Origin of the sequence: Hahella sp. CR1, assembly GCF_029813005.1 — a bacterium.
GTDB lineage: Bacteria > Pseudomonadota > Gammaproteobacteria > Pseudomonadales > Oleiphilaceae > Hahella.
This window is the reverse complement of the sequence record NZ_JAPELK010000022.1, coordinates 1-57,671: the sequence shown is the minus strand read 5'-3', so window position 1 is coordinate 57,671 and position 57,671 is coordinate 1. Positions and strand designations below refer to the sequence as shown.

52 protein-coding genes (1 of these 52 running past the window's edge) are annotated in these 57,671 nt (G+C 54.8%); 29 read left to right on the top strand and 23 right to left on the bottom strand.

Annotated features, from left to right (window positions below; all coding sequences use genetic code 11):
• Both ONV78_RS30265 and ONV78_RS30260 read right to left on the bottom strand, forming a co-directional pair.
• Positions 1-315, bottom strand: the 5' portion of a protein-coding gene (locus ONV78_RS30265) for a hypothetical protein (RefSeq protein WP_279508309.1). The gene continues 249 nt to the left of window position 1, outside the view; only the first 315 of its 564 coding nucleotides appear in the window; it begins with the start codon at positions 313-315; its stop codon lies off the left edge, out of view.
• 75 nt (positions 316-390) lie between these two features.
• A complete protein-coding gene (locus ONV78_RS30260) occupies positions 391-954 on the bottom strand; it encodes a hypothetical protein (RefSeq protein ID WP_279508306.1) in 564 nt (187 codons plus the stop codon).
• Between the two features lie 375 nt (positions 955-1,329).
• On the opposite strand from ONV78_RS30260, the gene ONV78_RS30255 reads away from it, so the two are divergent.
• Together ONV78_RS30255 and ONV78_RS30250 are read left to right on the top strand one after the other, a co-directional pair.
• Positions 1,330-3,999, top strand: coding sequence for a LuxR C-terminal-related transcriptional regulator (locus tag ONV78_RS30255; RefSeq protein WP_279508305.1), 2,670 nt, complete (start codon positions 1,330-1,332; stop codon positions 3,997-3,999).
• A 96-nt stretch (positions 4,000-4,095) separates the two neighbouring features.
• Entirely contained in the window at positions 4,096-4,491 is a 396-nt protein-coding gene (locus ONV78_RS30250) for a CesT family type III secretion system chaperone (RefSeq protein WP_279508304.1), read from the top strand.
• 349 nt (positions 4,492-4,840) lie between these two features.
• Here ONV78_RS30250 and ONV78_RS30245 read toward each other — a convergent pair whose 3' ends face one another.
• Positions 4,841-5,449, bottom strand: coding sequence for a hypothetical protein (locus tag ONV78_RS30245; RefSeq protein WP_279508303.1), 609 nt, complete (start codon positions 5,447-5,449; stop codon positions 4,841-4,843).
• 403 nt (positions 5,450-5,852) lie between these two features.
• On the opposite strand from ONV78_RS30245, the gene ONV78_RS30240 reads away from it, so the two are divergent.
• Entirely contained in the window at positions 5,853-6,206 is a 354-nt protein-coding gene (locus ONV78_RS30240) for a hypothetical protein (RefSeq protein WP_279508302.1), read from the top strand.
• Between the two features lie 87 nt (positions 6,207-6,293).
• Here ONV78_RS30240 and ONV78_RS30235 read toward each other — a convergent pair whose 3' ends face one another.
• Complete coding sequence (locus tag ONV78_RS30235; RefSeq protein WP_279508301.1) at positions 6,294-6,452, bottom strand: hypothetical protein; 159 nt, start codon at positions 6,450-6,452, stop codon at positions 6,294-6,296.
• 499 nt (positions 6,453-6,951) lie between these two features.
• Here ONV78_RS30235 and ONV78_RS30230 point away from each other — a divergent pair, with 499 nt between their 5' ends.
• From ONV78_RS30230 to ONV78_RS30200, 7 genes are all read left to right on the top strand, one after another.
• Positions 6,952-8,190: an ABC transporter substrate-binding protein gene (locus tag ONV78_RS30230; protein ID WP_279508300.1), complete on the top strand. Its 1,239-nt coding sequence runs from the start codon at positions 6,952-6,954 to the stop codon at positions 8,188-8,190.
• A gap of 145 nt (positions 8,191-8,335) precedes the next feature.
• Complete coding sequence (locus ONV78_RS30225; RefSeq protein ID WP_216739884.1) at positions 8,336-9,202, top strand: sugar ABC transporter permease; 867 nt, start codon at positions 8,336-8,338, stop codon at positions 9,200-9,202.
• Entirely contained in the window at positions 9,199-10,092 is an 894-nt protein-coding gene (locus tag ONV78_RS30220; RefSeq protein WP_279508298.1) for a carbohydrate ABC transporter permease, read from the top strand. Before ONV78_RS30225 ends, ONV78_RS30220 begins: the two co-directional genes overlap by 4 nt.
• A gap of 11 nt (positions 10,093-10,103) precedes the next feature.
• Complete coding sequence (gene ugpC, locus ONV78_RS30215) at positions 10,104-11,219, top strand: sn-glycerol-3-phosphate ABC transporter ATP-binding protein UgpC (protein ID WP_279508297.1); 1,116 nt, start codon at positions 10,104-10,106, stop codon at positions 11,217-11,219.
• Positions 11,209-12,021 carry a ribonuclease Z gene (locus ONV78_RS30210; protein ID WP_279508295.1) on the top strand — a complete coding sequence of 271 codons (813 nt, stop codon included), beginning with the start codon at positions 11,209-11,211 and terminating at the stop codon, positions 12,019-12,021. Before ugpC ends, ONV78_RS30210 begins: the two co-directional genes overlap by 11 nt.
• On the top strand, positions 12,002-12,790 hold the full coding sequence (locus ONV78_RS30205; RefSeq protein WP_279508293.1) for an inositol monophosphatase: 789 nt from the start codon (positions 12,002-12,004) through the stop codon (positions 12,788-12,790). The genes ONV78_RS30210 and ONV78_RS30205 overlap by 20 nt, the downstream gene beginning before the upstream one ends.
• Complete coding sequence (locus tag ONV78_RS30200) at positions 12,790-13,797, top strand: LacI family DNA-binding transcriptional regulator (RefSeq protein ID WP_279508327.1); 1,008 nt, start codon at positions 12,790-12,792, stop codon at positions 13,795-13,797. The genes ONV78_RS30205 and ONV78_RS30200 overlap by 1 nt, the downstream gene beginning before the upstream one ends.
• A gap of 67 nt (positions 13,798-13,864) precedes the next feature.
• Here ONV78_RS30200 and ONV78_RS30195 read toward each other — a convergent pair whose 3' ends face one another.
• Both ONV78_RS30195 and ONV78_RS30190 read right to left on the bottom strand, forming a co-directional pair.
• Entirely contained in the window at positions 13,865-15,349 is a 1,485-nt protein-coding gene (locus ONV78_RS30195) for a ricin-type beta-trefoil lectin domain protein (protein WP_279508291.1), read from the bottom strand.
• A gap of 257 nt (positions 15,350-15,606) precedes the next feature.
• Positions 15,607-16,635, bottom strand: coding sequence for an aldo/keto reductase (locus ONV78_RS30190; RefSeq protein ID WP_279508289.1), 1,029 nt, complete (start codon positions 16,633-16,635; stop codon positions 15,607-15,609).
• Between the two features lie 250 nt (positions 16,636-16,885).
• On the opposite strand from ONV78_RS30190, the gene ONV78_RS30185 reads away from it, so the two are divergent.
• Both ONV78_RS30185 and ONV78_RS30180 read left to right on the top strand, forming a co-directional pair.
• Positions 16,886-17,497 carry a TetR/AcrR family transcriptional regulator gene (locus ONV78_RS30185; protein ID WP_279508287.1) on the top strand — a complete coding sequence of 204 codons (612 nt, stop codon included), beginning with the start codon at positions 16,886-16,888 and terminating at the stop codon, positions 17,495-17,497.
• 168 nt (positions 17,498-17,665) lie between these two features.
• The gene (locus ONV78_RS30180) at positions 17,666-18,493 is read left to right on the top strand and encodes a DUF429 domain-containing protein (RefSeq protein WP_279508286.1); all 828 of its coding nucleotides are present in this window, start codon (positions 17,666-17,668) and stop codon (positions 18,491-18,493) included.
• A gap of 179 nt (positions 18,494-18,672) precedes the next feature.
• On the opposite strand, the gene ONV78_RS30175 is transcribed toward ONV78_RS30180, so the two are convergent.
• From ONV78_RS30175 to ONV78_RS30165, 3 genes are all read right to left on the bottom strand, one after another.
• Positions 18,673-20,490 (bottom strand): tetratricopeptide repeat protein, encoded by a 1,818-nt coding sequence (locus tag ONV78_RS30175; RefSeq protein WP_279508284.1) that lies wholly within the window; start codon positions 20,488-20,490, stop codon positions 18,673-18,675.
• Positions 20,491-20,608: 118 nt separating this feature from the next.
• Positions 20,609-21,640: a VWA domain-containing protein gene (locus ONV78_RS30170; protein ID WP_279508283.1), complete on the bottom strand. Its 1,032-nt coding sequence runs from the start codon at positions 21,638-21,640 to the stop codon at positions 20,609-20,611.
• Between the two features lie 543 nt (positions 21,641-22,183).
• Complete coding sequence (locus tag ONV78_RS30165; protein ID WP_279508282.1) at positions 22,184-22,717, bottom strand: hypothetical protein; 534 nt, start codon at positions 22,715-22,717, stop codon at positions 22,184-22,186.
• Positions 22,718-23,024: 307 nt separating this feature from the next.
• Between ONV78_RS30165 and ONV78_RS30160 the strand changes: the two genes are divergently transcribed.
• Entirely contained in the window at positions 23,025-23,684 is a 660-nt protein-coding gene (locus tag ONV78_RS30160; RefSeq protein ID WP_216740176.1) for a hypothetical protein, read from the top strand.
• Positions 23,685-23,783: 99 nt separating this feature from the next.
• Here ONV78_RS30160 and ONV78_RS30155 read toward each other — a convergent pair whose 3' ends face one another.
• A complete protein-coding gene (locus ONV78_RS30155) occupies positions 23,784-24,395 on the bottom strand; it encodes a histidine phosphatase family protein (RefSeq protein WP_279508281.1) in 612 nt (203 codons plus the stop codon).
• A 130-nt stretch (positions 24,396-24,525) separates the two neighbouring features.
• Between ONV78_RS30155 and ONV78_RS30150 the strand changes: the two genes are divergently transcribed.
• The 3 genes from ONV78_RS30150 (at position 24,526) to ONV78_RS30140 (ending at position 25,844) form a co-directional block, all read left to right on the top strand.
• A complete protein-coding gene (locus tag ONV78_RS30150) occupies positions 24,526-24,849 on the top strand; it encodes a hypothetical protein (RefSeq protein ID WP_279508280.1) in 324 nt (107 codons plus the stop codon).
• A 345-nt stretch (positions 24,850-25,194) separates the two neighbouring features.
• Complete coding sequence (locus tag ONV78_RS30145) at positions 25,195-25,560, top strand: DUF2750 domain-containing protein (protein ID WP_279508278.1); 366 nt, start codon at positions 25,195-25,197, stop codon at positions 25,558-25,560.
• A 68-nt stretch (positions 25,561-25,628) separates the two neighbouring features.
• Positions 25,629-25,844: a hypothetical protein gene (locus ONV78_RS30140; RefSeq protein ID WP_279508276.1), complete on the top strand. Its 216-nt coding sequence runs from the start codon at positions 25,629-25,631 to the stop codon at positions 25,842-25,844.
• 73 nt (positions 25,845-25,917) lie between these two features.
• On the opposite strand, the gene ONV78_RS30135 is transcribed toward ONV78_RS30140, so the two are convergent.
• The 4 genes from ONV78_RS30135 to ONV78_RS30120 all read right to left on the bottom strand — a co-directional run bounded on the left by ONV78_RS30135 (position 25,918) and on the right by ONV78_RS30120 (position 30,303).
• A complete protein-coding gene (locus tag ONV78_RS30135; RefSeq protein WP_279508274.1) occupies positions 25,918-26,649 on the bottom strand; it encodes a siderophore-interacting protein in 732 nt (243 codons plus the stop codon).
• A 54-nt stretch (positions 26,650-26,703) separates the two neighbouring features.
• Positions 26,704-27,156, bottom strand: coding sequence for a MarR family transcriptional regulator (locus ONV78_RS30130; protein ID WP_279508272.1), 453 nt, complete (start codon positions 27,154-27,156; stop codon positions 26,704-26,706).
• Between the two features lie 124 nt (positions 27,157-27,280).
• Positions 27,281-29,167 carry a GGDEF domain-containing phosphodiesterase gene (locus tag ONV78_RS30125; protein WP_279508271.1) on the bottom strand — a complete coding sequence of 629 codons (1,887 nt, stop codon included), beginning with the start codon at positions 29,165-29,167 and terminating at the stop codon, positions 27,281-27,283.
• The gene (locus ONV78_RS30120) at positions 29,164-30,303 is read right to left on the bottom strand and encodes an FIST N-terminal domain-containing protein (RefSeq protein ID WP_279508270.1); all 1,140 of its coding nucleotides are present in this window, start codon (positions 30,301-30,303) and stop codon (positions 29,164-29,166) included. The genes ONV78_RS30125 and ONV78_RS30120 overlap by 4 nt, the downstream gene beginning before the upstream one ends.
• 297 nt (positions 30,304-30,600) lie before the next feature.
• On the opposite strand from ONV78_RS30120, the gene ONV78_RS30115 reads away from it, so the two are divergent.
• Both ONV78_RS30115 and ONV78_RS30110 read left to right on the top strand, forming a co-directional pair.
• Positions 30,601-31,377, top strand: a complete 777-nt coding sequence (locus ONV78_RS30115) for a transporter substrate-binding domain-containing protein (protein WP_279508269.1) — start codon at positions 30,601-30,603, stop codon at positions 31,375-31,377.
• Between the two features lie 77 nt (positions 31,378-31,454).
• Positions 31,455-32,240, top strand: a complete 786-nt coding sequence (locus tag ONV78_RS30110) for a transporter substrate-binding domain-containing protein (RefSeq protein WP_279508268.1) — start codon at positions 31,455-31,457, stop codon at positions 32,238-32,240.
• 36 nt (positions 32,241-32,276) lie between these two features.
• Here ONV78_RS30110 and ONV78_RS30105 read toward each other — a convergent pair whose 3' ends face one another.
• The 6 genes from ONV78_RS30105 to ONV78_RS30080 all read right to left on the bottom strand — a co-directional run bounded on the left by ONV78_RS30105 (position 32,277) and on the right by ONV78_RS30080 (position 42,989).
• Positions 32,277-33,083, bottom strand: coding sequence for a transporter substrate-binding domain-containing protein (locus ONV78_RS30105; RefSeq protein ID WP_279508267.1), 807 nt, complete (start codon positions 33,081-33,083; stop codon positions 32,277-32,279).
• Between the two features lie 284 nt (positions 33,084-33,367).
• Complete coding sequence (locus ONV78_RS30100; protein ID WP_279508266.1) at positions 33,368-35,353, bottom strand: hypothetical protein; 1,986 nt, start codon at positions 35,351-35,353, stop codon at positions 33,368-33,370.
• 62 nt (positions 35,354-35,415) lie between these two features.
• Positions 35,416-36,531, bottom strand: a complete 1,116-nt coding sequence (locus tag ONV78_RS30095; RefSeq protein ID WP_279508265.1) for a VWA domain-containing protein — start codon at positions 36,529-36,531, stop codon at positions 35,416-35,418.
• On the bottom strand, positions 36,521-38,851 hold the full coding sequence (locus tag ONV78_RS30090) for a DUF5682 family protein (RefSeq protein ID WP_279508264.1): 2,331 nt from the start codon (positions 38,849-38,851) through the stop codon (positions 36,521-36,523). The genes ONV78_RS30095 and ONV78_RS30090 overlap by 11 nt, the downstream gene beginning before the upstream one ends.
• Positions 38,851-39,945 (bottom strand): AAA family ATPase, encoded by a 1,095-nt coding sequence (locus tag ONV78_RS30085; protein WP_279508263.1) that lies wholly within the window; start codon positions 39,943-39,945, stop codon positions 38,851-38,853. The genes ONV78_RS30090 and ONV78_RS30085 overlap by 1 nt, the downstream gene beginning before the upstream one ends.
• Positions 39,942-42,989 (bottom strand): WGR and DUF4132 domain-containing protein, encoded by a 3,048-nt coding sequence (locus tag ONV78_RS30080; RefSeq protein WP_279508261.1) that lies wholly within the window; start codon positions 42,987-42,989, stop codon positions 39,942-39,944. Before ONV78_RS30080 ends, ONV78_RS30085 begins: the two co-directional genes overlap by 4 nt.
• A 291-nt stretch (positions 42,990-43,280) precedes the next feature.
• Here ONV78_RS30080 and ONV78_RS30075 point away from each other — a divergent pair, with 291 nt between their 5' ends.
• Positions 43,281-43,793: a type III secretion system chaperone gene (locus ONV78_RS30075; RefSeq protein ID WP_279508260.1), complete on the top strand. Its 513-nt coding sequence runs from the start codon at positions 43,281-43,283 to the stop codon at positions 43,791-43,793.
• Positions 43,794-43,811: 18 nt separating this feature from the next.
• On the top strand, positions 43,812-45,020 hold the full coding sequence (locus ONV78_RS30070) for a hypothetical protein (RefSeq protein ID WP_279508259.1): 1,209 nt from the start codon (positions 43,812-43,814) through the stop codon (positions 45,018-45,020).
• A 108-nt stretch (positions 45,021-45,128) separates the two neighbouring features.
• Here ONV78_RS30070 and ONV78_RS30065 read toward each other — a convergent pair whose 3' ends face one another.
• Complete coding sequence (locus tag ONV78_RS30065; protein ID WP_279508258.1) at positions 45,129-46,001, bottom strand: SDR family oxidoreductase; 873 nt, start codon at positions 45,999-46,001, stop codon at positions 45,129-45,131.
• Between the two features lie 92 nt (positions 46,002-46,093).
• On the opposite strand from ONV78_RS30065, the gene ONV78_RS30060 reads away from it, so the two are divergent.
• Both ONV78_RS30060 and ONV78_RS30055 read left to right on the top strand, forming a co-directional pair.
• Complete coding sequence (locus tag ONV78_RS30060; RefSeq protein ID WP_279508256.1) at positions 46,094-46,798, top strand: TetR/AcrR family transcriptional regulator; 705 nt, start codon at positions 46,094-46,096, stop codon at positions 46,796-46,798.
• 117 nt (positions 46,799-46,915) lie between these two features.
• Positions 46,916-47,308, top strand: coding sequence for a GFA family protein (locus ONV78_RS30055; RefSeq protein WP_279508254.1), 393 nt, complete (start codon positions 46,916-46,918; stop codon positions 47,306-47,308).
• A 27-nt stretch (positions 47,309-47,335) separates the two neighbouring features.
• Here ONV78_RS30055 and ONV78_RS30050 read toward each other — a convergent pair whose 3' ends face one another.
• Positions 47,336-47,971, bottom strand: coding sequence for a TetR family transcriptional regulator (locus ONV78_RS30050; RefSeq protein WP_279508253.1), 636 nt, complete (start codon positions 47,969-47,971; stop codon positions 47,336-47,338).
• Between the two features lie 167 nt (positions 47,972-48,138).
• On the opposite strand from ONV78_RS30050, the gene ONV78_RS30045 reads away from it, so the two are divergent.
• Together ONV78_RS30045 and ONV78_RS30040 are read left to right on the top strand one after the other, a co-directional pair.
• The gene (locus ONV78_RS30045; RefSeq protein ID WP_279508252.1) at positions 48,139-48,876 is read left to right on the top strand and encodes an SDR family oxidoreductase; all 738 of its coding nucleotides are present in this window, start codon (positions 48,139-48,141) and stop codon (positions 48,874-48,876) included.
• Between the two features lie 144 nt (positions 48,877-49,020).
• Positions 49,021-50,205 (top strand): alpha/beta fold hydrolase, encoded by a 1,185-nt coding sequence (locus tag ONV78_RS30040; protein WP_279508251.1) that lies wholly within the window; start codon positions 49,021-49,023, stop codon positions 50,203-50,205.
• Positions 50,206-50,218: 13 nt separating this feature from the next.
• On the opposite strand, the gene ONV78_RS30035 is transcribed toward ONV78_RS30040, so the two are convergent.
• A complete protein-coding gene (locus tag ONV78_RS30035) occupies positions 50,219-51,124 on the bottom strand; it encodes a LysR family transcriptional regulator (RefSeq protein ID WP_279508250.1) in 906 nt (301 codons plus the stop codon).
• Positions 51,125-51,258: 134 nt separating this feature from the next.
• On the opposite strand from ONV78_RS30035, the gene ONV78_RS30030 reads away from it, so the two are divergent.
• The 5 genes from ONV78_RS30030 to ONV78_RS30010 all read left to right on the top strand — a co-directional run bounded on the left by ONV78_RS30030 (position 51,259) and on the right by ONV78_RS30010 (position 57,585).
• Positions 51,259-51,903 carry a glutathione S-transferase gene (locus tag ONV78_RS30030; protein WP_279508248.1) on the top strand — a complete coding sequence of 215 codons (645 nt, stop codon included), beginning with the start codon at positions 51,259-51,261 and terminating at the stop codon, positions 51,901-51,903.
• A gap of 34 nt (positions 51,904-51,937) precedes the next feature.
• Positions 51,938-53,998 carry a pyridoxamine 5'-phosphate oxidase family protein gene (locus ONV78_RS30025; protein ID WP_279508246.1) on the top strand — a complete coding sequence of 687 codons (2,061 nt, stop codon included), beginning with the start codon at positions 51,938-51,940 and terminating at the stop codon, positions 53,996-53,998.
• Between the two features lie 479 nt (positions 53,999-54,477).
• Positions 54,478-56,433, top strand: coding sequence for a GEVED domain-containing protein (locus ONV78_RS30020; RefSeq protein WP_279508244.1), 1,956 nt, complete (start codon positions 54,478-54,480; stop codon positions 56,431-56,433).
• 145 nt (positions 56,434-56,578) lie between these two features.
• A complete protein-coding gene (locus ONV78_RS30015; RefSeq protein ID WP_279508242.1) occupies positions 56,579-57,346 on the top strand; it encodes a transporter substrate-binding domain-containing protein in 768 nt (255 codons plus the stop codon).
• 8 nt (positions 57,347-57,354) lie between these two features.
• The gene (locus ONV78_RS30010; RefSeq protein WP_279508241.1) at positions 57,355-57,585 is read left to right on the top strand and encodes a hypothetical protein; all 231 of its coding nucleotides are present in this window, start codon (positions 57,355-57,357) and stop codon (positions 57,583-57,585) included.
• The last annotated feature ends 86 nt before the right edge of the window (positions 57,586-57,671 follow it).

The following is a 57,671-nucleotide window of genomic DNA, read 5'->3' as shown; positions in this document are numbered from 1 at the left end:
CTCCTTGTCGTACTTGCTGAGACCCTGCTGGATGTCATTCTTCTCGAAGAAATCGATCATTTCCGGAGACATGGTGCTATGGCCTTCGCCCTCCAGCTTGCCTTTCTCGGTGCGGGCGATGGATAGCATCGCGTTGGCCTGCTTGAGCAGATTGTTCAGCGCGGCCATGCTTTGCAGCTCGTCCGCGAGTTGTTGCTCCAGGTTATTGGCGCGTTCGATCTCCAGAAACATGATCAGTTCCGCCAGACTCATAACCTGTCCGTTGATTTGAAATTTGTCTCCGCCAAGGGAAGCAATGCCGCCGATATTTTCCATGGTGTTTCCTCTTTTGAATTTGTCATTAGCCCCTCCCGGCGATCGGGCGGGGCGCCGTGCTCACAGGGCAAGGGTTTAGATCTTGCCGAGGATGCCCTGGTTGGTCTGATGGATGTTGCTGTTGGTATTGGAAGGCAGCGTCAGGGACTCATCCCGCTTCTTCATCAATGAGCTGATGCGGATCATTTCCAACTGACTGCGACTGTTGAGGCCGTCGATAAAGGCCTTCAGGTTTTCGATAGAGGTTTCCCATTCATCGCTGCTTTGAATGAAGTCATAGCCTTCGTCGTCCAGACGCTGGCCATTGGGGGCTGTGCCTTTGATGCGTTCATCGTTCTTGCTGAGCCCCTGCTGGATGTCGTGCTCTTCGAAGAAGTCGATCATTTCCGGCGGCATTGGGCTGGCGCCTTTGCCTTCCAGCTTGCCTTTTTCCGTGCGGGAGATGGACAGCATGGCATTGGCTTCTTTGAGCAGATTGTTCAGCGCCGCCATGCTTTGCAGCTCATCCGCCAGTTGCAGTTCCAGGTTATTGGCGCGCTCGATCTCCAGAAACATGATGAGTTCCGCCAGGCTCATCACCTGATTGTTGATTTGAAATTTATCTCCCCCCAGGGAGGAAATTCCGCCGATATTTTCCATTGCGTTTCCTCTTTCAAAGTAAGCGGCGAGTCGCTGGGTAATGCGCGGTTCGCCTGACCAGTTAGCTGAATGGCGGGGGGACTGATATAGGACGCACAAGACGTCGCCGTCGCAGTCTGACCCGCCGACAGGGCCAGTATTTTTGAAACCGGGGGCAGGGAGACATATATCGACCGGCTGATTTTGCCGCTGAAATTTTTTTCGCGAGGCCCTGTAACTTTTTCTGAAGCGACGGCGTAAATGAGATAAATGGCCGCTGAGCAGCGGTCTGAAAACGCGCCACGTAACGATGGCCGATAACAAGACGAACAGATAACGACACAGGTAAACGACATGGACACAGGGCAGTTTTTGAAGGGAAAGTTTTCCTTCCCTTTGGCATCACAGATCGTTATTTCACGCCGCCGTTTGACGCGGAAGCTGGATGCGGCCAGACAGGCGCAGATTCATTGTCTGACGGCGCCCGCCGGGTTTGGTAAAACCACCCTGATGCAGGATTGGGCCGCTCCGCAGAAAGGCCGCGTTATCTGGTTCACGGTGGAGCGCAGCGATAATCGCCTCTTGCGCCTGGGCGGCGGACTGTTGGCCGCTTTCGCCAACGCCGGTTATGGTTTTCTGGGCTGCAGGGAAGAGCTGGGCCTGTTGAATGAGCCGGGCGGCGTCGCGCGTTGGAGCAGCCTGTTTATCGCTGAACTGGAGACCGCCGCCCGACGGAATGACGCTTCATTGACGCTGGTGCTGGACAATCTGCATCTACTGGACGCCCCCGAGGCCATCGCTTTGCTTTCCTGTCTGGTGCGCGACCTGCCGGCTCCGCACCGCTTATGCCTGTTATCCAGAAACCCGCTTGCTCCTGCGTTGTTCGCGTCCATATCCTGGAACAGAATTCATCACCTTAACGCCGACGAACTGGCGTTTACGCTGGAGGAAGGCAAACAGTATCTGCGGGCGTTGCAGGCGGAAGGTTGTCTGGGGCGTTATGCCGCTCCCGGTGCTCCCGGCATGCAGACGCAGCTCAGCGAACTGTGGCGACAAACCGATGGCTGGCCGATCTTCTTTTGCGCCATGGCGAACCGTATGGCTAACAGAACCACGCCGTTCGCCGCCAAAGAAGAACTCAACGCGCTACCTGATTTTCATCGCTATATGGAAGAGCAGGTGATGCAGCCGTTGCAACTACTGCAGAAAGATATGGTGACGCGATTACGCGAGCTGGCGCCGATTAGCGAATTCAATCGGGATCTGCTGAGTCAGTGTCTGCTGCCTGGCGAATCGCCCGCCTTGATTCAAGCGATGATTCATCACACCGGCCTGATCGTCAAAGCGGCGCAATCAAACGGCGAGTATCGTCTGCGTCGCCCGTTGCGGGAGCATTTGCGCCAGGATAACGCCTTGTCGAACAGAGCGGCGTCAAACACAGCGGAAACGGCCTCTCTGTTCGACAAAGCGTTTAGATGGCGTTTGGCCAATAAACAGGGCATGGCGGCGGTCACCCTGTGTATTGATAACGGTTATTGGCGGGCCGCCGTGCATATGCTGGAAAAGTTGTATCCCTCCCTTGTCAGCGCTGGATACTGGACGCAGGTAGCCCAGTGGCTGACGGCCATTCCGCCCCATATCGTCGAGCAACGTCCGCTTTTGCAGACGTTGCTGGGGCGAAAAGCCTTGTTTGAGTCGGCCCCTGCGTCAGCGCTTAAGCACTTCAAACAGGCGCAGACGCTACTGGCGTCAGATCAGGAACTGGATCACCCCGACGCTGTGTATGACGCGGCAGCCAGAGCACAGCAATGGCAGGAGACGTCCGCATTGATCGCGTCCACTCAGGCGCTGTACGTCACCCGTCAGGCTCTCCCTGTCGCTGAGCTTGAGCTGACTTGTCTAGTGACGCGTTATCATCAGGGACTGCATGCACTGCATCAGGGGCGTTTGCATGAGGCCAGGCGGCAGCTTACGCAGGTTATGGAAGCGGCGTTGGCGGATGATCCGGGGATGCTGATTCAGGTGATTCCAGTATTGGGTTGGTTGCATTATCTGATCGGTGAAACGGACCTGTGGCGCAGTGGACTGGCCTCGCTACGGGAGCGCTTAGCGCCAGGGTGCGACCTGCCGCATGGGTTCGCCTGGACCAGCGCATCGACCTTGTTCGGCCTGCTGGAAAACGCCTCGGCGGACGAAGTGACGCAAGGATTGCAAGACGCCTCTGTGTTGCACGGCCTATGCGCGCCGGCGGAGCTGCGCTTCAATCTGGCGGCGGCGCAGGCGTTGCGGGCGATCCGTGAGGCCCGCTGGGACGACGCGGGAGAAGCGTTGCAGGAAGCGGAAGTGCTGCATCACTCAATACCCGATCCTGTGCGGCGGACGCTGTTTTCGTTGCCTGCGCTCAAGGCGCAAAGACTGCTGGCGCAAGGCGGCAAAAGCGAGGCGCTGCACCTGTTGCAGGCCTGGGGTGGTCACTATGACCAAGCCTGTTTCGCCACCCAGCACGAGCAATTAATACTGAGCGAGATTCTGTTCGCTCTAAACCGTCCCGAAGAAAGTCTGGACCCAGCGCGTCAGGTGAAAGCCTGGGCGGAGCAACGTCGTTGCGGTTTGTTGTTGACACGCTCGCTGGCGATCGAGGCATTGGCGCTGCAAAAGCTGGGGCGAGAGGAGAAAGCGCAGCAGGTGTTTCACGACGCGTTGCATGTCGGTCGCATGACCAGCAGCGTGCATTCCCTGGTGAGAAAAGACGCGCCGGAAATGAAATGCCTGTTGGCGGCGGCCAAACAGCAAGGGCGTTATCCCGCCTATGTCGGCAAGTTGATCGAGCATTATGGCCAGGATATCGCGCTGGATGACGATGACAGCGCCAATCTCGCCGCGCTGAGCAAACGCGAGAAGCAAGTGCTGGATCTGCTGGTGACTGGCATGTCTAACCCCGAAATCGCCGACGCCCTGTGCCGCTCTCTGGGCACGATCAAGATTCACGTCCACAACATTTACCGGAAGCTGGGCGCCGCCAATCGGGTCGCGGCGATCAATAAATACAACGTCGCCATCGCCTGACGCCTTCCGGGAAAAACAGAACCAAATCTGAACAACCTCCGACGCCTCAAGGCGTCTGGAGCAGGATACTTACGCCTTAAATTCAAGGAGACGCCCATGCACACCTACAATCAGTTCGAAAGCCTGTTATTCCGCTTCTGCCAGCGCCACCAGATCGCCATGATCCGGCCGGACGCCAATCTGCATTATGTGGTGTATATCGATAATCTGGCGGTGCGCTGCTTTTCCCAAAGCGGGCGCATCTATCTGCAAATTGATCTGGAAGAACTGCCGGGAGCAGGCCCGGACCACTCCCAAACCGGCAAACACCTGATGCAACAGTCGCTACTGGACAGCCTGCAAACCTCCAGCGTAGTCGCACTGGACGAACAAAACCGCGTCATCCTGTTCCAAACACTCCCCCTGGACGACTGCCAGCTACACGACTTCGAAACCGCCATGGAAACCCTCGCCAATCAGGCGGAAGCTTATGGGGAGATACTGGGGAGTTGATGAGTTTGGGTGCGATGACGAGAGCTGTGCTATAACGGAATTTAGTAGTAGGAGAGTCTTGGTCTCAGCAACTCACCGTGGACCAATAATTATGAGCTCAGGATTTCCCTGAATGCTCATACCGAAGATTCAGCATCTGAAAGTTTAGCCCTCAAGGTTTGTGAAGCAACAGCAATCCCGATGAAGCTTGCGAAAATATACTCAAGTGGCGGGTCCAATGGCATAAATATCAGTGCCACAGCACAAACTGTCGAGCACAGAAAGGCCAGGGTTAACAGAAGCCGCGACCGAACCTTTAAAAGCAAGAGAGTGGGTAGAAGGAACGTAATGGTTGCTAACACGAGACTCATTAGAACAGCTCTCCAAGTGGATCATAAGCTTGACGCCTAACTACAACAGATGTGCCAGAATGCTGAGGGCCAATCCCGCCCTTAACCTCAGCTTCTAATTGGATCAAGATATCCCCTTCATTATATTCGCGAATGTTATCAAGGACGAAATTCCTCGCAACGACCGCGGCGCCTGCGCCAGTAGCTCCCTTTGCGACGGCTTCCTTTGCTTCAGTTTTCCCAACTTCCTTCACCCCGCGGGTTGGTTGGCCTCCTTTACCTTTACTAAATGGAAGCAAGCGCTGACTTGCGAAACCCACAACTCCACCTGCTCCATTCGCGATTTTATTTCTTTGGCGGTTCAATATACTGACCTCTTCCGCTGTTAAAGGGTGATAGACAATAATGGTCATTGAACAACGAAAGTTTTTTGCCAGCATTCTGTCGTACAGCTTGGCGGCTTTGATCTTGATTACATAGTTCAACACGTCATTATGGGTATATTGCGTTTGAAAAATTTCTGAAGTTTCATTGGTAATATCAAATTGATATCGCTTAGCTATCTTATGGTGTCGGAAAACGTGAACTGGTTTATACGTATCAATTGAGAATAAAGAGGAAAAGTCCATCGGTCACATCCTGGTAACAAAATAGACGAGATAGTTATTAATTAAGACAAGATTATCAATAGTCTTTCTAGACTAGCACAAGAATTGAGAGGGGAGTCTATCTGGCAATACTAACCCAGTAAAGTCGATCAGTTGCTGCCATAACTTGCTGAATTGATGAGAGGAGGGGCCGCCTAATGGTTAAACCATATAAGCGGCAACCTCGATAAATTAATTGGACAAGCCAGCTTTCGACTTTATCTTTACCGAAATTTTATTTCCACTCTTTCATCTGATATTCTGCTTCGGAGAAATTCATCTGTTCCATGAAGGACTTCCTGATGGAGAAAACTATTTTTTATAATCAATATAAGGTGGTTAATAATCCGCCTAAATTATTGGATGAGTGTTGGAGTGAGTGACAATGAATGATAGAGAAAGCGTGCTGATTTCGTTTTCAAATAGTACTTATTCAGAAATTCATATTCTCGAAGGCTTTATTGAAGAGCTGTTTGACAAGCGAGAGGCTCTTCTGACGCATGACTGTTTTGTCTCACATAACATGTTCTGTGTCCATAAGAGTGATGGCGGATACAGCCCTAGAATAGAGATTGTCCAGCTGAATGTAGATAAGCATGTGTTAGTGGGAAAAGTGATTGTAGTTAAAAAGGAGGAGGATGGGATTGTGTATAAGCAGATAGAAGAGCTTGTCGCGCCAATAGAAAAAGGGCTCGATATGTTTGACTATTTAATGGCGGTTTTTAAAAGATACGGCTAATTCTCAGTTGTCGATGGGCGGCTAGACGATCATATCGATCCGAGACTTGGTTCACACAGAGTTTTGAATACCCACTTTTTAGGACATCTATCCCTTCCACTCAACTACCCAATGAGACTCTTCGAAGTACTTTTTCAGCGACGCCATGTTTTCCACCCAACCGTCGTGTCCATCTTCAAATGACTCTTTCGCTGAGGTGATGATCAGGTAACCGCCTGTATTCTCAGTATCATCAAGCACCTTCACGAATAAGCCCGCGTCATCTCCCGCTAATATCTTTCCTACAGTACTTAGCTTGATCGTTTCCATAGAGCTATCAGCCCACAAAAGGTATGTGATTATTGAGTGTAGGTGGGTTAAACCCGGTTTATAGGTTTCAGGATGTGCGTGCGATTTGGTTGGCGCATGGCTACCAGATAAAGACCCCGTGTTGCGTTAGTGTACGCTGGAGAACGCCAGAAGAGTATGTCCTTGTTTAGGGAGCATGGATGGGCCGAAACAAACTCCCTTCGTCCAAAATCAGCCATCTCAACCCCACCTTGCACGCGCGTGCATTAAAAACCTTCAATCTGCCTTCACCTTGTTGTCATCTGGCGGGCGCACACTGCATTTCGTGAGCGCCGCCACGTCTTATCAGCCTGTTACGGGTTCTGCGCCCGCAGCGAGAAAACTCTGCGCACGAGTGCAAGCTGCGGGGCGGTCGCCGGGAAAAACTGACATACATCGTTACAACAAGGGGTCCATCATGTTGAGTAGAAGTGCATTATCGCTGGCGCTGACCGCGTCTTTGACACTGAGCGCCGCCGGGGCGACTGCGGCGGATCTGGTGATCGCCGGACGCGACGGTATCTACGGTCAGGCCCTGGAGGCCACCGTTGCGCGTTATAAGGACACCCACCCCGACATGGATATCGAATTACTGAAGCTGCCTTATGGCAGTCTCTATGAAAAGCTGGTGATCTCCCTGCGCGAGAAGTCCGGCGCTTACGATCTGGTGTTGCTGGACGATACCTGGGCCACAGAGTTCATGGGCAACGGCTGGCTGGCGAATCTGGAAGAGCAGGGCAAGATCACCGGCGATTTCATCGCCGCCACTTTGGACATTTCCCGCTATCCCGTGGCGCAAGGGCCGGCTTATTCACTACCTATCGTCGGCAACGTGGCCATGTTCGCCTACAACCAGGCGCTGTTTGATCAATTCGGCCTGAGCAAACCCGCCAACTGGGATGCGGTGAAAGTCGCCGCCAAAACTATTTCCGCCAAAAACCCGGACACCAGCGGCGTGGTGTTTCGTGGCCAGAAAGGCAACCCTATCGTTACCGGCTTTTTGCCTCTGTTCTGGGCCCATGGCGGCGTCATCGTTGATGACAGCGGACAGCCCCAGGTGAACTCCACCCAGGGCGTGCAGGCGCTGGAATCCTTTCTGGAGCTGAAGCAGTACGCGCCCAAGGGCATCGAAGTCTATAACTCCACGGAAGTCCGCGACGCCATCCAGCAGCGCAAGGCGGCCATCGCCATTGAAGTCTGGCCTTCCTGGGCGCCGTCCATGGACGACCCCAGCCAGTCCAAAGTGGTGCAGGAAATGCAGGTCATGGCGGCGCCGGGTCAGGTGAATGGTTCTTCTCCCATGCTGGGCGTCTGGCAGATGGGCGTGACCGCAGACGCCAAACATGACAAGGCCGCCCGAGACTTTCTCGACTACCTGACCAGCGCGGAAAACCAGAAAACCCTGGCGCTGGAGCTGGGTCTGCCGCCGACACGCCGCAGCGTGTACACCGATAAAGACGTTGTAGCGAAATACCGCTGGTATCCCAATCAATTGGAAGCGTTGGAGCATGGCAAAGCGCGTCCCCGCATCAAACAGTGGAACGAAGTGGAGAGCATCCTGGGAGATTACCTGCAACTGGCGATGATCGGGCAGATGGACGCCCGCACTGCGCTGGATCAGGCCAATCGCAAGATCGACCGGGCGCTGAAGCGGTAACCCATCCAGTTCTGACTTTTCACTATTAATCAGGCAGACAAATAGCTTCCTTCTATTTGTCAGCAACGACATGGCCTGCACATGTCAGAACATAACACCGGGCGGCGCGGGTTCTGACTGCGCCGCCGCTTTCACGGAGAGATGAATGCTGTTTCGTTCCCGCCTGCAGTTACTCCTGCTGATGTCGCCCGCCACGCTTTTGTTGGCGATGTTGACCCTGTATCCCATCAGTCAGATTCTGATCAATGCGTTTTCCTATGTGGATTATGTCGGCGCCGAGCGTCAGTTCGTCGGTCTGGACAACTTCGTGGAGTTGTCGGAAGACTGGTTTTTCGCCGGCGCCATCAAGAACTCCTTGAGTTTCTCGGTGCTGGCGTCGCTGCTGCAGGTCGGCCTCGGACTGGCTCTGGCGGTGCTGTTCGACCGTCAGTTCGCCGGACGGCGTTTTGCGCTGCCGGTGATCATCTATCCGATGATGCTGTCGACCCTGGTGTGTTCCGCCATCTGGCGCGCCTGGTATCACTATGACTTCGGCTTTTTGAACAATGCGCTGCTCAGCCTGGGGCTGGAGCCTGTGCAATGGCTGTTTGACCCGGACATGGCGCTGTTTTCCGTGATGCTGGTGGATATCTGGCAATGGACGCCGATGGCGTTCCTCATCATTCTCGCCGGCCTGCAGTCTATTCCGGCGGATATCAAGGACGCAGCGTTGACCGACGGCGCGCGCGGCTGGCGACGGTTTCGTCATATCACCTTGCCGCTGATCATGCCGCAGGTGCTGCTGGCGTTGCTACTCAGATCCATCGACACCTTCAAGCTGTTCGATAAAGTCTACGCGCTGACCGGCGGCGGGCCGGGGAACAGCACGGAAACCCTGTCGCTGTTTATCTACAAACAAGGCTTCAAGTTTTTCAATCTCGGTCTGGCGTCCGCCGCGGCGCTGCTGATGCTGACCATCGCCTGCGCGTTGAGTGCGGTGTATGCGTGGCGCTATGTGGGAGCTAAGTCATGAGTGCGATCAAGCAAACCTCCGTCCCGGTATTTTCTGATTCCGTTGCGGCGCCTTTCTCCGGCGTCTCGCGACTGTCTGCGCGAACCCTGGGGTTTTACCTTGCTCTGGGCGCAGCGTTGACGTTTTTTGCGCTGCCGATAGTGTGGATGGCCGGCATCGCCTTCACGCCGTCCGGGGAGTACGTTAGCGACAGCCTGAGTCTGCTGCCTGCGCATCCGACCCTGGCGCACTTTGAAGCCTTATGGCGCGACGGGTTTCCCGGACGTCTGGCGAATACGCTGATCGTCGCCGTGGGCGCCACGCTGCTGGCGTTGTCGCTGGGCTTTCTGGCCAGTTACGCCCTGGTGCGTTTTCGTTTTCCCCGCCGTCTGGATCACGCTTTTCTGCTATTGGTGCTGGTGATCAAGATGATGCCGCCGATTGTGGTGGCGATTCCGCTGTTTCAATTGCTGAAAGGCCTGGGATTGCTGGACAGCAAGCTGGGTCTGATTCTGGTGTATCAGGTCTACACGCTGCCGTTTTGCATCTGGATGCTGCTGAGTTTTGTGCGCGACGTGCCCCTGAGTCTGGAAGAAGCGGCCAGTCTGGAAGGCGCCGGATTGCTGCGCCGCCTGTGGCATATCGTGCTGCCTCTGTGCGGTCCGGGACTGGCGGCGACCTTTATTTTCACCCTGATCATGGCCTGGAACGAGTTCCTGTTCGCCTTGCTGTATCTGTCTACGCCCAGTCACTTCACCTTGCCCCTGTATGTGTCCAATTTCATCACCGAAAACGAGACTTTCTGGGGGCAACTGATGGGGATTGGCCTGCTGTCTTCTTTACCCATGCTGTTGATGGCGGGGTATGTTCAACGTTACTTACTGCGTGGCTTCGCCATGCAAATGAAATAGGAATTTCGCTGATGGCTTCCGTCACATTGCAAAACCTGGGCAAGCAATACAAAAACCAGACCGTGCTGCGGGATATCAACTTACAAGTCAGAGACGGCGAGTTTCTGGTATTAGTGGGACCTTCGGGCTGCGGCAAATCCACGCTGCTGCGCATGATCGCAGGGCTGGAGACCGTCTCCGGCGGCGATATCCGGATCGGAGGCCGTCGGGTCAATCAACTGGACCCGGTGGACCGGGGCATCGCCATGGTGTTTCAGTCCTATGCACTGTATCCCCATATGACCGTGTGGGACAACATGGCGTTCGGCCTGAAGATGGCCGGCGTCGCCAAACCGGAGCGGGAGCAGCGCATTCAACAGGCGGTGGAATTGCTGCAATTGCAGGCGTTGACGCAACGTAAACCGGCGGAGCTGTCCGGCGGTCAGCGTCAGCGCGTGGCCATTGGGCGCGCGATCGTGCGCAAGCCGGAGGTGTTTCTGTTCGATGAACCGCTTTCCAACCTGGACGCCAAGTTGCGGGACCAGATGCGGGTGCAACTGTCCGAACTGCACCACCGTCTGGGCTCCACCATGATCTACGTCACCCATGATCAGAAAGAAGCCATGACCATGGCGGACCGCATCGTGGTGATGCGCAATGGCGTTATTGAACAGGTGGGTACGCCGCTGGAGTTGTACCATCAGCCCGCCAACCGTTTTGTCGCAGAGTTTATCGGCTCTCCGGCCATGAATTTTCTGCCCGCGCGCGTGGCGGCGCTGAACGCCCGCAATCTGTCTTTAGAATTGCCCTGGGGGCAGACGATGCAGGCTGACGCGTCCAGGTTTGGTCCAAAAACCGGGATGTCTGGCCTGCAAGCCGACGCGCAACTGGCGCTGGGCGTGCGTGCTCAGGGCCTGGTTATCGACGACAGTAGCGACCTGCGCATGCAGGTGGACGTAGTGGAGGAGTTGGGCAATATCGCCTACGTGCACGGGCGTATTCAAACCCATCGCCTGATCATGGAAACCCCTTGCGCGCCCCGCGCCGGAACCGAAGTGGGCGTCAGATTAAAGCCGGATATGCTGCATTTGTTTGACGAGCAGGGGATAAGTCTGGCCTCGCAGATGGAGTGCGCTCATGCTGCTTGAGATTATCGGAACCGGCGAAGCCTACGACCGATTTCGGGTGAACGCCGCGGTACTGGTGCAGGAACAGGACTTCCGCCTGCTGATCGATTGCGGACCAACGGTGCCCCAGGCGCTGTGGCGGCGTCAGTTGGCGGCGGACGCCATCGACGCGATCTATCTGACCCATATTCATCCGGATCACGCCTCCGGCTTGACCGCGCTGTTGAATCAATGGGCCTCCGCCGGGCGGCGTCGGGACTTGCAGATACTCTGTCAGCCTGAGCAGCAGGCTCATCTGGAATGGATGTCCGCTTACGCAGCCTGGCCGCAGCGACTGCCATTCATTATTCACTGGCGCGACGCCGGCCAAACCGCGGAAATAGGTCCCTGGACGCTGCAAACAGCGCCGACCCAGCACAGCATCAGCAATCTGGCGTTGCGCCTGGAGCAAAAAGGGCCCGTTTTCCATCCTACGGGCTCTCTGTTTTACAGCGGAGACGGTCGTCCGACCGCCGCAAGCGCCAGCTTGATGCGGGGATGCGTGATGGCCATGCAGGAGTGTTTTTCTCCTTTGGAGCAGGGCGAGGGCAGCCATCACGGCGATTTGCCCGGCTGCCTGCGCCAATTGAAAAGCGCCCGTCCTCGCCACTTGTTGCTGTATCACATTGAAGACGGCCAGCATAACGCAGTGGCCGAAGCCATCCGACCTCGCGTCGATGTGTCGGTGGCGGAGGACGGGGAGCGCTGGTGTTGCATCACCGGCGCGCCACTGAACGCGCGATTAGATCAGCAAGGAGAACGCTATGCAGCGGGAGCAGGCTGAAGCCATATTGCGGGAGGCCGGCGATCTGGCGCTGGCCTTTTTCCGCCGCCGCGAGTCTCTGCGGGTGGAGCGAAAAGCCCGTCAGGATCTGGTCTCGGAAGCGGACCGGGAAGTGGAAAGCCTTATTCGGCGGCGTATTCAGGCGGCCTGTCCCCGAGACCGGCTGCTCGGCGAAGAGTTTGGTCTGGCGGCGTCCGGTCACGGCGATGATTCCGACGCCAGTATCTGGGTGATTGATCCCATCGACGGCACCACCAATTTTCTGCGCGGCATCCCGGATTTCGCCATCACCCTGTGCCGGGTGCGCGACGGCGCGCCCGATATCGGATTGATTTACCACCCGGTGCACCAGGAAATGCTCTTCGCCGCCCGCGGTCAGGGCGCCTGGCGCAACGGCGTGCGTCATCAGATCGAGCAGACGCCGGTAACCTTGGATAGCGCCGTACTGGGTCTGGGCTACAACCTCAGGTCAGGCAACGCGCAGAGGGCCATCGCCATGATGCGCAGCTGGACCGAGGCGGGTTGCGTTACGCGGCAGACGGGCTCGGCGGCGGTAGGCATCAGTCAGGCGATATTGGGAAGAACTGACGGCTTCTACGAGCCTCAGCTGAACAGTTGGGACGCCCTGGCGGGACAGTTGATCGCAACCGAGGCGGGCTTACGCAGTTCCACGTTTCTGTGCGGAGAACGTTTGACCCGGGGCGGACCAGTATGGATCGCCCGACCGGAACTGTTTGATCTGGTCAGGGAAGAGGAGACCGCCTGGTGATGCAGGACAAACGCATTACATCCGATGATGTGGCGAGATTGGCGGGAGTGTCACGCTCCGCCGTTTCCCGCACCTTTACCCCTGGCGCCAGCGTGTCGGAAACGACGCGCAATAGCGTCATCGCCGCCGCCAGGAAACTTGGGTACCGTCCCAACGCCCTGGCGCGTTCACTCACCGGACAACAGAGCGGTCTGGTGGCGGTGGTGATGGCGGAATTCGCTAATCCCTATGAATCCCAGGTGTTCTACGCGCTGACTCAGGCGCTGCAAAAGCTGGACAAGGTTTCTATGCTGGTCACGCCGGATGAATCCGGCGACATCAACAACTCACTGCAGTTGGTGGGCGCCTATCAGGTGGACAGCGCGATAATCGCCGCCGGTTCTTTGTCGTTACAGGCCACGCAGATCTGTCTGACTATGGGGATTCCCTCGGTGCTGATGGGGCGCGACGATCCTTTCGGCAAAATCTGCTCGGTGCAGACCGATAACCGTATGGCCGGTCGTCTGGCGGCGGAGCATCTGACGGCCTGCGGCGCCCGTCGTCCCGCTTATATCGGCGGACGCCCGGACGGACAAGCCTCGCAGGAACGCAAAGACGGCTTCTTTGACAGCCTGCGCAGCCAGGGGATTGAGCCGCTGGGCCATTGCGACAACCCGGATTACAGCTATCAAAGCGGTTATCAGAGCGCCCTGACGTTAATGCAGCGCCGCCCCGATATCGACAGCCTCTTTTGCGCCTGTGACGCCTTGGCTTTTGGGGCTATGGACGCCGTACGCCAGCAATTAGGGCGGAAGACGCCGCAAGATATCCAGTTTGTCGGCGCGGATAACGTGCCCATGGCGGAATGGCCGGGGTATCAACTGACCACTATCAGCCAGCCGGTGGACTTATTGGCGCAGGCGGTGATGGAAAACCTGGAGATTATTCTGACCCAGGGCCAGGCCATGGCCCACTCCCGCCGCGTCGCCCCCTGGCTGGTGTCGCGGGCGACCACGCGTAATGCTTGATGGCTTGTTGCGACTTAAAAAGCCCCGCTGAAACCGTTCAGAAGGGCTTTTTCGCAGTCAATCAGGGCTAAAAAGACGTCTGCGGCCAGTCCGATACGGATTCCAGATAGAATTTCTGGTTGTCGCCGCCGCTGCAACGCCAGATTTGCCACTGTTCTGAGGATTCCGCGGTTCCGCCGGGGATATCCATGCAATGGCTGCCGTTGTTGTTCAGGTTCTGGAAGGCGCCGGATTCGGTGATGCGCCATTTCTCGGAACTGCCGCCGTCGCAATCCCACAGGTGCATTTTATCGCCGTTGTCCGCCGAGCCGGTGTTGAAGTCAACGCAGTAGCGGTTGTCGCCTTTGGGGCGTAGCTGGCCTTCTGCGGTGTACACGAACTTCTGGTTATCTCCGGTGCCGCAGGCCCAGGACAGCAGGTCGCTGCCATTGCCGTACTGCGCCTTATCGACATCCATGCAGTATTCCGGTCTCACCTTGGGTTTGATTTTGAAGTACCCCGGCAAGCCCCGGCGCTGGCCAACCAAAGGAATCGAGTTGGCGGTCCAGGTTGGCGTGGAGGAGGGAGCTGCGAGGTCCCAGCTGATCACGGAGACGCCGTGGGCCACCGCCAGCCAGGCGCTTTCGTAGGAGGTATTGGAGAAATCGCCGGCGGCGCCCCACAGATGCATGATCTGTTTATATTGAGCCGCGCGGTTGGCGGTGAGCTGGTAATGATCGCCGGCTTTCACGTTGCCGCAGAAAAAGTAGGCGGAGTGCTCGGCGGACATGGAGTCGATGGCGCCGGAGAATTCGTCTGCGTCGGCGGTGTCGATGTCTGGACACAGAAAGGTGGACTGAGCGCCGAAACGGTTCATCAGCGCCGTCTCCATACGTCCGTTAACGTCGCCGATAAAGCCCCCGGTCAACACCACGATCAGTTTGCCTTTCAGCTCCGAGACCTTCGGCCAGCCCACGTTTTTCAAGGTGTTGCGATAGTTGGACTGGAAATGCGGATTAAGGCGGTTGATCAGGTCCTGATACTGGTAAAAACGCCCGCCGAGGCGGCTGTTCAGGTAATTGCCGATGAACTCGTCGAGCTGCTCCACTTCCGAGGCATACCAGGCGTTCAACGGGTCCCAACTGGCCTTCATGTCGACGAACAGAACCAGCGGCATGGCGTTGGGGTGGCCGTTCATCCAGCTCACTACGTCGTCCAGGCAATGGCCAAGCTGGTCGTCGCTGCCTGCGCTGCAGTTCTGATTCCCGGGGGAGGCGCTGTGGGAGACGTAGGGGCCTTTATCCCAGCTTTCCCAGTCGCCGCGGTCGATGACATCCAGCTCCAGGGTGCGATAACCGCGCTCAAGCCACTCGCTTAAACGACTGCCGTGTTCGAAGCTGTTGTGGGGTTGCACGTAGTACAGCTCGTCGAAGCGATGGTTGTCATTGGCGGTTTTCGCCTGAAAAGGCGGATAAAAGGTTTCGCCGGCGTTGGCGCCTGTGCTGAATCCGAATGACAGCATGGCGGAGCAAACGGCGGCCAGGACAGCGGGCGTTTTCCATTTGAATAACATGCGATATCTCAACTCTGCTCAAATTCCGGCCGAGCGCCGCCCAGGCTTGCAGTGGATAAACTGAAAACCTCGTCAGCGCGGAACGCGGAATGTGGGTGATATCCGGAGTCGGGAAGCGTACGCCTCTCGACTCCGGCGTTTGCAGTGGCCGCCACGGTTTCATCTTGGAAAAAACAAATGACAGCGCAGTGAAGCGGAGTTGAAGGTTATTCGTGCATGGGCGTGCAACGGGATGACGGGCGACGCCGCCTGGATGGCTAGGCGGCGGCGCGGTCTCTTTCCTGACGGCGACGCAGATCGGCATGAGTCAGCGCCGGCGGCGTGTAAGGCGCATGCAGAGGCCCGATGTCGGTTCCCGGCGCGACGATGGCGTCAATCTGATCAAGAATGTCGTTGCTCAAGGTCACTTCCGCTCCAGCGAGCAGATCGTCAAGTTGCGCCATGGTGCGTGGCCCGAGATTCGCCGCGGTGACGCTGGGATGGGCGATGGCGAAGGCCATGGCGAGATGCGTCAGGGATAGCCCCGCCTCCTGGGCCAGAGCGGAAAGGCGCTCAATGGCGTCGAGCTTGCCCGCATCAGCGAAGTAGGCCGGGTTAAATTTCACGCGCTCGCTCTCGGTCTGCGCACCCTTGCGGTAGCGCCCGGTGAGCATGCCCATGGCCAGGGGACTCCAGACCATGACGCCCATGCCGTATTTTTCGCAGGCAGGCAGCACTTCCCGTTCAATGCTGCGATTGAGAATCGAGTAGGAAGGCTGCTCCACGCGAAAACGCGCCAGTCCGCGGCGTTCCGCCACCCATTGCGCCTCGACGATTTCTGCGACGGGAAAGGTGGATGTCCCGATAGCGCGGATCTTGCCGGCGCGCATCAGGTCGGTCAGGGTGGCCAGGGTTTCCTCAATATCGGTGTCCGGGGCGGGGCGGTGAATCATGTAGAGGTCGACATGGTCCGTTTGCAGACGGCGCAGGGAGTCTTCCAGAGCGCGGGTCAGCCAGCGTCGGGAATTGCCTTGTTGATTGGGGTCCTGTCCCATCGGCAGATGCGCTTTGGTGGCCAGCACCACATCGTCGCGTCGTCCTTTAAGCGCCTTGCCGACAATCTCCTCGGATTCTCCCTGGCTGTAAAAGTCCGCTGTATCGACAAAGTTGACCCCGGCGTCCAGAGCCTTGTGGATGATGCGGGTCGCTTCGTCATGATCGGCGTTGCCCACCGCGCCGAACATCATCGCCCCCAGACAATAGGGGCTCACTTTAATGCCGGTTCTTCCTAATGTGCGGTATTTCATGTGCTTTTCTCCTGGTTAGTCAACAAGACGATCGCCTTTCGGCGGTTGTTTACTCCCTCTATGCGGAATAAAATGGAGCAATGTTCCGGATAATACGGAACGATGTTCCGCTTATCAAGATATAAATGGAGCGATGTTCCGTTTTTTAATTAAGTCGACGGCGCTCCGTTATAAATTGAAACGGCAGTGTTCCGGTAAACGTTGAAACGCTGGAAAAGATAGAAACCAAGGCTTCCGCTGAGGAGTGACATTGAGCAAACAGACAAAAACAGAAAGCGCCGGCGGCGGGAAAAGCAAAGCGCGCCCCGTGCGGGCGGACGCCCAACGCAATCTAGACGCCTTGCTGAACGCGGCGCTTGAAGTATTCGCCACCTCGGGCGTGGACGCGCCGGTGCGGGAAATCGCCGCCAAAGCGGGGGTCGGCATGGGCACGGTATATCGACACTTTCCGCAACGTTCGGACCTGATCGTGGCGGTATTTCGTCAACAGGTAGACGCCTGCGCCGCAGCCGCCGACACGCTGGCGGCGCAACATACGCCGGGAGAAGCGCTGGCGTGCTGGATTCAACGCTACGCCGACTTCATCGTCACCAAACGGGGACTGGCCACCGCGCTGCACTCCGGCGACCCGGCCTACAGCACACTGCCAAGCTACTTCGACAAGCAACTGAAACCCCAGTTACAACGCTTGCTCGACGCCGCCATCGCCACCGGCGAAGTACGCAAAGACGTGGACCCGGACGACCTGCTGAGAGCCGTAGGCAGCCTATGCATGTCCGCCCATGACGACCGCATCGACTACGCACGAAGAATGGTCGCGTTACTTGTAGACGGCCTGCGTTACAACCCCGATTCACGGTAGGTCAGTAGGTCGGAAAAGCGCAGCGCCTTCCGACGCTATGTTTTCATGTGAATATATGCGTTTTATATTAGAGGGATATGGTGGCTTTCTAAACCAAATTGTTGGATGGCGCTGCGCTTATCCAACCTACGTTTTATCTCTGTCATGCGCTGACCTGCGGGTACGAAAATGGATAAATCCGACGCTTGCAACAACATGCTGTACATCGGCTGGGATGTTGGCGGTTGGAATTGCGATAACAACAGCAAAAGCCGTGACGCCTTGGTGGTGCTGGACGATCAGCGCAACCTGCTGGGCAAACCCTGGCGGGGTAATTTGCGGACGGTGATCAATCAGGCGGCCACCACGGCGGAGTGGATTCAGACGCTGCTTGATGGCTGCAAGGTGACATGGCCGTCTCGGAAGCTTCCTGCTGTGATCCTGGCTATTGATACGCCTTTGGGCTTCTCCCAGGCGTTGCAGCAACTGATCACGGGAGGGGCTCCTGTTGACCGACTGGATGAGTCCGCGGCTAATCCTTATCTGTTCCGCCAGACTGAGCGCTTTCTGTTTCGACATGGCTTGACGCCACTCTCTGCGGTCAAAGATATGATCGGCAGTCAGGCCACGAAAGGTATGCACACACTCGCCAAGTTCGCGCCGGGGCGAAAATCCGTCGGCGTTTGGGAAGGGGGCGGCCTGCTCCAGGCTATCGAAGCCTATCCCTCGTCCTGCAGAAACTCCGATCGTATGGCGACGCTGCTGGAGCCATTTTTCTCTGAACGGACCAGTAACACGCACCCCGTATGTCCTCACTGGCGAGACGCCGACTTTGTCGCGAGTATCGACCACGAGGACAAACGGGACGCACTAATCTGCGCCCTGATCGCCTGGCTGTTCGTGAACCAGCCAGAACAACTACAACCGCCGGAACCGGATACCCCGGTATCGGAAGGCTGGATTTTCGTCCCCAAAGACGGCTTGGACGCAGAGAAAAAAGGCGACAAAACCAAGTAGGCCGGAAAAGCGAAGCGCCTTCCGACGCCATGTTTCTATGCTAATAAATGCATTTAATTCAATGGATTGAAGTGGTTTGTTAAACCTGTTTGTTGGATCGTGCTGCGCTTATCCAACCTACTTTGAGGTGTGAAAAATGTCGGGAAGTGCGGGCGGGTCGCCCGCGCTTCCGGGTAGGGTTAGTTCTGCAGTTGTTTTTCTGCGTCGGTTTTCCAGGGGGAGGCCAAGCCTAGCCTGAGGGAGGATTTGAACAGGCTTTGCGCTTCCGCCGCTTGGCCGCTCTTCTGTTTCACTTTGGCGTAATGGTAGTTGATCGTCGGGTTGTTGGCGGCCAGTTGGTAGGCTTTGCCGATGTTGGTTTCCGCTTCGGTGACTTTGCCCAGACGGAATTGTATCCAGCCCAGCGTGTCCAGAACGGTGGGGTTGATGGGGGCAAGTTTTGCGGCTTGCAGCGCCAGTTTCTCTCCTTCGCCGAGTTTGTCCGTTTCGCCCAGCAGGTACGCCAGATTATTCAGCGCGCCCAGGTGGGAGTCGTTCAAACGCAGGACGCGACGATAGGCGTCTATCGCCTGATCGGTTTTCTTGCCTTCCTCATACAGAGAGCCCAACAGGAACAATCCTTCGTGAGATTCTGGGTTATTCTTGACTAGGATTTCCATTTCCTGCTGCGCCTTGTCCAGCGTTCCCAGTTGTTTCAACGCCACGGCTTTGGCTATGCGCAAGGAGCTGGAGTCCGGCGCCAGTTGCAACCCTTTGTCGAACAGGTCCGCGGCAGCGGCGTAATCTCGGGTGAAGGCGTGAAACGAGCCTGCGTACAGATAACTCTGCGGGTTGTCCGGGTAAGTCTTTAACAGGTCGCTGTATACCGCTTTGGCCTTAGTCGGGTCGTTCTGCACCTGATAGAGGCTGCCCAGGCGCTGATAGTAGGGGAAAGGCGCCTTGGACTGTTTGATCAGATCTTTATAGACCTTCTCCGCCAGCTCCTGTTTGCCGGATTGCGCGAAATAATCGCCCGCCTGCACCGCCAGATTTTCCGGCAGTTCTTTGTCTTTCAACGCCTTTTGATAGTCGCTGACGGCTTTATCATGATCGTCTTTTTTCGCGTAGGTCAATGCGCGCTGGAAATACGCCAGTCCCCAGTCCGACTTTAATTTCAGCAACTGGTTAAAGCTGTCGAGAGATTTATCCAACTGACCGGCGTCGCGCTGGGCGATGCCCAGGGCCAACAGGGGCGCAGGTTGTTTGGGAGAGAGTTTCAGCGCTTTCTGGAACAGGGGGATGGCCGCTTCCGGGCTTTGATTGGCCACATAGGCGTTAGCGAGCAGCACCAGGCCCACGGCATTGTCGCTGGTGGCGTCAATGATCGGGGAGAGCAGCTTGATGGCTTTGCCTGACTCGCCATTTCTGACGTATTGCTCCGCCAGATTGAGTTTTACTCCTACGTAGTCCTCCGGGGTGTTGGCCAGGCCTTTCTCCAGATGCTCTATGGACTTGGCGACCTCGCCTTGTTCCTGATAGATCAAACCCAGCCGTTGATGCGCGCGGGAATCGTTGTCGTTGTAGCCGACGGCGGTTTTATATGCGTTAAACGCCTTCTTGGGTTCTTTCAAAGCGGTGTGAACATCGCCTTGCTTGGTCCAGGCGGAGCTTTGCGTGGGCGCTAATTGTGTGGCCTTTTGCAATAGCTTGAGGCCGTCCTTGAGTTTTCCCTGTAACGCCAGCACCGTTCCTTTCAATTCCAGCGCCAGTGAGTTATTCGGCTCTTTGGCGAGAATGTCATCCAGCAGCTTCTGGCTCTGCATAAACTTTTGTTGTCGGATCAGATCCAGCGCGGTGGTGAGATCCTGATTGGCGGGTTGTAGCTCGCCGCCGGCGGGAGGCGCGTCAAGAAAGAAAAGGCTGGTGTCGGACTGAGCGGAGCTGGGTTGCGTAATGGCGGCGTGGCTGCCGCCAACGGCGAAAAAAATCGCCAGCGCTAAAGAGAGGCGTTTGTTCATCGATAGGGACCTTATAATTCTCAGACAAATTAGCATCATGCTTTTGTGAGAGTGTAATCCAATATGCGGGATAAAAAAAAAGGGCGTTAAACAACGCCCTTTATTTGTAGCGGACTACTTAGCTTTTTCTGCGACGAGCCAGCAAGCCAACCAGACCCAGACCCATCAACGCCAGGCTGGCGGGTTCTGGAACAGTTGAGCTGACAACGATATGGTCGCGCTCGGTAGCGACTCTGCCGCCGTCAACAGTGGCGTAGATGTCGAAGTCGTAGGTGCCGGGAGTTGTGCCGGTGAAGGTGACTTCGAAATCATAGGTCGCAGCGCTGTCGCGGGTGTAGGAGCCGTTATAAGACGCAGGAGACACGGATACCATGCCGGGAGGCGCGCCAGAGATGTCGAGCGCCACTTCAGTATAGGAAGAAATAGCGGTCGAAATGGCGTCATTGATAGTGTCTACCAATGTGGTGGTGTCGATGCCTGCGTGATAGGTGCCGCCGGTCGCCGCAGTGATGCGGGAGGCCTGGCCAGTGCCATCTAAACAGAAGCCGAATGAGCAGTTGGCGACGTCAATCGCTTCCACCTGGATGCTGGCTGCCTGCAAAGCGGCGGTTGCGCTGGCTTCGGTTGAACCCAAAGAGGGGTCATGGCCCGTTGCGTCGCCGAACCACAGCAGGATGCGCTCAGCGTCTGGACGCCAGGAAATGGTGGTTGCGACCTGTTCTAAAGCGTAAATGTTCGCTTCAGGGAAATCGCCACCGCCGCCGGCGGTCCAGGTGTTGATCGCTGCTTGCGCCGCGGAGGTGTCGCTGGTCATATCCGTCAGGGTGCGATAAGCGAAGAAATCGGTGGCGTCACGATAGCCGCCTACGCCGAAGTTAATGTCGCCAAAGCCCGCTGCTGTGCCCAAGATAGAGCTGGCGGCGGCTTTAACCGCTGCAATCTCTCCACTCATACTGCCGGTTTCATCCATCAGGAAGAATACGTCTACCTTGGATGTGCTCGCTTCGGCGTCAACGGTGACTGTCTTGGTGATGGTCACGCTTTCGCCGACATCAAGCGTCGCAGAGAAAGTAGTGGGAGAGATGGAATCCGCCATCGCCGTAAACGGCAGGAAAGCGGTAAAGGCGAGTGAGCACGCTAGTCTTTTCATTGTTACCTCCTGGTGTGGGTTGTAGTTAGATTTAGTACTGCAATGAAAAATTTCTTGAGATTGCTCAGGGAACCTATAAGGCACAAAACAGGCCAATCTCTTTAGAACCCCGCTTATTGGGGTGTTTCTTAACTCTTTTAGGAAGTGGCCAATCGGGAACTGTAAATTCGTTATATAAGTATTTCCACTAAAGGCCAAAAGGCTTATTCCATTAAGGATAATTTCGCAAAAATCGGGGGGTTTGTATACAAAGCTAAGTACCTGTTTTGTATCGTTTTTGTGTGATCTAACGATAGGCCTAAACGCCCCTGGCGCAAGGGTTAGATTGAATTTTAAACAACCTGAAATTTAAGAAGGTGTAAATTCTTTGAACGCTGTCGAGGGATCAACAGAACACGGAGTTGAGGCGTTAACTGTTTGTGTGAAGGGAAAAAAATAGCGCTGACGGCTTGGTCGCTATCAGCGCTCAAATATGGCTATTTAACCAGCAAAGGAAGAGGCTTTCTGTCTATCTGTCTGACTATATCTCTGTCTGACTAACAACTAAGGCTGAGCGGCGTACCACACGTTGCCTACGCCATGGCCCGTCGCGTCGCCTTGCTGACGGTCGCCAACCCACAGATACAGAGGCTGGTTCTTGTAAGCCCACTGATAAGTGCCATCTTTACGGCCGACGATCGTGAAGTCGCCCCAGGTTTTAGCTTCTTTCTTGGCGAAAAAAGGAGGCCAGCTGTCTGCGCAGGAGTCGTAGCAGGCAGACGCGCCATTGCTGTCTTTGGTGAAGGTGTACAGCGTCATGCCTTGTGCGTTGGCGAATACTTCACCGACAGAGGTAGAAACTTTAGTGACGACCTTAGAGGAGCTGGCGCTGGCTGAAGAAGTTTTCAGCAGTCCGCCGGTGTTGTCGTAGGCGTTGCTATAGCCGTCAGCGCTGGCGTAGCTGTTGGCGCTGTAGCTCTTGCTGGAGCTAGAATACTTTTCATCGCAGTAACGATCCGCTTTGCCTTCAGCAAATACGGCGGAGGTGAAACCGGCGGTGGCGATCATCAGAGTGGTCAGTGCGGCGAACTTTTTCATCTTTCTATCCTTTATCTATCTAAGTGTGATCTATCTAAGTGTGGCTAGCGGGTCTCGGACCCTGAATTTGAAACTCGTAGATAAAGACGACAGGGATGCGGCGTTTGGATGCAAAGAAATTAAAAAAATTTCTGATTTCTGAATTTCACTTTAAAAACAACTCTTAAGGTTCCGTTAAGAATGCGCCGTTAATCTGCGTACATGAAACAAGGAGAGGGCGCTAACCCGCCGCGGAAGTACGGCGGCTCTCTCTAAAAATCATAAAAGAACGAAACACCCTCAATAATGCATAAAAGGAACCTTAATCATGGCTAGTTACATCTATCTTCCCGTTGTCGGCCCGGAAATGATCGCACTGTCCGCGCAACTCGCCGGTGTCTTGAACGCCACCGTGATTCAAAAACCGCGACTCAGATTGCCCACGTCGCCTGGTTGTCTGTCGCGTTTACACGCCACTGACACGCTGTATATTTTCACTCATGGCGCGGGCAGGGGCGATACGGCCACCATCGCCGCCAAGGAGAACGGCTGGTTGCCGAGAAACCGTCAGCACTACGATAGAGAGACGAAGCATTGGGTAGGTGGGGTGTTCAAAGCGTTCACCACGGAACAGATGGCGGACGACTTACGCGAGGAAGGTCTGCCGCTGAACTTCATCGATGTGCATGTACTGGCCTGCGGCGGCGGATACGCCGGCGCGTTGTCCCCCTGGGTGGAGCGTTTCTGCACCAAACTTTCCAGAACCCATGTCTTTGTTGAAGTCACCGGATATCAAGGGTTCGTGCATATCTCCACCGGCTCTATCCGCGTCGAAGACCGCAACGATCGCGGCGCCCGCAGCTTCTACAGCCTGGAGGAAAAAGCCGTGGTTTACCGCTCCGGTTATGCGGAAATGACCGCCGGCCGCGGCAGATCCTCCTTCGCCCGTCCCATCAATACGCGGGATCGGTCGCATCATAATACCTAAGGGCGATTGCACCAAATACGTAAGGGAAGTTGCAAAGGGGGGAGTGCTCTCTCCCCTGGCGCAATAATCGGATAAGCTGATCCTTGAGCGCCTGTTTCCTCACAACACTCCAATAAGATGCGAAGCCTTGCCCCAATAAGACACTGTCCATTCATTGTTCGAATACGTGATTTCGGAATAGGCGCAATTGAAGTGGGTGTATTGGCTGGCGCTGGTGTGGTCTTGGGCATGTATCCACCAGATCAGCGCCTTTAAAAAGTTGCCGTGGGTGATCGCCAGGAGGGTGTCATCTTGATGATGGGTTGCAAGTCGATTCAGGAACTGGCTTGCTCTTTGCGCGACTTCCGCCAGGCTCTCGGAGTTTTCGCCGGCTTTTTGGTGGGGGTGTTCTCCCCGGATAACGGCCCTGGCGGAAGGGTCTCTTCGGTCTATGTCATGCAGGGACAGGCCTTCATAGGAGCCGAAGTTCTGTTCTTGCAGCAAATCGCATACCTCAAAGTCCGGCGAAATGACCTTGCATGTTTCCATACAGCGTAAAGCGGGCGATGAGTAAACCTTGGCGAAGCGGTAGTGTCTCACTTCCGTCGCCAGCCTGTCCGCTTGCGCTTTGCCCTGGTCCGTCAGGTCAGAGTTGAGACGGCCTTGCAGGCGACCTTGTTGATTCCAGATCGTCTGGCCGTGCCGCGCCAGGATGACTTTCATGCTATCCATTCCATTTCGTTCCATTCCACTACTTCACTGATTCTCTATTCTGAACGACCGAAAGATTGGCACTGTAGGGCTAACCTGGATTATTGTCGAGGGTAGCGATTTCCTGTTTCTTTTTGGGGGGAGAAAGAAAATGAACTTCGATAAGTTTAAAGAAGAGACGTTAAAGGGCCTGCGCGCTTCGGCGGAATCTTATGCGGAGATGATTCTGTCCGAACCGGAAACCATGGCGGAATTAACCGACGCCAGCGATGAGGCCACGCGGGAGGAACTCATTGACGAAATCGTCGACACCGCCTGGGAGCGCAACGGCGAAGCCTGGTTCGAACGCTTTGTCATCGAGCCGGGACTACCCGACGACATTGAGCCAGACGATTTAATGAAAATGCTGAGGCCCAGCGCCAAATACCGGGAATGGGTGCAGGCGGTGATTGAGGAGAGGGTCTCGGAGAGTTGAGTAGCATATCAATGGAGTCTGTAATATGAAACTCGAAAAATGAGGTGTCTCAATATGAATGTTTCAAATGATAGTTTGGGAAAAATAAAGAGTCTCATTGACGAAGGTAAGTTCTCTTGCTTAAAAGATTTGTGTGAGAGAATACGGCAGGCGTACGGAGGGGCTCCCTCAAGTAGTTGGTTATGTATGAACTGTGAATCTGAGATAGATGAAGAGTGGTGCGTAACTTGCCATAGTAAGGATTATTCAATTCCAGTAAGCCCCTTTTCACGAGAGGATATGAACTCACTGCATGCCTTCTCACAATCAATTGCAGACACGATGAAGGATATTACAGAGTAATAAATGGCGACAAGCAATGAAACTCGGTGGGAGCTGTTTGTTCAAGAGGTGGCCGAACATGGTCTGGTGTGGACGATCGAAAAAGATGGCCAGTTTGTAACCTCAAATAACAGGCACGGAACAAAGTGTTTTCCGTGGTGGTCAAGCAGGGAGCGAGTAATCGCGCAGATCAATCAGGTTCCGGCCTATACAGGCTATATTCAGTCTGGCTACGAATGGCGGACGTTTCTGGATGAATGGGTTCCATCTCTGCGGCAGGCGAAATGCCTGCTTGGCGTGAATTACAGTGGTAAAACCAATGTTGGATTGGACTTGCCTATTGATGAAGTCATCAATGCGGTTAAGATGGCGCGGTCAAATCTTGGTTAGCTAGAACACATGCTGGTAGCAATATTAAAAGGTGCTCTCTTTTAGGTATTTTCCTAAAGGAGAGAAGAGTGAAGAAACGTGAAGTACGTCTTATCAAGGCGTTTGGGCGCAATGAAGCAGGGCTGGCGGATTTACCTAAGAAGGTGTCCGGCACAACGGTTTCGAGAGTAGTTCTGGGGGAAGAGTGCGGTTGCTCGCGCTGCTTTCCCCACGGTTTTGAAACCGTCAACGCCACAAGTCCCCAACGCAGTTGGAAGACGCATCGTAAAACCAGATGGAAATAAACAGTGATAAGGGCGCCAAAGTGCGCTCAACATCGCTGCTTGCAAAAGAGAACGGGGCTTTACGCCCCGTTTTTTAATTCAACGCCGCCTTCAGCACTTTGTGCTCATCTTCGCTGACGCCGAGTTTCCAGTAGCTGGAGATGTACAGGTCGCTTTTTTCCAGTCCTTCCTGGGCGCGGAAGTGGTCCCGCAACTGGCGCATGCTGTTTAGTTCGCAGGCGCACCAGACGGAGGGACGTCCTTGCAGCCAGGGCAGGTCGCGGACTTTGTTCAGCAGCAGGTTGCTGTCGACGCCGGGATGGGGATTAATCAGCCAGTGCACGTCGAGGTTGGCGGGGGTCTTGAGGGGCTGGATATCCGCCTCGCTGATTACCTCAATCACCGCATAGCCCCTCGCGTTGGAGGGAAGCTGTTCCAGGTTGACGCTGATGGCGGGCAGGGCGGTCATGTCGCCGACTACCAGAAACCAGTCTGCTTCCACATCCACCAGTTTTTTCGGACCAGGGCCGCCGATCAGGATCTGTGAACCGATTTCCGCTTGGATCGCCCAGGTGGAGGCGGGGCCGCCGTCTTCGTGAATGACGAAATCTATGTCGATCTCATCTTCTCTTTGAGCGCGCACAGTATAGGTCCGCATCAGTGGGCGCTGCTCGCCGTCGCGGGGGAACATCAGTTTGACGTATGCGCTTTCCTGGTCGGCGGGAAAGCTGGCGATGCCGTCGCCGCCCAGGGTAACGCGCAACATGTTGGGAGTAATCGATTGTCTGCGAACCAGTGTCAGTTCGCGGGGCGCAGGTCTGCTCATTTCATCCTCGTGAATTCAGTAATAATAGGGCTCCGTCGTGAGGAGCGGCTGTATTCAGTGTTTGAGGTTTTCCGCCATCGCATTCGCGAGTTTGACGAACTCCCGGATCTCATCAGCATTGAGGCCTTGCGCCATGCGGCTTCCCGCCAGCGCTTCCACCTCTTTTATTGTCTTATACGCGTCAACGCCTTTCTGGGTTAAATGCAGTAGCTGGCTGCGTCGATCTTCAGGGTTATCCCGTTTTTCAATCAGCCCTTCCTCCAGCAGATCTTTCACCACCCGCGTGATCTGCGCCTTATCCCGCTGCAGGCGTTCTGCAATCACCTGGGCGGTACAAAGAGTGTTTTTCTCACGGGCGTGGTTGATCACTTTCAGCGAGCGTATGTGGGAAACCGCCAAAGTCAGATTGACCTCCTGATACGCCTGACGCATCGCGCGTTTATAAGCATGAAGCAGACGGTGCAGGGACTCTCCGACGCTGGTTTCCGGGACGTTGTTTTCTGGCATGATTCACAGTTCAGGTTAGTTGACTATGTCAACCATAATAGCATTGGTTGATACTGTCAACTAAAAAGGCTGTCGATCAAACAGTAAGCTTAAGCTGTTGGGAAATGAGTCCAAGGGCATTGATTTACAGGACGTGCTTTAACAGTAGTTCAGTCAGGTCCGCGTGGGGCATGGGGCGGTAAAAGAAAAAGCCCTGCACCAGCGCGCAGTTATCCGTTTTTCCTCTTACGAATTCCAGGGTTTCGGCATCCTCAATGCCTTCCGCCACCAGTTCCAGATTCAGGTTTTTGCCGATATCGATAATGGTTTGCACAATGGCGGCTTTTTTCGCGTCTTGCAGCGCGCCCAGTAAGAATGAGCGGTCGATTTTCAGGTAGGAAAAGGGAAGTTCCTGCAGGTAGCTGAGGGACGAGTAGCCCGTGCCAAAATCGTCCAGGGCGAACCTGACGCCCTGGCTCTCCAACTGCAGCATGGCGTTTCTCACCAGGTCTTTATTCGCCATGAACAATGATTCCGTGACTTCCAGAATCAGTCTGGAAGGCGACACATTGAAGCGCTCAAGCTCGCCCATGATATCGTTGACCAAGGCGACGTCATTAAAGTCGGCGATGGAAAGGTTGACGGAAATCGTGGTGTCCGTAATGCCCTGACTGCTCCAGTGCGCCAGAATCTTGCAGGCTTCATGGACCACCAGGCGACCAATGTCTCTTATCATGCCGGTATTTTCGGCGATGGGGATGAACACTCCGGGAGGAATCACGCCGCCATCCGGCTTTATCCAGCGAATCAGTCCTTCAGACCCCTTGATGGCGCCGGTTTTAATATCCACCTTGGGCTGCAGATAGAGCGTCAGCTCAAGGTTTTCGATAGCTTTGCGCAACTGGTTTTCCACGGTCTGTTTACGCACTTCCTCCTCAGCGATGCTAAAGCTGAAGAACTGAATGGCCGAACCATGATTAAAGCCATGGTATTTGGCTAGATCCGCGTGACGGACCAGATCATTCACGGTCTCGCCGTCTTCCGGATAAATGCTGACGCCGATGTGGCAGGATATGAAGTAAAGGTGATTGCCGAACTCGATGGGCTGGCTGATATCCCGCTCGATGTTTTGGCAGATCGACATCACCTCGTCGCTGCCGGAGATATCCCGCAAGATTGCGATCAGATCATCGCCGCCGAAACGGGCGACGATGTCCTGATCCCGCAGACGCAGCATGATGCGGTGCACGGAGTCGATCAGTATGGCGTCGCCGACTTCAAAGCCCTGGGTGTCATTGATTTTCTTAAGGCCGGATAAGTCGATGAAAAGGACCGCCAGCTTCATCAGGTGGAAGCTATGAAACCTGAGCTGCTTTTCAAGAAGCTGGTTGAGGCAGTTGCGATTGGGAAGCCCCGTCATGGTGTCATGCAAGGCTTGAAAACGGATGATGTCATCGGTGATTTTCTGCGAGGTGATGTCCTTGAAGCTCCAGACCCGGCCTTGCAGTTGGCCGTCCACCACTTTCGGGGAGGAGTAAAACTCATAATAGCGCCGGCGTTTGAATTCGATGACGCCATTCACGTTGATAAAGGGGTCTTTGCGTATGGCTTCAAAGGTTTCCTCAAGCTCCGTGGGGTTCTTGCATATCAGAAGCAGCTGCTCCTCAAATATCATGTCCGCCTGCAACTGGTTGATGAAGTCCTTGCCCTGCCGATTCAGGAGGGACAGCTCGCCGTTACTATCAAAGGAAATGATGGCTTCTCCGGTGGCGTCCAGAATGGCGGTTAATTCGGCGCCGGAGCGGCTGATCTGCGTATTGGCCTGGCTTAACTCATCAACCTGCCGCGAAAGCAGCGTATTTTGCTCGTTTAACTCATTGGATACGACGAACAGGGAGTGCTCAATGAAGCGTATTTCATCCTCATGCTGGGTATAGGCGTCCGATATGCTCTCCAGAAAGCGGGGATGCGCCGCCAGGAGTTCGGCCAAGCCCGCTCGCTTCAGTTGGCGGTGTAACAGCTTGTGCATCATCCGACCTCTTCGAAAAGCGTCACCGTCATCGTCTGGTTCAGCAGGCCGCAGCGTCCGTCGCTGCAGATCACTGAGGAAATCTCGCCGTAAGAATAAAATCCCGCCATATGACATCCCTCGGATATCATCTCTTTGACCTCTTCCAGTTCTTCCTCGGTTCTGACGCCCAACACCATCCGCCGTCCAACGCAGCTGACCAGGATCGCCAGTTGTGAAGTCGCGCCTTTTATATCGCTAATGGCTTTCTCCGTAGCGTAGCCCGCGCCTGATATCAGGTTTTCGTAGTTGGCGTGCATAATCTGACAACTGGCGCCCTCCGGCACATTGCCGGCGAACACCATGCTTTGGTCTTCTTCATTGATGGAGAGAATCGTGCGAACGACCAACTCCGTGGCGACGGGATGTTTGAGGCCGATAGGAAAGCGCAGGGCGGACCCCGGCAGCTCATTGGCGTACTCGCCGAGATAGGTCTTGTAGATTTCCAGGGCGGGCTTGTTATCCAGTTCGTACAGCACGTTTTTCTGCGATCTGGTGACCTTTCTGTTGGGACCAAACGGCTTCCAGCCGCCGAAGTTGCCTTTGCCGACCTTGAGGTTCGGCCCATAAAAACAGATAAGCGCCACCAGCCCGCCCCGGTACTGATCGTTCAGCCAGACCTTGGTCTCTTTGAAATCCATGCCGTCCCCCGCCAGACCGCCCGTCATGTAGATATTGTCCGGTAACTTCTTGCAGACGGAGCGGATCAGATCGGAGCCGTTGACCACGTGCCCGTCCGACATGACGAAAATGTGCACCAGGCCTTCGGTGTTCAACTGCTCCGCCAAATGCGCCCCCAAGGCGCCGCTGTCTCCAAAATCATGGAAGTCGGCGGACAGGGTCTCTATCCGAGAGGAAGCGAAGGTTGCTGCGGTCAGGCAGATACAGCTGTCGTACAGTTTGGTTCCCTCAATCGCCCCGCTGGTGGTGCAGCCGGTAATCTGCGCCTGTGGGAATGCCTGTCTGACCTGATCGCGAACGCCGGGATCGTCCATGATGTCTTTGGAGCCAAAAGCGATGACCCATTGGGCGGAGCTGGCCGAGGGCAGGGGCTGGCTCCAGGCGCCATTCTGGTATGTCGATTGATAAATCTCCGTCACTGCAACCTCCCTTTTGCCGCAATTACTGTCTGGTCTTCTTTCTCTTCTTTCTTTTCATGCTCGACTTTGCTACTTCGCCACTGCTCTCAACTTTTATTTTTTTGTAAAAAGTCCTCCTCAAAGAATAGACCGAGATCCGCGATACGCATCGCCGACAGGCGGAATTGGCGCGTTTCAGGCGTCTCTATGGCCGCATCGACAAAGGAAACGGCAGTGTCGCCTTAGGCCTGCGATTTTATGGCTATACTTCACAGCAAAGCGGCGTGAAGGTCTGAGCCATCAGCGAGGCATGAAGTAATGGTGTGGCTGCGCAGAATGTTCTGGTCCGGCATCCTGATAAGCATCATGGCGACACTGCATGCGCGCGCCGAGGACAAAGTCTGGCTGTCCATCGGCGAGTTCCCGCCGTATTTCTCCTCGAAGCTGAGTCACTATGGCGTTTTCCCTCACATTGTCGAAGAAGCCTTCGCTGTCGAACACATCCAGGTCGAGTACATTTTTCTGCCCTGGAAGCGAGCGCTGCGGATGGCCGCAGAAGGAGACTATGACGGCACGCCGGGATGGGTTTACTCCAAGGAGCGGGCGCAGCAGTTTTCGTACAGCGATCCGGTTCTCAACGAAACCAAAGTGTTCTTCCATCTGAAAAGCCTGAACTTTGACTGGAACGGCATTGAAGACCTTAAGCCTTACAAAATTGGACTGACGCTGGGGTATTTCTATGGTCCAACTCTCGCCAAAGCCGAGGAGCGCGGTGATTTTTTATTTGAGCGCGTGTCGACGGACCTGCTGAATATGAGAAAACTGGCGGCGGGAAGAATTCAGTTGTTTGTCGTCAATCGTGAGGTCGGCTTGCAGATCGCCCGCAGCGAAATGCCCGCCCAGGACGCCGCCAATATCGCTTATCACCCCAAACCGATCTCCGTGGACGCCCAGCACCTGCTGATCTCAAAGAACATTGACCCTGTCCGCGCGCAGTTTCTGTTGGATTCATTCAACCGGGGATTGCGGAAACTAAGGGAAAACGGCCGCTACGATTCGCTATGGAAAGAAGATATTGGGGGACCAGGCCCATGAGGCCTCCCGCCAATTATTATGCCTGAACTAAACTTGATAGAACCCTGTCCGATACGCCAAGCGCTCAGGAGGCTCTGATGAAACAGCTGCTGATGCCCCTAATTTATTGCGCGTTAGTCTGTCCACTCCTGGCGTCAGCGGAAGAGCTGAGTTTGACCAATGGCGAGTGGCCACCATTCACTTCGGAAAACTACCAGGATTATGGGTTTATTTCCCATGTCGTCGCGGAGGCGTACAAACTGGAGGGAATCGACGTCAAATACACCTTTCTGCCCTGGAAGCGAGCCTTGCAGGAAGCGCAGGAAGGGGATATCTGGGTGGGATCTGTCGCCTGGTCCAAGGCCGACGGCAGACCTGATCATTTTGTGTTCTCCGAGCCGATCATTGTGCTGACGGATGTCTTCTTCCATCGCAAAGACCTCCCTTTTGACTGGAACACGTTCGAGGACCTCAAGCCTTATCGCATTGGCGCCACGATCGGGTACTCTTATGGCAAAGCGTTCAGTGAAGCCGAAGCAAAGGGGCTGATCACCGTCGAAAGAATCTCTACCGATGAAAGTAACTTCAAAAAGCTGGCGCAGGGGCGCATCAATCTGTTTCCCTGCGTGCTTGAGGTGGGCTACGAAATTCTCGCCCATAATCTGCCGTCAGGCATCGCCACCAGCATCACCAACAATCCGAAACCGCTGCGCAGCGTCGGCTATCACGTCATCATCACCAAGAAAAATCCCCAGGCCGAGCGCTATATCGCCGCGTTTAACCGTGGACTGCAAAAACTGAAAGATTCCGGACGTTACGAGCAATATCTGGAAGGCATCGTGGAAGGCCATTACCACAGTGAGTCAGAGAAAGCGGCGCAATAAAACGGTGAGATGAAACAATGATGCGAAACGATGGCGTCACTGCGCCGGATGTTCAGGGGGAATGAGGCTGGGGTCTATTTGCAGACGATTCAGTTTGCCAGAGGCAATCAGCTGTTGCATCCCTTTATCAAACTGCGCCTTCAGCCAGGCATGGCGCGGCGATTTCTTCGAAAACATCAGGTACAGCTTGGCGGTATACAATTGCTCCGGCAGATATCTGATTTGCTGGCGCTCCGCCGCGTCAAAGTGCTTTCTTAAGACTTCCAGCCCCACCACCAGATCACTGGGAAACAGGTCGATATGGCCTTTGATCAGTTGTCTGAAGTTGGTCGCTTCCGAGTCGCTGCGACGGACCGTGAATAATCCCGTCCGTTCCGCCTCATCCAGCTTGTTCCCGTAGTTGTAGCCCAGTATGGCGCCGACGCGCAGCCTGCTGGCGTCTTCTGGTAGTGTCCAGATTTCTTCCCATGACAAAGCGTGGCGCCTAGAGTAAAAGAACACCGTGCGTTCAATGATGATCGGCATCTCGCTGAAAACGAAATCCCGCTCCCGCTCTGCGGTTCTTTCCCACGCAATGGTGGCGTCCAAGTCTCCTTGCTGGCAGAGAACGAAACTGCGATTCCAGGGATGGAAGCGGTACTCTACATCGATATTCGCCAACGCAAACGCCTCGGAGACAATTTGCGAGGTGGGACCAAAATGAGGCGCTTCTTCGGAAATATACGGCGGCCACTCGCCACTGCCGATAAGAATCGCCTCCTGCGCCAACAGTGAAGCGCTCCAAAGCAACCCCAGGCACAGGAAAAGCCGAATCGGAAACATCTGTAAACGCCAACGGCGCATCGTCATCACCTAAAGTCATCATGCGTGGCTTCTAAAAGCGTAGCAGATTGCCAAGTTGGGCGGGGCCAGGCCTGAGGTTATTACTTCTTTTGACAGATTGCGTTTAACTGATAATTAGAGTGCAAAGACTCTGAGCGAGGCGTTGGATGGCGCTGTGCTTATCCAACCTACATTTCCAACCTACATTTCCAACCTGCATTTATCTGACCCGGATTTATCAGTTATGCGTTCTTTTGGCTCAGGTTATTCCAATGCTCAATTATCTTTCTGTTCATTGCATCGGGTTACTTGCTAAGACGCAGATAAACCAGCAGGTTAAGCAGTGCGGGGGGATTGATTGCTGCGGCGTCGTCACGCCAATCAATGGCGGCGGACATGATTCGATTCAGCCTGTGCAATCCTATGGCTTCGCATTGTTGCGTTAATTCTCGCCACCGGGATTGAGCATTGGGCGCCGCCTGTCTAATCCCTGTGATTAGCAGGTCGCAGAGTAATTGGTCCAACTCCTCCAATAGCCGAGACAAGGCTGACTGCTCCAGGGCAAGGCGATTTTCCGCAGGTAGCGTATGGGCGGCAGGTATACCGGGCATGCTGGCGTCGACATAGGGTTGCAGTATCATGGCCTGATGGTTTACGGAATACACAATACTGACTGGTTCAATCGTCAGCGCATGCGTGTGCTCCGTGACAGCGCCGGCGACATAGCTGATTTGGGCGCCTTGCATTCGCAACAGTTGCAATAGCGCCTCCGCGCCTTCCGCTCCACGCGTGGAATAAGGGAAGGCGAGAGCAATGCTGGCGCCTTTGGCGTCCAGAAGATCCGCTCTGACGCACTGGGACGCAGTATCGAAACGGGGATTGGCGACGCCAGCGACTTTGAGTACGTAAAAATTTTCATTGGCCTTGAGAGACCGAAACGGTCCCGCCAGCCGACTGGCCAAGCGTCGGAGGAGTTCATCAAAGTCCTCCATTAACAGGTTCTGGCGCAGCGTCGACCATTGATAGGACTGTGGATTCACCGCAGTCTGGCGACCAAGGGTCATCCGGCTATCCAGAGATAGCTTGGCGCCTGAGGTGAGTATCTGGCCTTTGCCGTAGTCACGGATGGGGTGCTGCAGCATATACATACGCTGGGCGATCTGATGATTGGAGTGGGGCGCGTCTTCTTCCTTCGAGGTTTTCTGGCGTTTCTCCAGAATCACGAGCGCGCCGGTATCCGCACTCTGTAAAAACACCTCAGCCAAGACGCAGTCACCGTCTTCTCGCATGCGGCATCCCAGACCTATATACCGGGATTTACCGGTTCGCTCTTTCATCCTTTTGGGCCCACCGCCTCTAATTACGACTTCCGGCGCAGGGAGCGCCGGAGAGGCAAGGGCGCGCCTCCGACAGAGATACTCGCCCATGTGGCGAATTGCCTGCGAAGGGGAAAAAGAACCGTCACGACGGTTATAGCGGTCTATCTGCTCTACCAGTTGCTCACAATGGCTGGCGGGCCAAAGCCAGTCATACCTGTGCAGCGCTTTGGCGGCGCGCCGGAATTTGTCCCGTAAGCCAGGCTCCAACTGAGACAGTCCGCACTGCAGCAGGCGAACAAACAGGTCGCCGACGGACCGCAACGCTTCCGGTTCGGCAGGGGGCGGTGGGCAGGTGCTGACATAACCGGCCGTCTGGCCCTGCGGGAGACGCCTGAACGCCAGTATGGCGATAATCGCCGCCACCGCCGTCAGTTCCTCATCGCCATCGGACTGCACATAACGCGGATCGCCCGGAGCTAAAAAGCGGACCGCCACACCAATCGTCTCAATAATCGCCAGCGGTTTCTCGCTGAGGGCCAACTCCGCCAGTACGCCCTCCTGAAACCACTTCTTCGCTTTACGGATTTGCGCTGGAGCGTATGCCGTCGCCATCAACTCGTCGCTGATATCTCCCGGGTTCCAGGTGACCGGGACAGGCGTCTCTGCGTCTTTCGCACGGATTTCCTGATAGGCCAGCACCAAGGTAATCAGGTGGCGACAGGTAGTGGTGGATGGGCAGGTGCAACGTCCATGAGGAAAGGCTTCCTTCGCCCCCAGTTGCGTGATGACGCCGTCTGGCCATTGCGCCGCCAGATTGCCGGCGTCATCCTCTGACAAAAGAGTCTGGTCCGCGTCCAGTTCTGCGCTCAACTTCTCCAGGTCTTTCTGCGCTCGCTTGACGGTTCCGCGATTGGAATAGCCTTCCAGGTCCTGCAACGTCATGCTGAGCAGATCATCACGGCGCATGGTCATTCAAAGTCACTCACTCTAGGCCCCAACATCATCGATTTATCGTTTTACAGCGTCGCCGGTCGTCACTCGATGACCTCGGACACCCAGTTGGCGAGTTCTCCTGGCGTCATGCAGCCCACTTTCGCGCCGATATTCGCCATTTGTTGCGCAATGCGTTGGTCATACACTGGGTTGGCCCGCTCATCGAGAGCCGCCAGCCCCAGCACTTGGACGCCGCTTTCAACCAGATCCTGGGTGACGCTCAGTAAGCGACGAGGATCGCCGCCTTCATAAAAATCGGAAATCAGCACGAGAATGGTCTTGGTCGGTTGAGACACTAAAGACGCTCCATACTGCATCGCGTGAGCGATGTCCGTACCTCCGCCCATCTGCACTTTCATCAGCGTCTCCACCGGGTCCTGACAATGATCGGTAAGGTCCACAATATTCGTGTCGAAAACCACCAGATGGGTGTCCAGCGCCTGAATGCCCCAGAAAATGGATGCGGTTACGGCTGAGTATATGACGCTATCCATCATGCTGCCGGACTGATCCACCAGAATAATGAGCCGCCATTTATCACTTTGCCGTCGGATGCGTGAATGGAAATAAGGAGTTTCGATGACCAGCCTGCCGCGCTTCCGGTCGTAATGCTTCAGGTTACGACGGATGGTTTCCCGGGCGTCAAAGTTCTTCGCAATCTTAAGGTGACTGCGCTTTAAGCGATGAACCCGCCCGAGGAACGGATGACGCATCGGGCGGGCCAGCTTTTCCAGCAACTCGGAGATCACCCGTTTCGCCATGGCTCTCGCCAGGGCAAGGACCTCCTGATTCATAAGATGCTTGGTGTGCAGGATGGCTTTGAGCAAGGTCAGGCTGGGCTGCGCTCTCTTCAACAGCTCAGGATTGGTCACCATCTCCTGAATCTGATAGCGCTCCAGCGCGTCTTTCTCCAGACGCTCAATCGTTTCTCGGGGAAAAAGTTCATGAATGCCGTTAATCCATTCTGGTACGGTGAGCGATGTGGCGTCCAGCGTCCCTCCGCGAATATTGCGCTTATCCCGTTGGTATTCCTTGCCATAGAGATAGTCCAGCAACTGATCCTGACGGCATTGCTGAGGTGTCATGGAGGGGTTCAGATGTTCACTGTCCGTTTCGCCTAGAATCAGTCGCCATCTCAACAGCTGCTCAGCCTTCATCGGTGATCTCCAGATCGATGCCATATTCGCGGGCCGTGGCGAGCAGGGCGCTTTCAAACTTCATGGCGTCTTCAATATCCTTCAGTTCCGGAGTGAATGTCTCGGCCTCTGTTCCTGCGCGTGCATGCGCTGCGATTCCGGGGAGATGATCCGCCAAATACAGTTTTTCCCGCGGCGTGAAGTAAGTGAACGCCAGACGCAGGCTGGGCAGCGCCTGCATAAATTCGTGCGCGTCATAACCCTGAACCACCTGATGGATCACATTGATCAAATCGGGGTGGCGTTGCACAGTCTCTCTGGCGATGCGAAACAGGCCGACAAGAAAATCTCCCAGGTCCGATGTGGCGATCTGCCGAACAAAAGGGGTAATGCTTTCTCCAGGGGTAACGCCTAGCATAAAACAAGCGCCCAAAGCCGCCCCCCGGATTTCCGGCGCCTGTTCCGGTTCCTTGCACTGGTTCTGCAAACTGTCTGCGAAGGGCGCTTTGGACCAGCCCAACGCCTGCGACAGGGCAAAATGACAATGCAGCAGCGTGCGAATCGCCTCGACAAATTCAAATCCATTATCAGGACGCCCCAGAGAGTCGAGCAAGAACAGCCCGCGCTCATACAAGGAGTTCGTCAATGGGGCGGTGGCGTCGATATTGTCCCAACCAAGAATATCGTCATATTTTTGCAGATAAGTCACGTGGTTCAAGGCAGACGCCACTTCCACAAAATCGCTGCAATGGCCTGTCTGCTGGGTCAGCTCCATCATCAGGTTGTGGGCGTGGCGACCCAGTCCGCACAGGGCGGCGAGAATGAGCAGCTCTGCCGTATCGCCCAGGCGACCTTTGCGCTGCATCATCTCCAGTAACCGCTGATTGGAGGCCTCTTCCAGCGAGGCCCCGTACTTGGAGGCTTCGATTTTTCCGGCATCGAACTCCGGCGTCCAATGCAGCCTCCATTCCGCCTGCACCGCCATGAGATCGTTTCGGGCGATGAAGTCAGGCGAGGACAATAGCTCAAATCCCGCAATGCTCAGAAGCTGCAGTCGCCGCAATAGGCGGTTCTGCTGCAGATCGCCTGTCTCCAAGAGATTCAGGGAGACGATGCGAGGCGTTGTTGTCGGCCATAAATCCAGTGATCGCAAGAGAGCGTCAATGTCCTTCGCCAATGGAGGCAGGCTTGTCTCATCATGCAAACGTCCCTGGCGGTCGCCCCGGAATACCTCATGAATCACTTCGTGCATGGGGTGATAGCCCCCATGCGCTAATTCGTCTTTGATGATGGCGCTGCTCAGCCCGTCGTAAATGTCCTCGCGCCATGGCGCAGGATGACCGCGCAGGGACGCCAGCGCCCCGATACTACATTCCGCCGCAATGCGGTCGGCGGTGCTGAAGATCAGTTTGCGTTGACGCAAACTCAAGGCAATGGAGTCGATCAGCGGTTGCGCTTTAAATTCGCCACCGTTTAAACGCGCGGACCAGATCTGATGATAAAACTCCGGCCCGGGCATGCCGGACTGATACCCGGTCAGCGCATCCAGGCGGGCGTAACTGTATGGGGTGAGGGCGGCGCCTTGTTCCCGCCAGAGCGTTTCTGACTGAGGCGGCGGAGTCGAATTGTCCGCGCACTTCAGCAGTTCAGACAAAGCGCTGCTGTGGAAGCCCCCTGTCACCACCAGAATCGCTCCTGACACCCGCTCGCCGACGTCACGGATTCTGTCCGCCATGTGGCGCTCCCGCGCTAGATTGACCGGATCCGGCGGCAAGCCGTGACGCTCTCGGTCTTCGTCTTCAAAGGTGCGGATCGCCAGGCAAAATGCGGCGACTTTCTGCATCAGTTCGTCCGGTGAAGCCGGATCGATTTCAAACAGCTCGTCCCAGGCGGCGTCAAAATCTTCCACTTTCAGCTTCTGACATAGCGCTTGAATATACCGGCTCCGTCTTAACTCGCCATCGGCGTAGCGATGCTCTTGGTCTTGAACTTCCTGATCGGCGTTCTGCAGACGCAATGCGCAGATCTCCGGCCAGGCCAGGTCGATGAAGGCCACTTCGCATTTGAGCTGCTGCGCCGCCTGCAGCGCGCGCCACTCGGGGCTGTACTCACAGAACGGGTGGTACGCCCCCGCTCGGTGATCGTCGTTCGCAACGTAGGTATAAATCGCCAGCGGCAACTGATGGCGGAGGAACAGCTCTTCCAGTTGCGGGTTATATTCACTGGGCCCTTCGATCAGGATGGCCTGCGGCTGCAACGCCATCGCATACTCATACACTGCAAGAGCGCAGGCGGGACTGTGATGCCTAACCGGGAAAAAATGAATGCGGTCAGAGAGCATTAGTAGTCACTTAACGCCTGTTTCGCATTGGCGAACTCGCCCCAGGCGGCTCCTTTGCGTTTACCCGCCACATGATGAAAGTAGTGTCTGATTTTTTTCAGGTCTTCGCTGGAGTCTTTGGCGGCGGTAGAGCCCAGAGCCGAAACGAGATGTTCGGCGGTTAAAGCGCCAGCGTTGTAGTAATACCCCTGCACGCAGGCGGCGAAGGCCACGGCGACCGATTCCGCCGTACTCATGACGGAATTTAGCGGCTCCAGAGCGCCGCCGCCGATGACTTTACCATTACGCAACTCATGAAAAATCGTCACCAGAACCTCGGCCTTGTCCACCGGCAGCGTCATGGGGATTCCTGCGTGTTGCAGCAAGGCGTTGGTCTCTCTCGCCACTAATTCCATTTCTTCTTCGATGCTAGCGATAGGGTGCACCGTTTCAAAATTGAGGCGGCGCTTCAACGCCGCGCTCATTTCATTGACGCCTTTATCCAGAGTATTGGCGGTCGCTATCAGGTTGAAGCCCTGGCGCGCGTAGACCGCGCTTGCACTCTGCTCCAGTTCGGGAATATGCAGCACCCGGTCGCTCAGAATAGATAAAAGGGTATCCTGAATCTCCAAAGGGCAACGGGTAATTTCCTCGAAGCGAACCAGCTTGCCCTGTTGCATGCCCTGATACACCGGCGCTGGAACCAGAGACTCGGGACCAGGCCCTTTCTCCAGCAGCAAGGCATAGTTCCAGGTGTATTTGATCTGGTCCTCGGTCGTCCCCGCCGAACCCTGGATGGTTAATCCAGAGTCCCCCGAGATCGCTGCGGCCAGCAATTCGCTCAGATAACTTTTGGCGGAGCCCGGCGGCCCGATCAACATGAGGCCGCGGTTGGTCGCAAGGGTGGCCACGCAGCGCTCTATGAAGCGTCTTTTCCCCACAAATTTAGGGCTGATATCCTGGCGGCTGTCGCCCAAAATAAAGTCGATAACCGCCAAAGGGGAGAGATTCCAGCCCGGTGGCTTTACGCTTTCACGGTCTTTAGCGACCAGTTGCTCAAGCTCTTCGGCGTAGCGTTGTTCCGCTGGCGGACGCTGCAGGGATAAATCACTCATTGTGCGGCCTTCGCAGCAAGCTGGTTCAAATCTTTGATGACTTCACTGAGTACTAAAGGGTCCACCTGTTTGAGGGGCAGGATTTTATCTTTGATATCCCAGCCATAGCCTGAGGGCTGTCGCATGCCTTCCACAAAAACGATCTCGGTGGTCTCCAGCGTCTCATCCGCTTCGATATACCCCATGGCGACCACCCCTTCATAGTTCACGACAGCCGTGACATTGGCGGCGGCGAACTGTTTGGAGTGTTCGTCAAATCCGCCTGCGTCCATTGCTTCGCCTCGGGCCCAACCCTGTTTCTCAAGACCGAAGACCAGCGTGGGGGCTGGCAACTTCAGCTTCTCGAATCGGGACATGGATTGCTGCTCCAGCTCCTGCTCATTCAGGGCGAACACCGGCCGGCTGAGCTGTTGAAATGGAGGAAGAAGTTCGTAGTCGCTGAACATCTCGCCCCAGGCGTTTTTATCCTCTTCTGACAGGTGCAGCGGGTGGACGAGCCCGACTTCATCAAATTTGTCCAACGCCATCGGGTCGTCATTGACGTCAGCAAAATCCTGTTCGTCCGTTAAACGAAACGTCCCAGCTAACTTGCCACTTTGATAACCGCCCCAAAGCAGCAGCCTCGCCAAGTGCGTCATTAATGGATGACGGGCGATCAGAGTGTTAAAGTCATCAGCTTTCCAGCGGCGTCCCACTACCATGGCCTGCTCCAGCCGCTCCGCCTGAATCTTGGCCATATCGCGAATCTGCTTTTTGACCAGTTTCCATTCCTGCAGGGACGTGTTGGCCAATTCGGCGTCGTCCTTGGCGGAAGGCTTGGGCGGGTTGTCGCGAAGCTTACCGCTGTCATCTTTGAGCTTCGGCTTCAAGTCGGCGCCCAGCACGAAATGGAACTGTCGGGGACCATAATCAAATACCCGTCGACCGGTGTCGTCCAGTCCGCAGTCCGGGATCACCATGTCTTCAAGTTCCGCCTTGGTCAGTCCTTTCTCCCTGGCGATTTGCTCCATGTATTCCTGCGCTTTGGACTTAACGCCTTTGAACTTCACTTTCTGGGAAATTCCGCTGAGTTGCATCAAGGCGGTTTTAGAGCCGATCAATCGCAACACTTCCAGGCCGGACACCGCTCGCTGGTGCTGGGACTCGCCAGGCCACTTTCTGATCATGGGCGTTAGTCTCATCACTGACTCGTCGCCCCCCAGGTATCCCATCGCCATCATCGCCCATTTCTCTTTCGAGGGCGCGCCCTCCGACAACCAGGTTTCGAACAGAGTCCAGACGAAGCCGTCAAGGCCATTCCCGTCAATCTCCCCTTTAAGCTGCTGGAAAAAAGGCGCCTGCTGGCTATCCGCCGTTTTCAGGACCGAGAGTAGCGCCGTTACTTGTTGGGCGCTGAGCGCTCGTCCTTGCATTATGATAGGAGGAAGGTCGTTAGCATTGACCCAGTCGATTGGCTTCGCTTTCGACTTCGAGGCTAATCCCGTTCGCAGCCAGTCGGGAGTTTCCGCGTCTGTGAGTGGGTTGTCGGCCGGGTCCTGATAAGTAAGCACCTCATCAATGGTTTCCTTGATGGCCGGTTGATGCGCCGCCGTCTGTTGCATCAGTTCCGCGTAGCCTTTGCGCTTCATCAAGCGCAATGCGGCCAAGGCGTCCTGACGCAGCGCCCCCGAACGATGATTGGCGACGCAATCCGCCAACCCTGTCACTGCAGCCTGTGGATGCTCATCCAGCCAGTTTTTAGCCATTTTCGGCGCTTTTGACGATTTAGTCAGGGCCAGCATGACCGGAGCGACTTCCGCTGCGTTGACGGCGATTAACGCGGACAGCTGATTTTCCGCTTCATCCCGATTGGACTCCTGTTTCAAGGACTCCTCGATATAGTCCAGATGCTGAAGTCCTGTGTGAGCCAGCCAGGCCCGGATGTAGTCGGGATTGGACAACCGTAATTTCAAGCGCCGGAAGTGGTGACTGATCCGTTCCGGGTCCTGGAGACCGAAAATGATTTCCTGGGGCTTATGGTAGTGGTCGTGCCAACCATCTCCGCTATATAGCTTGTCGTCCCAGGATTCCACCACGCCCGTCAACAGGTCGGACAGGCCCAGTACAGCGGCCAGAACGAAGTAGTTGGTGGTTTGGTAGAAATCCGACACCGGCCAGTTCGCTACGTTGACATGCGCTTTTGCGGCTTCTTGCAGGCGCTGAACCGCAGGCGCGGACAACAAAGGAAGTACATGTTGCAGGCCGCGAACTCGCTCCCATTGAAGATCGGAGCCGTGATAACGGGCATCTTTTTCCGTAAGAACCAGGTCCAGAAATTCTTGTTCAGATAACAGGTTGAACGCAGGAATCATCAACCAGGGCGTGTTGAGCGTTTCACTGTAGAGCATCTTTTTATAGTTCACCGCCTGAGTGAAATCCCACTCTTTCAAATGCTTTTTACGTTCAGCAACCGTCCGGCGACTGTTTGCCATGGCGACGAGCCAGAACGTGGCTTCCTCTTTGCTCATGCGCAATGGGATCTCTGCCGTCCGCCAATCAAAGTCGCCCCAGTAGCTGGACTTATCGATGCGAATATTGGAGAAGGTTTTCATCAAGCGCGCCATGTCAAAGGGGCGTGGAGGGGGGATTTCGGCGTCTTCCTGTGGACGCCAGGCAACCCAGCGCCAGTCAACAGGAAGCAGCCCAAGTGAAACGGGCTCTTCTGAGTAGGCGGCGAGGGGCTTGCTTTCCGCGGGGGATACCGTTTCAGGCGACTCTGAACGCGCCGCTGCCTTTTTGGGCGCCTCCTTCGCTTTGGAGGAGGCAGTCACTGCCTGAACGGGAAGGGATTCCGCAGACGCGGCTTCCTCGACGTAGCCTTTTTTCAGTTTCGCAGCAATCTGTTTGTCATGCTCTGACTTGGCTTTTGCCTCAGAATCAAACTCTTTGGTTTTTACTTGTCCATCTGTCCCGGCTCTGCCGTAACGGATGGTGTACTGATTTCCCTGTAAGTCTATTTCCCAGAACTTATCCGAAGCGCCGTCCTTTAATGTCAGTCTGCGCACGCGTCCCCCTGATACTTATTAGTGAACTATGAAATCAATAAATTAAAGCCGCACTCTAGCCGACTAAACGTCGAGATAAAACCAAAAACGCAACATTAGTTTCCGAAGGGCCAGACGCTAAATTGATCGGCCCATACTTGCGGAAAGTAACGGCGTATATGAGGCGGTTATAAACGTCATACAAAACAAAAATAGACCGGTAGATAGATAACTTGGCCGGCGATCACTCCATATTCTGACCTCTGAAACGACATGTTTTATACCCGGTAATTCAGCATATGGAGCATCTACATGAACGGAAGAGAACAGTTCTCCCTTCTCCTTGCGGATCTCGGCAGTTCCATTGGGCTGCCTGACTTTCATCTTAAGGATGAGCAGCCCGCCCAGCTTGTCTTTGACGACAATATCGTTGTCAATTTTGAGCTCTGCCCGAATGAAACGTTTTTGATTATCTACAGCAGTCTCGGTGAGGTCGTCGACGCTTCCAGCCATTCGCTTGAACCCCTTAACGCCAGATACAAGCTGCTGTTGGCGGCCAATCTGTTCTGGCGAAAAACAGGCGGCGCTACGGTGGGGCTGAGCGACGACGGCCTCGCCATCATGAGCTACCAGCATCCCGTCGACGGGTTGGACGCCCGCGCGCTGGAGTCGCTGCTGGTCACTTTTGTGGACTGCGCGGAGTCCTTGAAAAGGACTTTGCAGAACGCTGACGAACAGTCAGAGGCGCTTTCCATCAGTCACCCAATATCGTCAATCCCATCAATACTTTCCATCCAATCAACCGATCATTTGGTTAAAGTTTAAACATCAGGAGTCCATCTCATGACCAATCCAATTACTCTATCCAGCTTTGTGACCGCCGCCCGTCAGAACGAGGGAAGGTTGGTGGTTAATAGCGATAACACTGTGACCGCTCCAGGAAATATGGGCGCGCGCCATGTCATGTCCTCCAGCGCAGACAAGAGAGTAAATAGTGAGAACCAAAACGCCAATAACCAATTTGAAAAAGTCGTGCGACAAGCCTTTGGAGATAAAATCGCGGGGCAGGCGATAGGGACCGCTCTTCAGAACGGAACGCAGGCCTTAACCGGTAGAACAGTTTTAGCGGTCTTTGAGCATGCCAAACAGTTGCAAGACGACAAGGGGCTCTTAGGGAATATGTACGCGTCTCTGATGGACAGGATTGGCCTGGCGCCGAGCAGAAGTCATATCAGAGAAACCTGGCATGACTTAAAACCCCATGTGAATGTTGAACAAAGGGGCCGCGGCGAGAGCGACGCCACCGTCGAGTCTCTTGACCTGCATGACATACATTCTTTTGCGACCTTTGCCCCTAAAGGCGTATCAGAAGCGGAAGCGATGGAATTTCTGATGACCCATGACGACGGTAAGTTGCTGATGGCGAACATAGCTCGTAATACCGCCGATTGGGATGATTCAACCGCGGAGAAGAAAGCGAGCAATACTCAGACCCGGCTTAATATCGCCATGCAACAGGTCATGTCGGGGGAAAGACTCCCCACGCGATTACAGCTTAATGTAGGCGACGAACTGGTTAAGATTACTAAACGTGGAGATACGCCCAGCGCCTATTCGCCATACTTCACCACGCGGACCGCGCTCGAACAGGCGATCGGCACGGTGGACAATGAAGACCCGAACCGCTCCATCGCCGCCGTCTTCGGGTTGCCGCTTGGAAGCATGGATACTAAAGACGTGTATGACGTTCATGTGATCAGAGTGACCCAAGCGACGTCGGTTCTCACCTCCACTGTTGCGCCGACAGAAGAGCTGGGCGGTCATGTGAAGACCCCGGGAGGCGCCATGCAAATTCTAATGAGCCGGGCGGACGCTGAGTCGGTAACCAGCACACTGAAAGAAAGAGCGGATACCAGCGGGGTTGGGGTCAGCGCCAAACGTACGCTAAGCGAAAATGTGGGCGCGGCGGTGAAAACGGCTTCCGATGGTATCAGCGCGGTCGTGAGCTCTATGAAAGACCTCGCGGGCTTCGTCAGTAACTTGAGGGCTTAGGAGTAATCTATTCAAGCCTGCTGTAGTAATCCGGCGGACGAATAGCGCTTCGTCATTCGTCCGCCGGGTTTATAACGGCCTGTTTTATAGCAACTAAAATTCCTTAGATCACTGACCGTGATCATCTTGCAGAAAAGCAGCCAAAACGTCGCGCATGGTTTTGGCGGGCCGACTCAACAGATTCTCCAGTGCAGGGTGAGTGGTTGCGAAGTCGCCTCGACGGGAGGCTTGGAAGCTACCTAGAAGCAGTTCGGCGTAGATCTTTGGCATACCGGCAGCCATTTTTGAGTCAAGCCAATCCTGATCAGACACCACTACATGGCGTATCCGACGCCCGGTGATGTCAGAAGCAAGCGCCGCAATGTCGGCCATTGTCCAGGCTTGCGACGCGGTGAGGGGCAGGGTGGCGCCATTCCAGTTCTCCGAGTCAATAATAATCTCGGCGTCAGCCTGCGCCAGGTCTGAACGAGCCGTCCAGCTAACGGGACCATCTTCGGGCGTGTGTAAGTCACCGCTTTTCAGACCGTCGCCGATCATGTTGAGGCAGCTCTCGGCATAAAACCCATGTCGCAACGACGTGTAAGCGACACCGCTTTTCGCAAGGTGCGCTTCAGTGCCGGCATGCTGATCAGCGGGCGCAAATAGTGATCCCTCCCTGGCGCCCATGTGACTGGTGTACAAAATTCGCTTAACGCCTGCCTGCTTGGCGGCGTCTATGGCATTACGATGAAGCCGCAGCGCCTCTTCACCCAGCGTGTTAGCTGAAACAATCAGCACTTGGCTGGCGCCTTCGAACGCTGTTTTCAGGTCGTCGATGCAATCGAAACTCCCCTTACGGACGCTAACGCCTTTTTCCTGATAGAAACTCGCCTTGTGTAAATCTCGAACACTCGCTATGAGCTGATGGGGGCCGCATTTTTGAATTAGGTTATCTATAACGCCTTTTCCAAGGTTTCCAGTTGCGCCAGTAATTACAATCATCCTATTGTCCTCACAGTTAAATTTGATGCTTGCCATACAAGTTATCATTGATATCATTATTTAGTTAACATTGATATAGATAAACTCTAGAGATGCAAAATCAAGATACTTCGGAAGACACACTGACCACGCAGGAACGAATAATCGCGGCCGCGACTGAGCTTGTCGCCAGTGGCGGAATTTCCGCTTTAACTACGCGCGCAGTGGCGTCGGCGGCCTCTGTGCAGGCTCCGACGATATACAGGCTATTTGGTGATAAAAGAGGCTTGCTTGATGCTGTAGCCGAATTCGGCCTTACACAATTCATCGCGCAGAAGTTGGCGGCGGAGCCAAACCCCGACCCTGTTCAAGACCTCCGAGACGCTTGGGACGCCTACGTGGCCTTTGGCGTGAGCAATCCGGCTGTTTTTGCGATTATGAATGACATCGGTTCCTCCCATTCGCAATCAATGTCAGCAAAGACGGGCATTGGGGTATTGAGAACGCGCATTCAGCGTATCGCCCATGCGGGCCTGCTTTTAAAACCCGTTGAAAGCGCAGTGGCGCTCGTACACGCGGCCGGTGTCGGAACCGTGACGACGCTACTCTCGACGCCTGAAAACGAGCGCTGCTCGGCCTTGTCCATTGACGCGCGTGAAGCTGTTTTTTCTTCACTAATCGCAGACGCCCGGCCAGTGCGAAATAACAATCTGATCACGTTAGCGAATGGTTTACGTGAACGCCTGCACGAAGTGGACGAGTTGACTCCCGGAGAGCGGCTGTTATTAAGCGAGTTATTGGAAAAAATTACGAAGTAACGAGAGCCCTATGTTCTCAGTTGGCGAACACTGGCGATGGCGTTTATTCCTGTTTACAGTGTCAGGCCTCTTTAAACTCTCAATCTCCAATTCGCCTGGTTACTGAGGAGATAACACATGGAACAATTCACCGGCGGTTGCCTTTGCGGCGCCGTGCGTTTGGTGGCGACGGGGCGTCCTTATCGGGTGGGGCTTTGTCATTGTCTGGATTGTCGTAAGCATCATGGCGCGTTGTTTCATGCGTCGGCGATTTTTCCTCAGGACGCGGTGACGGTGACAGGGGAGGTGGGCGATTATGAGGGTCGCTGTTTCTGTCCTCGTTGCGGTTCTTCGGTTTTCTCACGTACTGGCGACGAAATCGAGGTTAACCTGGGCGCATTGGACGCGCCGGATCAACTCACGCCTACCTATGAACTTTGGACCTGCCGTCGCGAGTCCTGGTTGCCGCCGTTTCCAACCGTCCGACATTACGAGCGTGATCGCGACAACGCCAGTCGCGCTGAAGAATAGACGACGCGTGAATTACGATTGCTTGGCCTATTGCGATTCCAGCGACTGGATATAGCAACAAAACATGTCCGCCATAGAGTTGGCGTAGCCGGTGATTTCCTGCTCGCTCCGGGGAACGTCGGAGAAACGCTCCCCAACCTCCGTCAAGGTATTCAATATCAGACTACTCACCAGGCGAAGTTTTGACGTCTCGGTCGTTGGCAGAAGCTGCTGCATAAACTGCTCAAAAATAAGCGCCGCTTTCTGCATGGCCTCCTCTGTTTCCGGCGCATCTCGATACAGGGGCGCAGCGTCATCAAGCGCTCTTCTGATCGCCACTTCATCACACTCAGACTGCAGAAAAAACGCGACAAGTTTGCGCAAACGTTCCAGTAGCGGGCTGTCATGGTCGTCCAGCAATATGGACTGAAACAGTTGCGTGGTGCGCTCCCACTCATCACTTTGCAGGCGAAACAAAATGGCGGCTTTGTTGGGGAAATACTGATAAAGCGAGCCTACGCTGACGCCGGCTCTTTCCGCCACCCGTGCGGTGGTGAATCGCTGCGCGCCTTCCGCCGTCAAAACCTGAACAGAGGCTTCGAGAATGGCGGCAATCAGGTCGTTCGCACGCGCCTGTTTGGGCTTTTTTCTCTGTGAAATCGGTGAGTTACGAGATGCGGTCAAGGGACGCTCCTAATGCGAACACGAAAACTGACGAACTCGTCATATAATAAAAAATATCAACGGTTTTCAAGTTCGGCGCAGACGTGCTCCCCATATTGAGACTGATGACTCCATGCGCAGGTCCTGTCGTTTTCACATGAATGAATATGACTTTAAGGAAGTTTTACATGATGAGTAATGATCGCACCGCTATCGTCACCGGCGCTGCAAGAGGCATCGGCGCAGAGATCGCCAGACAGTTGGCGCAAGATGGATTTCAGGTCGTCATCAATTATTCCCGCAGCGACGCCGACGCCGAGAAGGTCGCCCATACCATCCGAGGAAATGGGGGGCAGGCTTTGGTGGCGCAGGGCAATGTGTCCAGCGCCGCCGACATGGCGCGATTGTTTGATGAGGCCGAGGCCCACTTTGGAACCGTGGATGTGCTCGTCAACAACGCCGGCGTGACGAAAATGGGCATGCTGGCGCAAGTCTCAGACGAGGACTTCAATCGCATCATGGCGGTTAACCTTACCGGCGCGTTCCATGGTATGCGCGAGGGCGCGAATCGTATCCGGGACAATGGTCGTATTATCAATCTGTCGACCAGTATTATCGGAAATTACATCCCGGCCTGCGGCCTGTATGCAGCGAGCAAAGCTGCGGTTGAGGCGATGACTCACACCCTCGCCAAGGAATTGGGCCCACGGGGTGTGACCGTTAACGCCGTGGCGCCTGGCCCGGTTGGTACGGAGCTTCTGTTTAAAGAGCGCTCGCAGGAAATGATCGATCATTTGATCAGAGACATTCCCATGGGACGTCTCGGCGAACCGGACGACATTGCGAAAGTTGTTTCGTTCCTGGCGGGCCCGCAAAGCAGTTGGGTCAGCGGGCAGGTCATTAAAGCGAACGGCGGGCGCAACTGAAACCTGTCAGCCAGGCATGGATGAAGAGCAGGGGGCTTGCAGAGCCCCTTATCTTCGCTATAAGTGAACTTAAACTTGTTAAACTGATGTCATCTGATGCGCACAAAAAACTCTGTTCTTTCCACCGTGATCACGAGAGCGCTGATGCGTTTTCTTATTTCATTCATGGCGATCCTTGCTCTAGTCTCCTGCCACCGCTTGAAAGAAAGCCCGGAATTCACGGCTTCCAGTCAGCTTCCTCAGTATGATTACCAGTCAGGCTTTGACGAGTACGTCGCCGAAACCAAAACGTGGCTGCTTGAGAACCGGGCGTTTAAAACCAAAAACCGGCAACAAGAGCTGGAAGCCAATCTGCCTTTTGAACTGACGCCGGCGCATCCGAACAATAAAAGCGTTCTGCTGGTTCATGGCCTGGGGGATTCGCCGTTTTCGTTCACGGATGTCGCCAGTCATCTCGTGAATAAAGGCTATTTTGTGAGGGCGATACTGTTACCGGGTCACGGCAGCAAGGTCGCTGATCTCAATCTGGCCACGCTGGATAGCTGGAAGGCCAGCCTTCAGCATCACATTGAACTGTTGAAAGCCACATCGGAAGAGGTCTGGCTCGGCGGCTTTTCCACGGGCGCTAACCTGGTCACGGCGGCGGCCTACAACGACGAGGATATCGCCGGATTAATCCTGTTTTCACCAGCGTTTGAAGCCCGCTCGCGACTGCTGTTCTTCTCCAAATACGCCAAGTATTTCATTACCTGGGCGGACAGAGATGAAGAATCCAACTATCTCCGCTACAACTCGCTCCCCATGCATGCGGCGGCGATGTTTTATGAAACAGTTTTGGAGGTGCGGGAGAAAATGAACGACTCCGGGTTTGCCAGGCCGGTGTTCATTCTCGCCAGCGCAAACGACAGCATCATCGACACCCAATATCTGCGGGATCGCTTCGGCCGGTCCTTTACCCATCCCGGCAGCCGGCTGATCTGGCAAGGCGATGATATCGCCGACCGCGATCCTCGCATCCTGACGTATAGTATGAATCTGCCCGAACTCAGAATCGCCAACGGGTCGCACATGGGCGTTCTGTTTGCGCCGGACAACCCGGAGTACGGCGTCAACGGCAAGCTGAGAATCTGCGACAACGGCCAGTCGCAGGAAAATCAAATCCTCTGCGAAAGCGGCGCGGATACCTGGCGTACCGCCTACGGCGGCGATGGGTCTGATAACGCAACGTCCCGACTCACCTTCAACCCTTATTTTGCTGAGCATATGGAAGTCCTGGACCGGGTCATGGCGTCGGACTCTGATGGCGCCAGAGTTGTTGAGTCAGACTAGCCTCGCTCAGATATCACGGCATAAAAAGAAACGGATTCTCCCGCAGCGTTTGCGTGGCCAGATCAATGAAACAGCGGGTCTTGGCGTTGGCGCGGCGGCCTTCCATATGAATGATGCTGACCGGCAATGGCTCTTCCTCAAATTCGGTGAGCACTCGTTGCAGGCGTTTATTTTTCAGCTCTTCCGCCGCTTGATAAGTCATCAAGGTGGTTATTCCGTGACCCAGTAACGCTGCTTTTAGCGCCGCGCCGTTGTGATTGCAGCGTAGTCTGGGATTGAGTCGAACCAGTTCTTTTTTGCCTTGAATCTGGAAATACCAGCCGTTGGTGTGCTCGAAGCGGGCCGGGAAAATAATGCTGTGATTGGCCAGGTCTTCCGGCGTTTCAGGATATCCGTGCTGCTCAAAATACGCTGGCGCGCCGCACACGATCTTCTTCACGTGGCCAACAGTTGTGGCGTACAGGCTGGAATCCTTGAGGTGGCCGATGCGTATCGCCACGTCAAAGTCTTCTTCCAGAAGATTGGTGACCCGATCCAGCAGGATGATCTTTACGGTGACGTCCGGATGTTTCCCCAGATAGTCCGTCACAATCGGCATGACGTACTTTTCGCCGAACAACACCGGCGCAGTGATGGCGAGCGTCCCGGTGGGCGTTGCGTAGGTGCCTGAGGCGGCGGCTTCCGCCTCTTCCAGATCCTCCAGAATGCGTTTTGCATCCTGTAAAAAGCGGGCGCCGGGTTCGGTCAGCCTCACCAATCGGGTGGTGCGATTAAATAGCTTCACCCCCAGCCTTTCCTCCAGCGCGGCGATAGCGCGACTGGCCGCCGGCGCAGAAAGCCCCAGCACCTCGCTGGCGACACTGAAGCTCTGTTGTTTCGCCACCTCAATAAACACCTGCATGGTTTGCAGTTTATCCACGCCGTCACCCTGATTTTCGCTGTTTGATTATTGCGCCGAGTGTAAGAGTGAATTGTAAATTGCGTCAATTACTTCGGTATTTGCATGAATAATAATGCTTAACGACGACTCACTCAGCTCAACAGGAGAACACCGTGAACGCCCATTTTTCCAATACACAAGCGCCTATCAAACTCTATCGCAATCCCATGTCAGGTCACTGCCACCGCGTTGAGCTGATGCTTTCATTCCTGGATTTGCCTTATGAAACGATTGATCTGGATATGGCGAACGGCGCGCACAAGGCGCCGGAGTATCTGAAAATCAACCCGTTTGGACAGGTTCCCACGATTGACGACAACGGCTTCGTGCTGGCGGATTCCAACGCCATCATTACGTATCTGGCGCTGAAATATAGCAATGGCGATGAGTGGTCGCCCAGAGAACCAGAGCAGGCGGCGCAAGTGCAGCGCTGGCTCTCTGTCGCAGCGGGGGAAATCGCGCAGGGCCCTTGCGCGGTGCGCCTGGTGAAGATTTTTGGTATGAAGCTGGATTATGACAGAGCCAAAACCATTACTGAGTCACTGTTTTACGCCCTGGAGCCCCAGCTTTCCGGCCGTGACTATCTTGCCGGAGATCGCATCACCCTGGCGGATGTGGCGGGTTATAGCTACATCGCTCATGCGCCGGAGGGCGGCGTCAGTTTGCAGCCATATCCCGCCATTCGCGCCTGGCTGGAGAGAATTGAAGCGCATCCCGGATTTGTTGGCATGACGCGTTCTCCCTTGCCGACAGCGTAGATCTCTTAGACTTAATCCAATCGAGGAGTAGGTTATGACTCAGCAAGAAAACTCTCAGTTTCACGCGGCGGAAATCGCGGTGCAAAAGCGGCTTGGCGTTGCGGACCAAGTGGCGCAGTACTCCGGGGGAATCCGTAAGGCGATGCCGATGCAGCATCGGGAGTTTTTCTGCGAGCTGCCTTTTGTCATCCTGGGCCTTGTCGACCAGCAAGGCTTTCCCTGGTGCATGCCGTTGTTTCCGGGGGCGGCGGCGCTCTCCGGTCACTCCGGGTTTATCACTTCTCCCACTGATACTCGTCTGGAGCTGCAGGCATTGCCAGTCCTGACCCGCCTGTTGAACCTGGATTTCGCCCCAGGCCGGAAAGTGGGAATGCTGGGCATTCAGCTGCATACCCGTCGTCGTAATCGTATGAATGGGGTGATTGCGGAAGTGACTGCGTCAGGTTTCGGCATTGATGTGGAGCTTAGCTTCGGTAATTGCCCCAAGTACATACAAACCCGTGAACTGCGGTGGATAAAGGGGGAATCCGCCGCCCTGTCCGTTGATAGCGCAGCAGTTGTCGCCGGCATTGCTGAACAGGCAAAGTCGCTGATAGCGCAATCAGATACTTTCTTTATCGCCTCCCGCAGCAAATTAATGGACAGCGATCCTCGCCATGGCGTCGACGCCTCTCACCGTGGCGGCAAACCGGGTTTCGTGAAAGTGGAGGGCGATACTCTTTTATTTCCGGACTTCAGCGGCAACCGGTTTTTCAATACGTTGGGCAATATCGAGTCTGACGGTCGGGTCGGTCTGTTTTTCCCCGACTTCTCGACAGGAAATGTGTTGTTGGCGGCGGGGCGCGCCGAAGTGTTATGGGATCATCCCTCAGTGCATGAGTTCGAAGGCGCGCAGCGCATCATTGCGGTCACAGTGGAAAAGTCTACCTACCTCGACCAGTTCATGCCGGTGACCGGTGAACTGCAAGAGTTTTCCCCGGCTCTCGACGGCACTGGCGTATGGAAAGATCGCAAGCCATCCGCCACAAGTACATCCACCACAAGTACAACTCAGACGCTCAGGCTGGTGGAAAAACGTAGAGAGAGCGACAGGGTGATGTCGTTTTATCTGGCTCCAGACAACGGCGAAACGATCAAAGACTACATTCCCGGGCAGTTTCTGCCCGTCGAAATACGCCTTCCTGGCCATAAACAGCCGTTAAAACGTCACTATACCTTGTCCTCCGGCCGCGCTGACGGCCGTTATCGCATCACGGTGAAGCGGGAAGAAAACGGTGTGGTTTCCAAGGCGCTGCACGATCAGGTTCAGGTTGGCGACGTGATTCATTCAGGCGCGCCCGCCGGACAGTTCACGCTCAAGCAAAACGACCATGCCGTCGTACTGATATCGGCGGGCGTCGGTATAACCCCGATGATCGCCATGTTGGAGGGGCTTATTCATGAGGTGAACCAGGGCGCAACCGCCAGACCGGTCTGGTTTATCCACGCTACGCAAAACAGTCAGACTCATCTCTTTGCTGATGAGTCGGCGCAACTGGCGACGCAGCACGATTGGCTGCATCTTCATACGATTTATTCCAGACCATTACAGCAAGATAAGATCAATAAACATCATGACTCGGAAGGACATCTCTCTATTGAACTGCTGAAACGCATATTGCCTTTTGATCACTATGATTTCTATTTATGCGGCTCCGAAGGGTTTATGAGAAGTATCTATAAAGCGTTGGTTTCAACAGGCGTTCAAACGGCCAATATATATTATGAATTCTTCGGTGAAGGAACTATCGAGGAAATAAATTCCTCTATCCCTTCAATCAATATCGCCACAAAAGCGCAAGTTAGTTTTTCCCAAAGCAGAGTGTCGGGCGAATGGACCCCTGATGACGGCAGTCTATTAACGTTCGCGGAAAAACTGGGCGTCACGGCGCCATTCAGTTGTCGGTCGGGTAACTGCGGCGCTTGCATGACGCCCATTAAGAAGGGAAGTGTGGCCTATCAAACGCCCACAAGCTTTTCCGCGGAAGCAGGAAATGCGCTTCTTTGTTGCGCCAAACCCGCCGAAGGTAGCGCAGAGGTAGTGATTGATATTTAGCCTTTCAGGGGCATGGATGCTGTTCTTGGCGCGTTGCCGGCAGGCGGCCTGTAAGTAATCCTATTTCTAGATAAACAATTTATCTATTTGATATATAACATATCATTCTTTTTTATTTTTGTATTTTCTAGATCTCTAAGCTCTCCTGGACGTGAGCAAAATTTATGCATTCGTATATTGTATACAATATACAGTGGTAGTATATTGGCGTTGGTTGTTTGTTGATCGTCATGGCGCCAATGCCATACCGGAAGGGTTAAGGCGGGCGCCCACTCACTAACGCAAAACGAAGGAGAAGCCTATCGAAGAACGACTCTGTCATCACCCAAAGACGGCATGAATAGATTGAGAGTTAACCACTGCGGCCAGCAAAAACGCATAACGAATGATCTATCTGTCACTCATAGACTTTCATTTTGGCTTCACCATTAAATACAACTAAAAGCCGAAATGAATCATGGATTGACGGTTACTTTATTATGAAAAAGTATTCGACGTTATTTAATTTCGTTGCGGCAGTTGTCTGTTTCACCGGTTCCATTGCGCAGGCGTCGACCCTGATGCCGGATCAGCCCAAAGATGTCCAATATTGTACGGCCAGTGGCGTATCCCAGGATGAATGGATTGAGAGTATTAATATTGATGGCGTAGTGAAAAAGTCTGGCCAGCCCGGTGAATTAAATCATCGCAACGGCTATTCAGATTTTTCAAGTCAAGTTATCGAACTCACTTCAGGCTACATTACCCTGACTCCCGGATATCGTCTAAACCGCTATCCTGAACACTGGCGTATCTGGCTGGATTTGAATCAAAACGGCGTTTTCGAGGATGACGAAATGCTGCTTGATGATCTGTCAGGGGAGGGGGAAGTTAAAGGGAAATTAGCCATTCCTCAGGTTACTGAGCCACTGCTGACCCGTATGCGGGTGTCGATGACTTATGAGGGCGCATCGGAATCCGCCTGCGGCGATTTGGGATATGGCGAAACGGAAGACTACACCGTTTTGTTGGGCGGTTCGGCTGAAGCCGACATTCCGAATGTTTGCAGCCAGGAAGCTCCATACACAGGTAGAACGCTGACAAACGGCAAGGCGGTCTGTATGCCGGATTCCGCGCCCAATTACCTCAGCATCGGTAACTCCGACAAATATCAAAGTATCGCCATCTCCACCGGACACGGCAGCGGCAACTTAAGCCTCTACGCCAAGAACGGCGGCTGGCCGAAAACGGACGGCTCTGATCCCAGCTCCACCAAGAGCGGCAACGACGAGTGCGTGATCATCAAGACGCCCTCCAGCTACTGGACCTACATCACCGTGACGGGAGCCAAGTCCGCCGCCTCGGTCGTCGTGGACCTTGGCGCTACGTCATGTCGCGGCTCAACGGATACCCCTGATCCGACGGGCAATAACGGCTATCAGTATGACTCCGTGAATATTCTGGTCTATCGCTTTGAGTTCACGGACGCGCCGTTCAAGTGGGACACCCTGGAGCAGGATCTGCATAAGGTGAACGAGTACTACAAGGAGCAGTCCTACGGCCGGTTTAATGTGACCTATGATTTATCGCAGCCCGTCATCCGCATCAACGAAAGCAAGTCGAAATACGACAATGACTTTCACGCCTGGAGAAATTTGTACGAAAGCAAAATTCGTCAGACCGGCGTTGATCCCAGTAATCCCGGAGCCGCCAACATCATTATGATGACGGCCCCGCAGGTGGGTAACTTTAACTCCAGCGCCGGGCCGCCATTAATGTCCATCTACCATCACACACCGGGTGTCGTGGCTCATGAAATGGGGCACGCCATGGGGCTGAGACACGCCAAAGCCGTCGAGGCCGGTCCCGGAAAGGTTATCGGCACAGGCGATATCGACAAAGAAAGTCTCAATTACGGCAACGTATACAGCATGATGGGCATGGGCGCGCATACGCTCGAAGAGTACAACCTGATGTACAAAAGCTACTTCGGATGGCTCACCGACAGCGAAGTTCCCCTGATCAACAGCTCAGGCGTGTATCGCATTTACGCGTTTGATTACGGAACCCGCAGCGGAACCAACGCGCCGGGCTACATCGGCCTCAAACTGAAATCCGGCAATGGCGCCTACACCTACTGGGTTGAGTACCGCACTACGCACTACCGCTATAAAAACACCAAAAACGGCGTGCTGCTCAACCTGCAGGGGTATATGGAAAACGAAAAGGACCCGGATTTCTGGAAACACACCTCCCACCTGCTGGACATGACGCCCGGCTCCCTGACTCCCGGCAAAGACTCCCCCTGGGCCCTGATCGACCAAACCGACTCAGAACTGGTTATCGGAAAAACCTACACCGACCACTGGGGCGGCTTCCGCATCACCCCCATCGCCAAAGGCGGCGTGGAAGACAGCGCCCAAGCCTGGATCGACGTGAAAGTGGAAATGCTGTAGCCGTAGACTTTGTTCCTTGATGTTGAAAACCTGGCTCCGTTTGGGGTCAGGTTTTTCTTTTCCGAAACACCTCTTAATTTACTCTTTCTAGCCTAAACTCAATGAGATATCCCATCCGTTTGAAGAGGGTGATCCGTTGAGAAGCGTGACGAGTATTGCTTTCCTGTTGTGTCTGACGCTTACGGCGTCGTGGAGTTACGGTAAAGAGCGTCTGATCATTCGTGTGGGGGAGTCTTTCCCCAATTATTATCAGGATGAGAACGGAGATTGGCAGGGCGTTGATGTGGAGTTGGCCCGGGCGCTGGTGGCGCGGGCGGGTTTTGAGTATGAGTTTCGCTCTATTCCCTGGTCTCGCGCTCTGGTGATGGCGAAAGAGGGCCAGATAGACATTCTGGCGAACGCCAATATCACTGCCGAGCGCTCGGAATATATGTATTGGATCGGCCCTGAGCGCTATACCCAGCTAAATCTGGTTGTCCGGAAAGAGTTAAAGGACATGCCGATTAACAGTCTGGACGATCTGGTCACCCAGTGTAAGAAAAACCGCGGCCTGTTTGGTTACCAGCGCAACGTGAAATACACGCCGGAATTTCACCGGCGCTTAGAAACCGATCCAGAGTTCGCCGCCTGTTTGGAGTCCGTTGTACAACCGCTTAACGACGACAAGGTATTGCACCAAAGGCTACTGGGATATTTCGACGAGCCGTTCGACATCGTGCTCGAACGCAAACGCGACCCGCAATATGCGTTAGTGGTGCATCCGTTTGTCTTGCTCAAAGAGCCCGTCTTTATTGGCGTGAGTAAAAAAGGCGTGGATGTGGATAGCCTGATCAAACTTTTTGAAGCCTATGAGTCCTTGTTGTTGGACGGAACTTTGGAGAAAATCCGAAGCCAATGGATGCAGGAAGGATAAACCGCCCCATGTTAACGACAGCAGAAATATTAAACCTGATTCGCCTTACCGAACTGGAAATCAGACGGCTCCAGGAGCAAATCGACGGCGATGACGAAGACAAGAGCAATGAGGCCGGCGAAGTGATCCTGCAGTTTGACGCGATGGCGCTCAAGCTTGAGCAGATGTATCTCGAATCGCAGCCTGATTACGATATTTACCCGCAGTATGACGACTATATTAAGCTCATAAACGAATAGTGTATGGGCTTGAGGGGGGATGCGTCGGATGGCGCTTTGCTTATCCGTATATGGTCTCCTCCTGTTTTGCAAGGGCTTCAGACTTT

Coding starts and splice junctions, on each gene's coding strand:
- ONV78_RS30230 (WP_279508300.1), top strand. CDS start 6,952: ATGTTGAGTAGAAGTGCATTATCGCTGGCGCTGACCGCGTCTTTGACA.
- ONV78_RS30245 (WP_279508303.1), bottom strand. CDS start 5,449: ATGGACTTTTCCTCTTTATTCTCAATTGATACGTATAAACCAGTTCAC.
- ONV78_RS30075 (WP_279508260.1), top strand. CDS start 43,281: ATGAACGGAAGAGAACAGTTCTCCCTTCTCCTTGCGGATCTCGGCAGT.
- ONV78_RS30170 (WP_279508283.1), bottom strand. CDS start 21,640: ATGAAAAGACTAGCGTGCTCACTCGCCTTTACCGCTTTCCTGCCGTTT.
- ONV78_RS30195 (WP_279508291.1), bottom strand. CDS start 15,349: ATGTTATTCAAATGGAAAACGCCCGCTGTCCTGGCCGCCGTTTGCTCC.
- ONV78_RS30095 (WP_279508265.1), bottom strand. CDS start 36,531: ATGAAGGCTGAGCAGCTGTTGAGATGGCGACTGATTCTAGGCGAAACG.
- ONV78_RS30090 (WP_279508264.1), bottom strand. CDS start 38,851: ATGCTCTCTGACCGCATTCATTTTTTCCCGGTTAGGCATCACAGTCCC.
- ONV78_RS30105 (WP_279508267.1), bottom strand. CDS start 33,083: ATGCGCCGTTGGCGTTTACAGATGTTTCCGATTCGGCTTTTCCTGTGC.
- ONV78_RS30220 (WP_279508298.1), top strand. CDS start 9,199: ATGAGTGCGATCAAGCAAACCTCCGTCCCGGTATTTTCTGATTCCGTT.
- ONV78_RS30190 (WP_279508289.1), bottom strand. CDS start 16,635: ATGAAATACCGCACATTAGGAAGAACCGGCATTAAAGTGAGCCCCTAT.
- ONV78_RS30155 (WP_279508281.1), bottom strand. CDS start 24,395: ATGGATAGCATGAAAGTCATCCTGGCGCGGCACGGCCAGACGATCTGG.
- ONV78_RS30175 (WP_279508284.1), bottom strand. CDS start 20,490: ATGAACAAACGCCTCTCTTTAGCGCTGGCGATTTTTTTCGCCGTTGGC.
- ONV78_RS30070 (WP_279508259.1), top strand. CDS start 43,812: ATGACCAATCCAATTACTCTATCCAGCTTTGTGACCGCCGCCCGTCAG.
- ONV78_RS30200 (WP_279508327.1), top strand. CDS start 12,790: ATGCAGGACAAACGCATTACATCCGATGATGTGGCGAGATTGGCGGGA.
- ONV78_RS30025 (WP_279508246.1), top strand. CDS start 51,938: ATGACTCAGCAAGAAAACTCTCAGTTTCACGCGGCGGAAATCGCGGTG.
- ONV78_RS30225 (WP_216739884.1), top strand. CDS start 8,336: ATGCTGTTTCGTTCCCGCCTGCAGTTACTCCTGCTGATGTCGCCCGCC.
- ONV78_RS30055 (WP_279508254.1), top strand. CDS start 46,916: ATGGAACAATTCACCGGCGGTTGCCTTTGCGGCGCCGTGCGTTTGGTG.
- ugpC (WP_279508297.1), top strand. CDS start 10,104: ATGGCTTCCGTCACATTGCAAAACCTGGGCAAGCAATACAAAAACCAG.
- ONV78_RS30100 (WP_279508266.1), bottom strand. CDS start 35,353: ATGACCATGCGCCGTGATGATCTGCTCAGCATGACGTTGCAGGACCTG.
- ONV78_RS30040 (WP_279508251.1), top strand. CDS start 49,021: ATGCGTTTTCTTATTTCATTCATGGCGATCCTTGCTCTAGTCTCCTGC.
- ONV78_RS30160 (WP_216740176.1), top strand. CDS start 23,025: ATGGCTAGTTACATCTATCTTCCCGTTGTCGGCCCGGAAATGATCGCA.
- ONV78_RS30045 (WP_279508252.1), top strand. CDS start 48,139: ATGATGAGTAATGATCGCACCGCTATCGTCACCGGCGCTGCAAGAGGC.
- ONV78_RS30260 (WP_279508306.1), bottom strand. CDS start 954: ATGGAAAATATCGGCGGAATTTCCTCCCTGGGGGGAGATAAATTTCAA.
- ONV78_RS30110 (WP_279508268.1), top strand. CDS start 31,455: ATGAAACAGCTGCTGATGCCCCTAATTTATTGCGCGTTAGTCTGTCCA.
- ONV78_RS30180 (WP_279508286.1), top strand. CDS start 17,666: ATGGATAAATCCGACGCTTGCAACAACATGCTGTACATCGGCTGGGAT.
- ONV78_RS30145 (WP_279508278.1), top strand. CDS start 25,195: ATGGCGACAAGCAATGAAACTCGGTGGGAGCTGTTTGTTCAAGAGGTG.
- ONV78_RS30125 (WP_279508271.1), bottom strand. CDS start 29,167: ATGATGCACAAGCTGTTACACCGCCAACTGAAGCGAGCGGGCTTGGCC.
- ONV78_RS30010 (WP_279508241.1), top strand. CDS start 57,355: ATGTTAACGACAGCAGAAATATTAAACCTGATTCGCCTTACCGAACTG.
- ONV78_RS30250 (WP_279508304.1), top strand. CDS start 4,096: ATGCACACCTACAATCAGTTCGAAAGCCTGTTATTCCGCTTCTGCCAG.
- ONV78_RS30135 (WP_279508274.1), bottom strand. CDS start 26,649: ATGAGCAGACCTGCGCCCCGCGAACTGACACTGGTTCGCAGACAATCG.
- ONV78_RS30115 (WP_279508269.1), top strand. CDS start 30,601: ATGGTGTGGCTGCGCAGAATGTTCTGGTCCGGCATCCTGATAAGCATC.
- ONV78_RS30065 (WP_279508258.1), bottom strand. CDS start 46,001: ATGATTGTAATTACTGGCGCAACTGGAAACCTTGGAAAAGGCGTTATA.
- ONV78_RS30165 (WP_279508282.1), bottom strand. CDS start 22,717: ATGAAAAAGTTCGCCGCACTGACCACTCTGATGATCGCCACCGCCGGT.
- ONV78_RS30020 (WP_279508244.1), top strand. CDS start 54,478: ATGAAAAAGTATTCGACGTTATTTAATTTCGTTGCGGCAGTTGTCTGT.
- ONV78_RS30240 (WP_279508302.1), top strand. CDS start 5,853: ATGAATGATAGAGAAAGCGTGCTGATTTCGTTTTCAAATAGTACTTAT.
- ONV78_RS30150 (WP_279508280.1), top strand. CDS start 24,526: ATGAACTTCGATAAGTTTAAAGAAGAGACGTTAAAGGGCCTGCGCGCT.
- ONV78_RS30085 (WP_279508263.1), bottom strand. CDS start 39,945: ATGAGTGATTTATCCCTGCAGCGTCCGCCAGCGGAACAACGCTACGCC.
- ONV78_RS30060 (WP_279508256.1), top strand. CDS start 46,094: ATGCAAAATCAAGATACTTCGGAAGACACACTGACCACGCAGGAACGA.
- ONV78_RS30130 (WP_279508272.1), bottom strand. CDS start 27,156: ATGCCAGAAAACAACGTCCCGGAAACCAGCGTCGGAGAGTCCCTGCAC.
- ONV78_RS30205 (WP_279508293.1), top strand. CDS start 12,002: ATGCAGCGGGAGCAGGCTGAAGCCATATTGCGGGAGGCCGGCGATCTG.
- ONV78_RS30210 (WP_279508295.1), top strand. CDS start 11,209: ATGCTGCTTGAGATTATCGGAACCGGCGAAGCCTACGACCGATTTCGG.